Source organism: Bradyrhizobium sp. SZCCHNR1017 (assembly GCF_032381375.1).
In the GTDB taxonomy this organism is placed as follows: Bacteria; Pseudomonadota; Alphaproteobacteria; order Rhizobiales; family Xanthobacteraceae; genus Bradyrhizobium.
This window is the reverse complement of sequence record NZ_JAUHIR010000002.1, coordinates 343307-398006: the sequence shown is the minus strand read 5'-3', so window position 1 is coordinate 398006 and position 54700 is coordinate 343307. Positions and strand designations below refer to the sequence as shown.

General features: G+C 65.7%; 59 protein-coding genes and 2 tRNA genes (2 of these 61 cut by a window edge). 27 read left to right on the top strand and 34 right to left on the bottom strand.

Features of this window, described 5'->3' with window-relative positions; all coding sequences use genetic code 11:
* Positions 1 to 292, bottom strand: the beginning of a protein-coding gene (locus QW863_RS07465; protein WP_315729346.1) for a TolC family outer membrane protein. It extends 1238 nt beyond the left edge of the window; only the first 292 of its 1530 coding nucleotides appear in the window; its start codon is at positions 290 to 292; the stop codon falls past the left edge of the window.
* Between the two features lie 615 nt (positions 293 to 907).
* Positions 908 to 993: transfer RNA gene (locus tag QW863_RS07460), tRNA-Tyr, on the bottom strand.
* Positions 994 to 1209: 216 nt separating this feature from the next.
* On the opposite strand from QW863_RS07460, the gene rlmB reads away from it, so the two are divergent.
* Complete coding sequence (rlmB, locus tag QW863_RS07455; RefSeq protein WP_315714637.1) at positions 1210 to 2040, top strand: 23S rRNA (guanosine(2251)-2'-O)-methyltransferase RlmB; 831 nt, start codon at positions 1210 to 1212, stop codon at positions 2038 to 2040.
* A 57-nt stretch (positions 2041 to 2097) separates the two neighbouring features.
* On the opposite strand, the gene QW863_RS07450 is transcribed toward rlmB, so the two are convergent.
* Positions 2098 to 2562: a hypothetical protein gene (locus QW863_RS07450; protein ID WP_315714638.1), complete on the bottom strand. Its 465-nt coding sequence runs from the start codon at positions 2560 to 2562 to the stop codon at positions 2098 to 2100.
* Between the two features lie 57 nt (positions 2563 to 2619).
* Positions 2620 to 3081 carry a hypothetical protein gene (locus QW863_RS07445; protein WP_315714639.1) on the bottom strand — a complete coding sequence of 154 codons (462 nt, stop codon included), beginning with the start codon at positions 3079 to 3081 and terminating at the stop codon, positions 2620 to 2622.
* A 363-nt stretch (positions 3082 to 3444) separates the two neighbouring features.
* Between QW863_RS07445 and QW863_RS07440 the strand changes: the two genes are divergently transcribed.
* Both QW863_RS07440 and QW863_RS07435 read left to right on the top strand, forming a co-directional pair.
* Positions 3445 to 3930, top strand: coding sequence for a hypothetical protein (locus QW863_RS07440; protein ID WP_315714640.1), 486 nt, complete (start codon positions 3445 to 3447; stop codon positions 3928 to 3930).
* Between the two features lie 193 nt (positions 3931 to 4123).
* A tRNA-Thr gene (locus QW863_RS07435) sits at positions 4124 to 4198 on the top strand.
* A gap of 53 nt (positions 4199 to 4251) precedes the next feature.
* Here the strand turns inward: QW863_RS07435 and QW863_RS07430 are convergent.
* The 3 genes from QW863_RS07430 to QW863_RS07420 form a co-directional block, all read right to left on the bottom strand.
* Positions 4252 to 4848: a DUF2147 domain-containing protein gene (locus QW863_RS07430; RefSeq protein WP_315714641.1), complete on the bottom strand. Its 597-nt coding sequence runs from the start codon at positions 4846 to 4848 to the stop codon at positions 4252 to 4254.
* 172 nt (positions 4849 to 5020) lie between these two features.
* Entirely contained in the window at positions 5021 to 5662 is a 642-nt protein-coding gene (locus QW863_RS07425; RefSeq protein WP_315714642.1) for a DUF3313 domain-containing protein, read from the bottom strand.
* Positions 5663 to 5911: 249 nt separating this feature from the next.
* On the bottom strand, positions 5912 to 6709 hold the full coding sequence (locus tag QW863_RS07420) for a TetR/AcrR family transcriptional regulator (protein WP_315714643.1): 798 nt from the start codon (positions 6707 to 6709) through the stop codon (positions 5912 to 5914).
* A 109-nt stretch (positions 6710 to 6818) separates the two neighbouring features.
* On the opposite strand from QW863_RS07420, the gene QW863_RS07415 reads away from it, so the two are divergent.
* Positions 6819 to 7331 carry a hypothetical protein gene (locus QW863_RS07415; RefSeq protein WP_315714644.1) on the top strand — a complete coding sequence of 171 codons (513 nt, stop codon included), beginning with the start codon at positions 6819 to 6821 and terminating at the stop codon, positions 7329 to 7331.
* Positions 7332 to 7395: 64 nt separating this feature from the next.
* Here QW863_RS07415 and QW863_RS07410 read toward each other — a convergent pair whose 3' ends face one another.
* Positions 7396 to 7503, bottom strand: coding sequence for a hypothetical protein (locus QW863_RS07410; protein ID WP_041750859.1), 108 nt, complete (start codon positions 7501 to 7503; stop codon positions 7396 to 7398).
* A 180-nt stretch (positions 7504 to 7683) separates the two neighbouring features.
* On the opposite strand from QW863_RS07410, the gene QW863_RS07405 reads away from it, so the two are divergent.
* Positions 7684 to 7929, top strand: a complete 246-nt coding sequence (locus tag QW863_RS07405) for a hypothetical protein (RefSeq protein WP_315714645.1) — start codon at positions 7684 to 7686, stop codon at positions 7927 to 7929.
* Positions 7930 to 8169: 240 nt separating this feature from the next.
* Here the strand turns inward: QW863_RS07405 and QW863_RS07400 are convergent, their stop codons facing one another.
* The 4 genes from QW863_RS07400 to QW863_RS07385 all read right to left on the bottom strand — a co-directional run bounded on the left by QW863_RS07400 (position 8170) and on the right by QW863_RS07385 (position 10592).
* A complete protein-coding gene (locus QW863_RS07400) occupies positions 8170 to 8409 on the bottom strand; it encodes a DUF6719 family protein (protein ID WP_315714646.1) in 240 nt (79 codons plus the stop codon).
* A 220-nt stretch (positions 8410 to 8629) separates the two neighbouring features.
* Positions 8630 to 9343, bottom strand: coding sequence for a porin family protein (locus QW863_RS07395; protein WP_315714647.1), 714 nt, complete (start codon positions 9341 to 9343; stop codon positions 8630 to 8632).
* A 299-nt stretch (positions 9344 to 9642) separates the two neighbouring features.
* Complete coding sequence (locus QW863_RS07390) at positions 9643 to 10089, bottom strand: hypothetical protein (RefSeq protein ID WP_315714972.1); 447 nt, start codon at positions 10087 to 10089, stop codon at positions 9643 to 9645.
* Positions 10090 to 10250: 161 nt separating this feature from the next.
* The gene (locus tag QW863_RS07385) at positions 10251 to 10592 is read right to left on the bottom strand and encodes a hypothetical protein (protein WP_315714648.1); all 342 of its coding nucleotides are present in this window, start codon (positions 10590 to 10592) and stop codon (positions 10251 to 10253) included.
* 290 nt (positions 10593 to 10882) lie between these two features.
* Between QW863_RS07385 and QW863_RS07380 the strand changes: the two genes are divergently transcribed.
* Both QW863_RS07380 and QW863_RS07375 read left to right on the top strand, forming a co-directional pair.
* Entirely contained in the window at positions 10883 to 11428 is a 546-nt protein-coding gene (locus tag QW863_RS07380; RefSeq protein WP_315714649.1) for a tetratricopeptide repeat protein, read from the top strand.
* A 145-nt stretch (positions 11429 to 11573) separates the two neighbouring features.
* Positions 11574 to 12962 carry a serine hydrolase domain-containing protein gene (locus tag QW863_RS07375; protein WP_315714650.1) on the top strand — a complete coding sequence of 463 codons (1389 nt, stop codon included), beginning with the start codon at positions 11574 to 11576 and terminating at the stop codon, positions 12960 to 12962.
* 17 nt (positions 12963 to 12979) lie between these two features.
* Here the strand turns inward: QW863_RS07375 and QW863_RS07370 are convergent, their stop codons facing one another.
* Complete coding sequence (locus tag QW863_RS07370; protein WP_315714651.1) at positions 12980 to 14572, bottom strand: S10 family serine carboxypeptidase-like protein; 1593 nt, start codon at positions 14570 to 14572, stop codon at positions 12980 to 12982.
* Between the two features lie 233 nt (positions 14573 to 14805).
* On the opposite strand from QW863_RS07370, the gene QW863_RS07365 reads away from it, so the two are divergent.
* The 5 genes from QW863_RS07365 (at position 14806) to QW863_RS07345 (ending at position 19974) form a co-directional block, all read left to right on the top strand.
* Complete coding sequence (locus QW863_RS07365) at positions 14806 to 15489, top strand: hypothetical protein (protein ID WP_315714652.1); 684 nt, start codon at positions 14806 to 14808, stop codon at positions 15487 to 15489.
* An 11-nt stretch (positions 15490 to 15500) separates the two neighbouring features.
* Positions 15501 to 17654, top strand: coding sequence for an adenylate/guanylate cyclase domain-containing protein (locus tag QW863_RS07360; protein WP_315714653.1), 2154 nt, complete (start codon positions 15501 to 15503; stop codon positions 17652 to 17654).
* Between the two features lie 161 nt (positions 17655 to 17815).
* The gene (locus tag QW863_RS07355; RefSeq protein WP_315714654.1) at positions 17816 to 18595 is read left to right on the top strand and encodes an NAD kinase; all 780 of its coding nucleotides are present in this window, start codon (positions 17816 to 17818) and stop codon (positions 18593 to 18595) included.
* 124 nt (positions 18596 to 18719) lie between these two features.
* Complete coding sequence (locus QW863_RS07350; protein WP_172107934.1) at positions 18720 to 19265, top strand: response regulator; 546 nt, start codon at positions 18720 to 18722, stop codon at positions 19263 to 19265.
* Between the two features lie 124 nt (positions 19266 to 19389).
* Positions 19390 to 19974: an Hpt domain-containing protein gene (locus QW863_RS07345; protein WP_315714655.1), complete on the top strand. Its 585-nt coding sequence runs from the start codon at positions 19390 to 19392 to the stop codon at positions 19972 to 19974.
* 270 nt (positions 19975 to 20244) lie between these two features.
* Here QW863_RS07345 and QW863_RS07340 read toward each other — a convergent pair whose 3' ends face one another.
* The 4 genes from QW863_RS07340 to folE form a co-directional block, all read right to left on the bottom strand.
* Positions 20245 to 21420, bottom strand: coding sequence for a DUF2336 domain-containing protein (locus QW863_RS07340; protein ID WP_315714656.1), 1176 nt, complete (start codon positions 21418 to 21420; stop codon positions 20245 to 20247).
* A 288-nt stretch (positions 21421 to 21708) separates the two neighbouring features.
* Entirely contained in the window at positions 21709 to 22734 is a 1026-nt protein-coding gene (locus QW863_RS07335; protein WP_315714657.1) for a lytic transglycosylase domain-containing protein, read from the bottom strand.
* Between the two features lie 149 nt (positions 22735 to 22883).
* Positions 22884 to 23312 carry a phosphoribosyl-AMP cyclohydrolase gene (hisI, locus tag QW863_RS07330; RefSeq protein ID WP_315714658.1) on the bottom strand — a complete coding sequence of 143 codons (429 nt, stop codon included), beginning with the start codon at positions 23310 to 23312 and terminating at the stop codon, positions 22884 to 22886.
* A 29-nt stretch (positions 23313 to 23341) separates the two neighbouring features.
* Complete coding sequence (gene folE, locus QW863_RS07325; RefSeq protein WP_315714660.1) at positions 23342 to 24049, bottom strand: GTP cyclohydrolase I FolE; 708 nt, start codon at positions 24047 to 24049, stop codon at positions 23342 to 23344.
* A gap of 227 nt (positions 24050 to 24276) precedes the next feature.
* On the opposite strand from folE, the gene QW863_RS07320 reads away from it, so the two are divergent.
* Positions 24277 to 24738: an iron-sulfur cluster assembly scaffold protein gene (locus QW863_RS07320; RefSeq protein WP_315714661.1), complete on the top strand. Its 462-nt coding sequence runs from the start codon at positions 24277 to 24279 to the stop codon at positions 24736 to 24738.
* A gap of 110 nt (positions 24739 to 24848) precedes the next feature.
* Here the strand turns inward: QW863_RS07320 and QW863_RS07315 are convergent, their stop codons facing one another.
* The gene (locus QW863_RS07315; protein ID WP_315714662.1) at positions 24849 to 25739 is read right to left on the bottom strand and encodes a hypothetical protein; all 891 of its coding nucleotides are present in this window, start codon (positions 25737 to 25739) and stop codon (positions 24849 to 24851) included.
* A gap of 262 nt (positions 25740 to 26001) precedes the next feature.
* On the opposite strand from QW863_RS07315, the gene yidD reads away from it, so the two are divergent.
* Both yidD and QW863_RS07305 read left to right on the top strand, forming a co-directional pair.
* Positions 26002 to 26352 (top strand): membrane protein insertion efficiency factor YidD, encoded by a 351-nt coding sequence (gene yidD / locus QW863_RS07310; RefSeq protein ID WP_315714663.1) that lies wholly within the window; start codon positions 26002 to 26004, stop codon positions 26350 to 26352.
* Between the two features lie 161 nt (positions 26353 to 26513).
* On the top strand, positions 26514 to 26726 hold the full coding sequence (locus QW863_RS07305; protein ID WP_315714664.1) for a hypothetical protein: 213 nt from the start codon (positions 26514 to 26516) through the stop codon (positions 26724 to 26726).
* A gap of 9 nt (positions 26727 to 26735) precedes the next feature.
* Here the strand turns inward: QW863_RS07305 and QW863_RS07300 are convergent, their stop codons facing one another.
* Entirely contained in the window at positions 26736 to 27974 is a 1239-nt protein-coding gene (locus QW863_RS07300; RefSeq protein ID WP_409977895.1) for a hypothetical protein, read from the bottom strand.
* 1 nt (position 27975) lies between these two features.
* Complete coding sequence (locus QW863_RS07295; protein WP_315714666.1) at positions 27976 to 29349, bottom strand: APC family permease; 1374 nt, start codon at positions 29347 to 29349, stop codon at positions 27976 to 27978.
* A 339-nt stretch (positions 29350 to 29688) separates the two neighbouring features.
* Here QW863_RS07295 and QW863_RS07290 point away from each other — a divergent pair, with 339 nt between their 5' ends.
* Positions 29689 to 30900 carry an alpha/beta hydrolase gene (locus tag QW863_RS07290; protein ID WP_409977894.1) on the top strand — a complete coding sequence of 404 codons (1212 nt, stop codon included), beginning with the start codon at positions 29689 to 29691 and terminating at the stop codon, positions 30898 to 30900.
* A 21-nt stretch (positions 30901 to 30921) separates the two neighbouring features.
* On the opposite strand, the gene QW863_RS07285 is transcribed toward QW863_RS07290, so the two are convergent.
* The 3 genes from QW863_RS07285 to QW863_RS07275 all read right to left on the bottom strand — a co-directional run bounded on the left by QW863_RS07285 (position 30922) and on the right by QW863_RS07275 (position 33997).
* The gene (locus QW863_RS07285; RefSeq protein ID WP_315714667.1) at positions 30922 to 31272 is read right to left on the bottom strand and encodes a hypothetical protein; all 351 of its coding nucleotides are present in this window, start codon (positions 31270 to 31272) and stop codon (positions 30922 to 30924) included.
* 148 nt (positions 31273 to 31420) lie between these two features.
* Complete coding sequence (locus QW863_RS07280) at positions 31421 to 32596, bottom strand: MFS transporter (protein WP_315714668.1); 1176 nt, start codon at positions 32594 to 32596, stop codon at positions 31421 to 31423.
* A gap of 102 nt (positions 32597 to 32698) precedes the next feature.
* Complete coding sequence (locus tag QW863_RS07275) at positions 32699 to 33997, bottom strand: hypothetical protein (RefSeq protein ID WP_315714974.1); 1299 nt, start codon at positions 33995 to 33997, stop codon at positions 32699 to 32701.
* A gap of 315 nt (positions 33998 to 34312) precedes the next feature.
* Here QW863_RS07275 and thrS point away from each other — a divergent pair, with 315 nt between their 5' ends.
* On the top strand, positions 34313 to 36379 hold the full coding sequence (gene thrS / locus QW863_RS07270; RefSeq protein WP_315714669.1) for a threonine--tRNA ligase: 2067 nt from the start codon (positions 34313 to 34315) through the stop codon (positions 36377 to 36379).
* A 127-nt stretch (positions 36380 to 36506) separates the two neighbouring features.
* Here the strand turns inward: thrS and QW863_RS07265 are convergent, their stop codons facing one another.
* Positions 36507 to 37409: a hypothetical protein gene (locus QW863_RS07265; protein WP_409977893.1), complete on the bottom strand. Its 903-nt coding sequence runs from the start codon at positions 37407 to 37409 to the stop codon at positions 36507 to 36509.
* A gap of 286 nt (positions 37410 to 37695) precedes the next feature.
* Here QW863_RS07265 and QW863_RS07260 point away from each other — a divergent pair, with 286 nt between their 5' ends.
* Positions 37696 to 38259, top strand: coding sequence for a nitroreductase (locus QW863_RS07260; protein ID WP_315714671.1), 564 nt, complete (start codon positions 37696 to 37698; stop codon positions 38257 to 38259).
* A 239-nt stretch (positions 38260 to 38498) separates the two neighbouring features.
* Here the strand turns inward: QW863_RS07260 and QW863_RS07255 are convergent, their stop codons facing one another.
* The 3 genes from QW863_RS07255 to QW863_RS07245 all read right to left on the bottom strand — a co-directional run bounded on the left by QW863_RS07255 (position 38499) and on the right by QW863_RS07245 (position 43222).
* The gene (locus QW863_RS07255) at positions 38499 to 40973 is read right to left on the bottom strand and encodes a putative bifunctional diguanylate cyclase/phosphodiesterase (protein WP_315714975.1); all 2475 of its coding nucleotides are present in this window, start codon (positions 40971 to 40973) and stop codon (positions 38499 to 38501) included.
* 920 nt (positions 40974 to 41893) lie between these two features.
* Positions 41894 to 42064, bottom strand: a complete 171-nt coding sequence (locus QW863_RS07250) for an RNA polymerase sigma factor region1.1 domain-containing protein (RefSeq protein ID WP_315714672.1) — start codon at positions 42062 to 42064, stop codon at positions 41894 to 41896.
* A gap of 81 nt (positions 42065 to 42145) precedes the next feature.
* Complete coding sequence (locus tag QW863_RS07245) at positions 42146 to 43222, bottom strand: hypothetical protein (RefSeq protein ID WP_315714673.1); 1077 nt, start codon at positions 43220 to 43222, stop codon at positions 42146 to 42148.
* Positions 43223 to 43462: 240 nt separating this feature from the next.
* On the opposite strand from QW863_RS07245, the gene QW863_RS07240 reads away from it, so the two are divergent.
* Positions 43463 to 44482: a patatin-like phospholipase family protein gene (locus QW863_RS07240; RefSeq protein ID WP_315714674.1), complete on the top strand. Its 1020-nt coding sequence runs from the start codon at positions 43463 to 43465 to the stop codon at positions 44480 to 44482.
* Here QW863_RS07240 and QW863_RS07235 read toward each other — a convergent pair.
* Complete coding sequence (locus QW863_RS07235) at positions 44469 to 44897, bottom strand: CBS domain-containing protein (RefSeq protein WP_315714675.1); 429 nt, start codon at positions 44895 to 44897, stop codon at positions 44469 to 44471. The genes QW863_RS07240 and QW863_RS07235 overlap by 14 nt on opposite strands.
* A gap of 275 nt (positions 44898 to 45172) precedes the next feature.
* A complete protein-coding gene (locus QW863_RS07230) occupies positions 45173 to 45970 on the bottom strand; it encodes a rhomboid family intramembrane serine protease (RefSeq protein ID WP_315714976.1) in 798 nt (265 codons plus the stop codon).
* A gap of 522 nt (positions 45971 to 46492) precedes the next feature.
* Between QW863_RS07230 and QW863_RS07225 the strand changes: the two genes are divergently transcribed.
* Positions 46493 to 47050, top strand: a complete 558-nt coding sequence (locus QW863_RS07225) for a PAS domain-containing protein (RefSeq protein WP_315714676.1) — start codon at positions 46493 to 46495, stop codon at positions 47048 to 47050.
* A 205-nt stretch (positions 47051 to 47255) separates the two neighbouring features.
* Here the strand turns inward: QW863_RS07225 and QW863_RS07220 are convergent, their stop codons facing one another.
* On the bottom strand, positions 47256 to 48242 hold the full coding sequence (locus QW863_RS07220; protein ID WP_315714677.1) for an MBL fold metallo-hydrolase: 987 nt from the start codon (positions 48240 to 48242) through the stop codon (positions 47256 to 47258).
* Positions 48243 to 48425: 183 nt separating this feature from the next.
* Between QW863_RS07220 and QW863_RS07215 the strand changes: the two genes are divergently transcribed.
* The 5 genes from QW863_RS07215 (at position 48426) to QW863_RS07195 (ending at position 52619) form a co-directional block, all read left to right on the top strand.
* Complete coding sequence (locus tag QW863_RS07215) at positions 48426 to 49040, top strand: PilZ domain-containing protein (RefSeq protein ID WP_315714678.1); 615 nt, start codon at positions 48426 to 48428, stop codon at positions 49038 to 49040.
* Between the two features lie 332 nt (positions 49041 to 49372).
* A complete protein-coding gene (locus tag QW863_RS07210; RefSeq protein ID WP_315714679.1) occupies positions 49373 to 49999 on the top strand; it encodes a transglutaminase-like cysteine peptidase in 627 nt (208 codons plus the stop codon).
* A 225-nt stretch (positions 50000 to 50224) separates the two neighbouring features.
* Positions 50225 to 50641: a hypothetical protein gene (locus tag QW863_RS07205; protein ID WP_315714680.1), complete on the top strand. Its 417-nt coding sequence runs from the start codon at positions 50225 to 50227 to the stop codon at positions 50639 to 50641.
* Positions 50642 to 50895: 254 nt separating this feature from the next.
* Positions 50896 to 51411, top strand: coding sequence for a hypothetical protein (locus QW863_RS07200; RefSeq protein ID WP_315714681.1), 516 nt, complete (start codon positions 50896 to 50898; stop codon positions 51409 to 51411).
* Between the two features lie 395 nt (positions 51412 to 51806).
* Positions 51807 to 52619 carry a dienelactone hydrolase family protein gene (locus QW863_RS07195; protein WP_409977902.1) on the top strand — a complete coding sequence of 271 codons (813 nt, stop codon included), beginning with the start codon at positions 51807 to 51809 and terminating at the stop codon, positions 52617 to 52619.
* A gap of 107 nt (positions 52620 to 52726) precedes the next feature.
* Here the strand turns inward: QW863_RS07195 and QW863_RS07190 are convergent, their stop codons facing one another.
* From QW863_RS07190 to QW863_RS07180, 3 genes are all read right to left on the bottom strand, one after another.
* Positions 52727 to 52879: a hypothetical protein gene (locus tag QW863_RS07190; RefSeq protein WP_315715000.1), complete on the bottom strand. Its 153-nt coding sequence runs from the start codon at positions 52877 to 52879 to the stop codon at positions 52727 to 52729.
* A 130-nt stretch (positions 52880 to 53009) separates the two neighbouring features.
* Positions 53010 to 53309, bottom strand: a complete 300-nt coding sequence (locus QW863_RS07185) for a hypothetical protein (RefSeq protein ID WP_315714683.1) — start codon at positions 53307 to 53309, stop codon at positions 53010 to 53012.
* A 158-nt stretch (positions 53310 to 53467) separates the two neighbouring features.
* Positions 53468 to 53950, bottom strand: a complete 483-nt coding sequence (locus tag QW863_RS07180; RefSeq protein WP_315714684.1) for a hypothetical protein — start codon at positions 53948 to 53950, stop codon at positions 53468 to 53470.
* 75 nt (positions 53951 to 54025) lie between these two features.
* On the opposite strand from QW863_RS07180, the gene QW863_RS07175 reads away from it, so the two are divergent.
* Together QW863_RS07175 and QW863_RS07170 are read left to right on the top strand one after the other, a co-directional pair.
* Entirely contained in the window at positions 54026 to 54331 is a 306-nt protein-coding gene (locus QW863_RS07175) for a hypothetical protein (RefSeq protein WP_315714685.1), read from the top strand.
* Positions 54328 to 54489 (top strand): hypothetical protein, encoded by a 162-nt coding sequence (locus QW863_RS07170; protein ID WP_315714686.1) that lies wholly within the window; start codon positions 54328 to 54330, stop codon positions 54487 to 54489. Before QW863_RS07175 ends, QW863_RS07170 begins: the two co-directional genes overlap by 4 nt.
* A gap of 28 nt (positions 54490 to 54517) precedes the next feature.
* Here QW863_RS07170 and QW863_RS07165 read toward each other — a convergent pair whose 3' ends face one another.
* Positions 54518 to 54700 carry the end of a gamma carbonic anhydrase family protein gene (locus QW863_RS07165; RefSeq protein WP_315714687.1) on the bottom strand. 348 nt of this gene lie beyond the right edge of the window, so 183 of the gene's 531 nt are visible here — the last part of the coding sequence; the start codon falls outside the window, past its right edge; the stop codon is at positions 54518 to 54520.

Here is a 54700-nt window from a genome sequence, read left to right as displayed (position 1 = left end):
AGGAAAAGCCATCGAACAGCAATTGACGGACCACCACGCCGGCCTCGCGGCCGCGCAGGTAGCGGCCATTGTTGCTCGGCGCCGGCGAGACATACTGCTTGAGCATCTCCGGTCCGGCGCTCGCATCGAGCCGGACCTGCGGCAGCAGCGTCCCCTGGGACTGGCGAAGCTCGGCTTCGGTGGCCCGCCGATTGGCGGCGGCCTCTCCGACACCGGGATTGGTCTTCACCGCCTGGTTGATGGCGTCCTGGATGGTGAACGGCTCAGCGCCCAATGCCGGGCTAAAGCTCATTCCCACAACACATATGAAAATGGGTGTATATACGATCTTCAACATAGGGAACCGATAACAAACCCGAGATCGGCTCGCAATGTGACTCGCCACATTTGCGGCGAAAAGCCGCCCGGTTGTGGCAGAATAGCTACGCTCCGCCATATTCCTCAGGGCAAAATTTCAAAATCTGAAGCGAAATCAACGTCGTGGGGATGACGTGAGGCTGAGGCGGTGATTTAAAGTCAGCTATTTATTTCATAAAGAAAAATCTCGCGTCAGAGAATGTCGAGTTTTTCGTGTTTATCTTCAATATGGACCGCTTCCGCGGCATTAACTGAGATGTCGCAGCCGGGGCCCTCAACCCGAGACGGCGGAACGGCAACAGGCGATCAGTCGCCCGCCATTGCCACGTCGGCCCCGCAGATGTCGGAAGCCTGGGTTCTGGCGCGTCGTCACGACAGCCGTGAGCGATCGCCGCCCAGGGATCGCGAACAACGAAGGATCCAATGAAGATCACGACCGGCCGGCAGACCCAGATGCGACCCATATATTTCGACGCATAGTCTGCAGGGAAGCAATGGCCAATGGGGTCCATTGTCCTCGAAAAATCTCGTGGAGCTGAGAGGCAGTGAATGGTGGGGGAGGCAGGACTCGAACCTGCGAAGCCATGAGGCGGCTGATTTACAGTCAGCTCCCTTTGCCACTCGGGACACTCCCCCGTATCGATGGCAATTCGGGCCGGCCGCGGAACAGCAGCGTCGGGACCATCAGCGCCATGGAGACGGTAAGACCGCGGGGCCCGAAGGAGCGGGCGCGCGCGGCCGGGGCCCTTATGATCGAACCCGGCCCTCGAAGTCAACCAAGGGACGACGAATTTTCCCGTCTCAGCGGTGCCAAATTGCCAGAATCCGCAGGCCGTGACAGAAGCTCGGGCCATGAGCGAACGCGATCGAAAGCCCCCTTTTCGCCGTCCGGGCGGTAAATTCTCCGGCAAACCGCGCGGATTCGAGCGCCCCCAGCCGTGGCGGGAGCGCGACCAGGACTCGGATGCCCCCGTCATTCTCTATGGCTGGCACACCGTGACCCTGGCGCTCGCCAATCCGAAGCGGCGGATTCGCAAGCTTTACCTGACCGAGAACGCCGCCAGGCGGCTTGCCGACGAGCGGATCGAGACGCGGGTGACGCCCGAGATCGTGCGCCCCAGCCAGATCGACCAGCGGCTCGGTCCGGACGCCGTGCACCAGGGCCTGTTGGCGGAGGCCGAGCCCCTGCCCTCGCCGGACATCGACACGCTCGCGGCCGAGGGACTGATCCTGGTGCTCGACCAGATCACCGACCCGCACAATGTCGGCGCAATCTTGCGCTCGGCAGCGGCGTTCGGCGTAAAGGCAATCGTGACCACCGCCCGCCACAGTCCGGAGGCCACCGGTGTACTGGCCAAGTCCGCATCGGGCGCCCTGGAGCTGGTGCCGATCATCACGGTGCAGAACCTCGCACGCGCGCTGACGCGGCTGAACGAGCGCGGCTTTCAGACGGTGGGGCTGGACAGCGCGGGCGAGGAGGACATCGCGGCGGTCGCCTTGCGCGAGCCGCTCGCACTGGTGCTGGGCGCCGAGGGCAAGGGCCTGCGGCAATTGACGCGCGAGACCTGCAGCGTCGTGGCGCGGCTCGACATGCCCGGCGCGATCAAGAGCCTCAACGTCTCCAATGCCGCCGTGCTCGCGCTCTATATCGGCGCGAGCCGGCTCGGCTTGATGTCAAAATGACGAAACGCCCGCGCGCATGAGGCGCACGGGCGTTGGCGCGAACGAACGTCCGTCTGATCAGTAATAGCGGCGCAGCACGCGCTGCCCGTGATAATAAGGCGAAGCGCCCCAGCGATAGGCGTGGCGGCGGTGATGATAGCTGTAGACCGGAAGCGCCTGCTCCTCATAGGCAGGATACGGCGCGAAGGCGCCAGGACCGCTGTAGGTCGGGCCCTGGTTGACATAGTAATACTGCCGGGTCGGCTCGGGCAGCCGCTCATAGCTCGCGCCGCAGGCGCCGCAGCCATGGCCGTAGGTGTAGGTGTAGCCGGGCTGATAGAAATATTGCGGCCGATACGTCACCGTGGGCTGGTACGTCACGGTCGGCTGATAGGTGACGGTCGGCTGATAGGTGACCTGCGGCGCGCACGGCGCGGCGTAGCCGCACGGGCCGCAGGCGGTGGCGCCGCAGGCCGCGGCCGGCGCGCTGCCGGCGACGGCGAGGCCGGCAATGGCGACAAGTCCTGAAACTACTCCACGCATAACTCTCTCCTGTTGATCTGTTCTTGCTTGGTCTGGCTGTCGATGGTGAGTTGCTGGCTAGCGGCGGTAGGCCGGCGGCCGATTGGGATAGCCGCGAGGATCACCATCGGGCGGAGCCAGGATGACGGCAGGCGGATACATCGGCACCGCCGGCTCCGGCGGCTGCATCTGGGATTGGGCGCCCCACGAGCGGGAATAGCTCTCGGCCGGCTTCGGCAGCTTGCGATCGGCCGGCGGCTCGATCTCCATCCGGCCATAGCCGGGCCTTGCTCCGAGGGTTGGATAGTAATGGCCAACATATGGCTCGGGCTCGACCGGCCGGCCGCCATAGATCGTCGGCTGCATGTAGTTGCCCCTGCCAAGACCGTACTGGCCTTCGACGACGGCGTAGGACGCATCGATGCCGTTGATGACGACGGGCACGCCGGGCCGCTGCGGAATGACGATCTCGAAGCCTTCGCTGGCGAGCGCGGCGGAAGACGCTCCAATCAGAATCACAAGAGCCGTTGTAGTACGCATGAATTCACGCCCCGGTTGCCATCCTACCAATACCGCAACGCGCGCCCCGATGGGTTAAACGCGCACATCAATCTGCTGGTAAGACTAACGCGGGAGCCACCATTCCGGGTTAAAGCCCGGGTGGGGTTCGAGTGCGAGGGTTAATGGCTGATCATCAGCCGATGAGCGACAATATTGCCAGCATCAACCCCGCTGCCCTGTCCGCAAGACTAACAGCCTTCGGGTCGGAGCAAGCCGGACCGCAACCGCGGCTCCGGCCTCCGAAGGCACTGGGCCTCATGCCGTTCCAAAACATTCCCGTCGCGGCGGGAACGACGGGGCCGGCTTGCGCTTAGCAGGTGGGGCGCAACGATGGAGTATTCCATGACACGATTTGCTATTCTCGGGGCTGCGGTACTCGCAACGGCGCTCGCCGGCCCGGCCATGGCGCGCGACGTGCACCACCGGCATATGAACCACCAGCAGGAAGGAATGATGCAGCACCGGCACATGGCCCGCCAGGACGGGGCCATGATGCAGCAGCGCACCGATACCGGATGGAACAACAACGGCTGGGATCGCCGCAACAGCGGCTTCTGGCCGGCTGACGTCGCCGCTGGAGCGGTCGGCACCGCTGCCGGCATCGCAGGCGCAGCCATCGGAACCGCCGGCGCCATCGCGACCGCGCCGTTCCGCACCGCGGATGCCTATGCGTACAGTCCCGGCCCCTCTTACGGCCAACCGAGCTATGATCGCGGCCCGAACGGCTATTATGGCGACTGGAACAGTTACGCGACCCGCAACGGCCTGGTCTGCCGCCCCGGCACCATGTTCAAGGGCAGCGACGGGCTGATGCACATCTGCCAGTAAAGATCGAGCCGGAGCGGCTTCGACGATCGGCTCCGACAGGGGCGGCCCAACGGCCGCCCTTTTTGCTGGGCTGATGGCAGAAGCGGCGCTCACGCGGGGAGTAGCCGGACTGCATCAACTCTGGTAGGAACACCGCGCTTCGCGAGACCTCGTCGCAAACTGACGACGAGATCTCCGCCACCAATGTGCATTCGCCGGCTTAGCTCAGCGGTAGAGCAGCGGTTTTGTAAACCGAAGGTCGGGGGTTCAATCCCCTCAGCCGGCACCAGCTTCCGTGAAGTTGGGATTTGCTGCGGCAATGGCTGTCACCGGCTTTAGGCGTCAATTCGCCCTCGTCCTGACCGCGGGTTTGGCGATGCCGGTCGCCGACGGCGGCCTGGGCGCAGTCCACTCTGGATCCGGCAACGGCCCGCCGCCCTCGCCGGTCGCTCCGATGAGTTGGCCGGGCACCTGATCCGTGACCAGCACCCAGCCTTGCGTCGCGCAGAACAGCCCGAGCAGACAGCCCTTGACCGCCAGCATCTTCGGGCCCTCGCGCCAGATCGAGACGGCATAGGTCTTGCCGTCCTCGGCGTTGTAGACCTCGCCGCTGTGGCGGCCTTCGGCGTTCAGCTTCAGGCCGAGCAGCATCTGGTGGCCCAGCAGCAGACGGCCGCGCCTGGCCGGATCGGGATTCAGCCGGTCGCGGAACGGCTGCCCCTTGGCATCCGCCGTCGCCTTCATCCACACGATGTAGCCGCAGACGCGGTCGGCCATCGCGCCACAGCGCTCGACGCGGACGCGGGCGCGGCCGTCCTCGGTCAACCATGTGCCGAACGGATCGCCGACGGGAGCGGCGTGACCGCGGCCCTCCGCCATCGACAGCAGCAGGCCGACGACGATGCGTAAGCCGACGCGCAGAACGAATCTCAATGTCATGTCCAGGGACCTCACTGTCTCCATGGCCTCGAGCCACGCGCTCGTACGGCCGGGTTGACGTCACCGCTGACTGCCCGAGATCTGGCCGTGCCCTCGATGCCAAAGCGCGCACACGAAGGCGCCCCGATGCGGGGCCATCTGCCCGCGCGACGCGATCGTTCGCACGGCCCGCTCACTGGAGCTGCGCGACCAGGGCCTCGGCGCCCTTGTCGATTCCGGCCTCGGCGGCCGCGAGCGCACCAACGCTGGCCTTGATGTCGTAGGGCGAGGGATATTGCTTGCTGACGAAGGCGCTCAGCAGTCGCCCGCTCGCGGCATCGAAGATCTCGGCCGCGTAGAATACCGAGCCGGTCAGCAGTCCCTCACCGTCGCGTGCACTCTGCACGCCGTTGTAGAGGGCTCCCGCGAGATCAAAGCGCGAGGCGGTGCCGAGCACCGGCGTGTTGGCGACGGCGCCGGTCAGGGTGAGCCGCACGCGCAGCGTATTCGGCCCCCGCTGATGGACGATCTGGAAGCGCGCCGAGAGACTTTCCAGGAAACGCCGCTGCATGTAGGCGGCGAGCGCAGCCTTGTCCCGGTCGGACATGTCGCCGAACTGATGATCCGCGCCGCGATAGATCACGACCGGATCGAGCGTCACCTTGTCGTAGCTGCGCCAGTCGGTGGCAGTCCCGTAGCGGTAAGGCACCCGGCCCGATGGATCGGATGTGTTGGGCGCCAGATAGTGCGCCGACGCCACCCCGGAATAGGCCACCGGCGTCACCGTGTTGCATCCGGCACAGAGGCTCGCGGCGATCGCCGCGAAGCCAGACATCGGAAATCGACTCCTCATCCCCTCCTCCACGATTGCGGCGCCGTTGCCAGCGCGTCCACATGGCCACCTCAATAAACCGACCAGACGGTTTGTAAATACGAAATCGAATGAAATGAATTGTTCACACGTCGATGCGGTCGGCACGGGACCTCCAGGAGGCATCGGCGGACGGAAGTCGGACGGCAAGCCAGCCCGACTTCGCTCAGATCGAACCGTCCAATGATGGAGATGGCGCCGAGCTCGAGCGTGTCATCGCTCCCCGGTCGTCCCGACCTGCCGGAATGTGGTCCATTGTTGGTCGTCGAGCAGGCGGGCAAACAGACGGTCCAGATCCGGCTGCTCCAGCGGCGAGACGCGCAGCATCGTCATCAAGGCAAGCCCACGTGCCGCCGCCCATCGCAGGACCGCGAGATCAGCGTCATCGGCCTCGCCGCGGATCTCGGCTACTCTCTCGGCATCCTTGGCACGGGCATCGGCCAGCAATCCCGGCTCCTGGGCGAGCGCCCCGAGCATGGCCTGAGCCACCGAATATTGCTGGGCGATCAGCTCCCGCGAGATCGCAATCTGCGTCGCGAGTTCGGGCTGATCAGCCGCTTTGCCGGCTCCAGCCCTGTACCTGCTGGCGAATTCGTCGAAATGCAGGAATTGCTGTTCCAGCAGAGCCTTGAGCACCGCTTCCTTGTTGGGAAACTGGTGCATCAGGCCGCCCTTGCTCAGCCCGCTCTCGCGGGCGATGGCGTCGAGCGTCAGCCGCCCCGGACCATCGCGGGCGATGATGGTGAGGGCGGCGGTGAGCGCGGCCTTGCGCGACCGCTCGGAGCGTGAAGGGTTGTCCATCGAAGTCTGCGAAGTGCCCGGACGGTGCACGAAGGTTGCGAGCAGATGATGCCCCGAAGACCGGGGCGGCTCGGCCATAGGGGCGAGCCGCGCTCCTCTGTCAAGAAGAGCTCCGGAAAAACGCCGCTTAGGAACCATCTGTGCGGGATTGGATTTCCGGTATCGCCTTTCGCGGGTGGGGGACGAAACGAGTTCAGACTGTGGCAACATTGTTGTCACATCTCACCTAGAACTCCTGCTTATCCCCAGAAGTCACTGGTCTTCAACTTGATTTCGTCAGCCGCTTTTGTTGCAATTGAGGCATCGGGGGACAAGCGTCATGACGTGGAAGGAAGAGCGTGATGCGCTGATCGCGCAGACCATGGCCTTTGTGCAGTCTGTGACCGGCAAGCCGGCCGACTTCGCCCAGTTCGAGCTGCCTACCGTTCCGGTCGGCACCCCCATCACACCGCAGCAGGCCGGGGCCGGTCGCCCGACGCACGCCGCTGTCGAGCACGTGATCGCCAACACCGTTGAAACCGAGGCACGTCGCGGCGGCAACGTGCAAGTCGCAATCCCCAATGCCGTGGGGGAGCCTGCAAGGCCGAGAGCGCCCGACGCCATTGCATCCGAGGCTTCGTTCGCCGCCCCGAGCCCGGTCCCTGCGGAGCGTTTCACCAGCATCGCCTCGCAGCTCGATCTCCAGCGCGACATGCAGGCGGAGATTCGCGCCCGCGTCGCGCGCTTCCGGGCCCATCAGGAGCGCTTCAATCGGGAGCGTCAGGAATATTTCAGCGCGACACTCGCGCGCCTGAAAGCATCGGCCGGACGGAGCGCCCTCCCTGAGGACTAAAGGCGACCGCGCTGAGGATCTATGGCCGAGGGTACACAAACATATCCGCAATCGCCGCGCCGGCTCACAGCCAGGCGCACAGCAGCGCCACATTGGCGACGAAGGCGAGCAGCAGCCCAAAGGCGAGCGTCAGCTGGATCCGCCCGCAGAAGATGTGGAGATCGGTTCCCATGGGCTTAACCATCTGGCGATTCTAGCCCCGGAGTCCCACGGATTCTTTTTTCAAAAATTTAGGACTCGTTTACGACTCGGCCGCCCGAAAAGGCCCCTTTCCTGCCCCAGGCGCGCCAGTGTCTCGCTGCACGTGCCGTTCATTCTCGGTTCATCCTTCGCTTCTCTGGAGCTGTTTGGAATGCCCTACGCGCTGTTTTGCAACGACGCCAAGTTGAGCAAGGCCTATCCGACCGAGGGGGATGTCTGGCGGCTGGCGCGGCAGAGCGGGCTGGTGGTGGACGTGATGATCAATGCGCGATCGACCGCGCATCTGCAGCTCGACAATGATTACGAGATCCGGCCCTGCGCCGCCGAGCCCGAGGAAGATCCCTGGCAGAACCGTGCCGAAGCCGAGCAGGAGTTCAACATCCCGTTCGCATCCTGAGCGGCTGCGGCGGAAGCGCGCCGCGGGTGATACTTCTCGGGTGATACTTATAGTCTCTGTGCGCTGCTGTCCCCGAGCCTCGCCGTGCCTGGACGGAAGCCGCCGGCAGAAGACATTCACGTCTTCATGCCAGTCCGGTCCCGCGGACGACTTGCCTTCATCAAGGATTTTTCGACAGACAGACCCGCGATCAGCGGGCAGCCGGAGCTGCCCGCTGGAAGGTCGCCATGAAGCCCGTTCTCAGGGCGTCGCCGTCGCCAGCGATGCCGTTTCGGCCGGAAGGGCGACACAGGCACGCTTGCGGCTGACACCGCGGATCGCACCGGTCACCTTCAGCACCTTGCCCGACGGGCAGGACGCGGTTTGCACCAGCGCCACCTCGTAGGGGGCCAGCATCAACGGTTCGGTCTTCAGAACGGTCTGGGCGGAGCACGGCAAAACAGCCGCCGACAACAACAGCACGGACACCAAGATACGCATGTGGGATGATCCATCAAACCGGCGCACCGATAATATCAACTGATGGCGAAAGTTTCACGAAGGTTTGAAAATTTTTTCGCACTGCGTGAGCGATCGCGAAACCATCGCCAGCCAACCACCGGAGAGCAACACGCCCGCACCAGACGGCGCGGGCGTGTTGGAATTGAGGCGTGATCCGCTTCCAGCCGAACGCCGCCGGCCGCGGGCTCGGCGATCTCGCTTAGTACTTGCTGGCGGCTGGTCCGCCCCAGCCGAAGCGGTAATTCACGCCGACCTTGACCGTATGCTCGTCGCTGTTGAAGCGGCTGCCCACAACCGGAGCCGGCCCACCCGTGAAGGTCGTATTGCCGAAATTGTAGTACTGGTATTCAGCCTTGGCCGACCAGTTCGGCGCGAACATGTATTCGAGGCCGGCGCCGACGGTGTAGCCGTCCTTGGTATTGCCGGACGTGCTGAAGCCCGTCGGCACGCCGGCGACGCTCACCCCGAGATTGTTGCCGTCCCGCCAGGCATAACCGCCCTTGGCATAGAGCAACGCCGGTCCCCAGGTGTAGCCGAGACGGCCGGTGACCGAGCCGAGCTGGTTGGCGCCGGTCGAGGTCACGACCGCAGCCCCCGGGAAGCCGAAATTGGTCGTATTGCGATCCATCCAGCTGTACTGGGCTTCGATGCCGAGCACCCAGTTCGGGGCGAACTGGTAGTCGAAGCCGCCCTGCACGCCGCCCAGGAAGCGGCCGTTGTTGCCTTCCAGGCTGTTATTGCCCGCGAAGGCGCCGCCGAGGTGACCACCGAGATAGAAGCCGGTCCAGTTGTAGATCGCCTGAGGCGGCGTGTAGACCGGCGCCTTGGTGTAGGTGCGCGGAGGCATATCGGCGGCGAAAGCCGGGGCAGCCAATGTGGTCAAAGCCACTGCACTGAACAAAAACCGCTTCATGGGACGTCCCCGTTATTCGTTTGCGACATCTATCGAACATCATGGCCGCATTTGGGTTGCCCGGTGGCGGTGACGCAGCTGTGATTGCCGCTGCGGTGTCACCAGAGGGCAACAAAGGCCTTTTGTTCCATAGGCTTCCCGAATATTTCGTGAAGCTGACGCCTCGCCCGATATTTGGTCGCCGCGAGGCGACAAAGCGTTCGGTCCATCCCCGATTTGTGATCGGGCAAGCGGCTTGGCAAGGCGCTGCGACGACGTGGCAATCCTTCGAAAACGCCGGGACCTGAAAACGCCGCGGTCTAGCGCGTGAGGCCCGCCAGCTCCGGGAATGGCGCGTAAGTCGACCCGGCACAGAGCTCGCCGGCATCCTCGACCAGACGGTCGAACCGGCCGTCGACGAACACCGCCGCGCGCTCCTGCGCCGGACGGTAGCTGCCGTCGGACTCGCGCGCCGCATAACGGAGGCAGCTCACATAGCGCAGCCGGCCACCGACCGTCCATTGCACCGGCTCCGCCATGACGCCGTCGCGCACCCCGACCGGATTGTTCAGGTAGGTCCTGAGATAGGACAGGATCTCGCTGCGGTGGTTGGCCGGAAACGGCTGGCTGCCGACGCCGCGATCGCCGGTGTAGGAGATGCCGCGATTGTCCTCGCTCATGAACGCGGCGGGACCTCCGCTGGCGCACCCCGCCAACAGCAGCGCCAGCGCGGTTGCCGGCCACCAGCTCGTTCTCCCCATCCCCAGGCGCCCAACTCTTGAAAGCCAATCCCGCGGCCGTTCTAGCTCAAAGCCAGAGGCCGGGAAATCCGTCCCGGCTCACGCCTTCGTCAAGCCGCTGCCGCCGGAGCGCTCTGGCGCGCTCCGGCGGTCAACGACCAGATCGGCTCTGCGCGGCCTTGGCTAGATCAGCCGCGGCGGGTCGCCGGCGTCACGCGCTTGAAGCTCACCTTGTTGTGATGGCCGAGATGCGCCACGTGGCGATGCTTGTGGCGGACAAGCGAGGCATGCGGCTTGGTCTTCGTCTTGCCGACGGTGGGCTTCATCTCGTTCGCCTTGTCGCCGGCCTGCGTCGCGCCCGGCTTGGTGGCGTTGGTCTTGGCCGCATCGGTCTTGCTCACATCGGTCTTCGCGGTGCCAGTGGTCTGGCTGGACTTCGCGGACGTATCGGTTTTTGCAGCACCAGCAGCGAATGCGGGCGCAGTCAGGATCGACGCGGCGAGCAGCGCAACAGACATTGACTTCAGCATGGTCGTCTCCGTGATGTGAAGATCTGGAGGCACCATCCAGTCTGGATGGGCTCGTGATCATGGAGACGACGATAGGGAACCGGCACTGAACCCACCCTGAAGTAAAGCGCTGTTTTCGGTTCATGGACATGAAGGGATAGTCATCGAGGTGACTGGTCTGTCATCATGTCGTCCGTATAATGCACCGATCGCGGCGCAAAATCCGCGCAAATGGCCGGGAATATTTCGCAGCTGCGGGAGTTCTTCCCCGTACGCAGTCACCTGTTGGATCGACAACTCGGGAGATACGAATGAAAAAGTCTGCGCTCAGGATTGCCACGCTGGCTCTGTTCTCGATGGCCGTGGCCTCCGGGCCGCTGCTTCTGTCGAAGGCCTATGCCGCGGGCAGCGATACCCCGTCGTCGCCGCCGGCGTCGGATTCGGGCAAGAAGAAGAAGGACAAGAGCTCGAGCATCGAAGATCCGAAGTTCCTGGCGGCCTATCGCACGGCCTATACCTCGATCTATGATCGCGGCGACTACGCCACCGCGATCCAGCAGCTCAAGGCGCTGAACCGCGAGGACGTCGCCGACGTTGCCAATCTGATCGGCTACTCCTATCGCAAGCTCGGCAACTACCAGGCCTCCAAGCAGTACTACGAGCAGGCCCTGGCGGATGATCCGAACCACGTGCGCACCTGGCAGTACTACGGCCTGTGGCAGCTCGAACAGGGCAACCGCGAGCAGGCCAAGTACCACCTCGACAAGGTCGCGCAGCTCGCCGGCACCAACAGCCCCGAATATCGCTCGCTGGCCGACGCGCTCGAGAAGCAGCCGGGCACCGGCCTCGTCTACTGACGACGCGATCGGACCAGCTCCGATCTCGAAAGTGGCGCAACCCGAAAGGGTTGCGCCATTTTCGTTTGTCCGCTGTCGTTGATCCGTTATGGATGAAACCTCGTGCAGACCATTTTCATCAGATTTTTGAATGGGAGATTGCCTCGTGGAGTCCTGGCTTGGCGCAGCACTCGATTACATCAGGGATTGGCTGGCCTTTCAGGTCGCGGTCTCCGAGCAACCCGGTTGCATTATTGCGATCGCCCATCGCGGTGAGATCGTCCTGGAGGCGGCCTTCGGGCACGCCAATCTCGACAGCGGCGAGAAGCTGACGCCGCGGCACCGCTTCCGCATCGCTTCGCACACCAAGGCGTTCACCGCCGCCGCCATCATGCGCCTGCGCGAGCACAAGCGGTTGAAGCTCGACGACACCGTCGGACAATACGTCAAGGATCTGCATCCGGATGTCGCCGCGGCCACACTGAACCAGCTGCTGTCGCACACGGCAGGCCTGATCCGTGACGGCAAGGATTCCGGCCAGTTCACGGATGGCCGGTCCTATCTCGACAAGGACGAACTGCTGGCCGAGCTGAAGCAGCCGCCGGCGATCGATCCCAACAGCCGGTTCAAATATTCCAACCATGGCTACGGCCTGCTCGGCATGGTCATCGAGGCGATCACCGGCGAGCCCTACCCGGCCTGGCTGCAGCGCGAGATCATGACGCCGCTGGCTTTGCGAGAAAGCGCGCCCGACATGACGCTGCTCGGCAAGAGTGTCCCATTCGCGCGCGGCCATTCACGCGTCGTCCCCGTGGGCCGCCGGGTCGTGATTCCCGGCGACAATCCGACCAACGCGATCATGCCGGCAGCGGGCATCGTCGCGACCGCGGCCGACACCGCCCGCTTCTTCGCCCAGCTTGCCCCGAACGCGAAGAAGAGCCTGCTGTCGGTCGCTAGCCGGCGCGAGATGGTGCGCCGGCAATGGCGCGTGCCCCAGGACGTCGAAGAGGCCTATTACGGCCTGGCGCTCATGAGCGGGACAACGGCCGGCTTCGACTGGTTCGGCCATGGCGGCGGCTTCCAGGGCTACATCTCGCGGACGTCGGTCATTCCCGCCCGCGACATCACGATCACCGTGCTGACCAATGCCGTCGACGGCTGGGCACCCGGCTGGGCCAATGGCGTCAAGTTCATCCTGCAGGCCTTCGCCACCCACGGCGCGCCGTCGCGCAAGACGCGCGACTGGACCGGCCGCTGGTGGACGCTGTGGGGCGCCGTCGATCTCGTCCCGTTTGGTGACAAGGTCATGGTCGCCAATCCGGTATTCATCAACCCGTTCCTCGATGCCGCCCGCATCGAGGTGACCGGACGCGACACCGGGCGCATCGTGCACGCGGCCGGCTATGCCAGCCATGGTGAGGCGGTGCGGCGCGTGCGCACCAAGTCCGGCGTCAGCGAGATCTGGCTCGCCGGCGCACGGGTGCGGCCGGAGCGCGTGGTGAAGGCCGAGATGGAGCGGAAATATCCCAAGGGCCGGCGCAAGAAAGACTCATAGCCCGGGTGTCGCTGCACTCATCGGGCCTCCTCCCTGCCCTCCTTCATCAACGCCTCGGCCTCGCCGCGGAAGGCTTTGCGCGCATCGTCGCGGGAATAGAACATGTGGCCGCCCGGATAGACCACGAGCTTGACCCGCGGCGGCCGCGCGAAGGCCGGCAATTGGTCGAGCAGGATCTTCGAGCCGTAATATGGCGTGGCGAGATCGAACAGGCCGTGGCCGACCAGGAGTTTGAGCTTGGGATCGAGCGCGAGAATCTGCCGGAGTTCGCCGGTGGACTCCGGCGGGTTGGTGCCCTTTCCGAAATCCCATGACCGGTTCACCGCCCCGCTCAACAGCTCATAGGAGCCGTCGGGGTGCCAGTTCAGCTTGCGTGTCGTCAGCTCGACCGCGGCGCTGGTCAACGGCGCGGTGAGCACGTCCCCGGATGGATCGGAGCTGCGCGAGCGGCTCGAATCCGGATAGGGATCGATGCCCAGCACCGAGCCGTCATAGCGCCCGGTGATGCGGCCGTTCTTGCGGTCGAACTCACGGCGAAACTCCGAGACGTCGAAGCGGCCGGCCAGCCTGCGGCTGACCACCTGGTCGATGCCGGTCAGGGTCGCGACCCTGTCGGCGAGCCGATTGGTGGCTTCCGTATCGGCCTCGCCTTTGACGAGATCGAGCAGGAAGTCGCCGCTGGCGTAACGCTCGACATCGGCAAGATCGGCGCGGGTCACCGGCCCCTTCATCTGCTTCGCGACGGCCGCATAGCTCGGCAGGCTCGCGACATATTGCATCAGGCTCGAGCCGGAATAGTCGCGAAAGTCCATCAGCGGCGACAGCAGGATCAGGCCGCTGATGCCGATGCCCTGGTCATGCTGCAGGTTGTTGACGATCTTCGGACCGCGAATGCCGCCATAGCTCTCGGCCGTGATGAATTTGGGCGATGCGAGACGGTCGTGCTTCTCCAGCCAGCGACGCACCACGAGCGACAGCGAACGCACGTCGCCGTCGACCGAGAAGAACCGTTTGCGCACCTCGTCGCCGGTTGCGACGAAACGGCTGTAGCCGGTCCCGACGGGATCAATGAACACCAGATCGGTAAAGTCGAGCCAGGTGTCTGCATTCGGCATCAGCTCCAGCTTCGACGACGGCGTCACGCTGGCCGCGTCGATTCCGATCCGCCACGGACCGGCATTGCCGAGCTGCAGATAGGCGGACGAGGCACCCGGCCCGCCGTTGAAGAAGAAGGTCACCGGGCGGCTGGCGCGGTCGGCGCCATCGAGCTGATACGAAGTGTAGGCGATGTCGGCCTGCGGCTCGCTCTTGTCGTCGAACAGGCGGATCGAACCGGCAGTCGCCGTGAACGACAGCGTGCGGCCGGGCAGTTCGAGCTTCTGTGTCGTGGTGGAGTCCGGCGGCAACTTGTGCTGCTCGGCGGTCGATGCTGAGCCGGGCGGGCTGGCGGCGCGATTTCCGGCCGAGCCGGTGCGATGCGAGCCCGGCGCTGCGGCGTCGTGCGCCGCCGGTGGCGCATCCTCGGCGTGCAGGGCCGGGCTGGCGAGCAGTGCCGTCACGGTCAAAGCCATCAGTCTCGGCCACGCGACGGACGATCTCATCCCTGCCATCAGCTCACTCCCCTAGGCGCTTGGCGCAACACGCCACCTCTGCAAGGGCATGAACCGCGGCTTGGGAGCAAGCTCAAGCAACTCTTCCGTGATCCAAGTCACATCCGCACCAGTGCCTGTTCCCCTCAGGTGTGTTATGGGCTCGAACCTCTCCATCGCCTCCGACGTCCCATCACTGGGACACCCAGGTTTGGGGCAAGAGGCCGCCGCCGATTGCGATCACGGAGTTCATCATGAAGTTGCCGACGCTCATCATCGCAGCCCTCTCCGGGCTCGCCGGACCGGCCGTGATCGGATCGCCGGCAGCCTGGGCCGGTCCGCCAGCGGCGCTGGTCGAGGACGTCCAGGGTGATGTGGCCGGCGCCGAGCTGATGGACTATGTCGCGCCCGGCCAGGTGATCAAGCTCGGCCCGGATGGCGCCGTGGTGATGAGCTACCTCAAATCGTGCCGGCGCGAGACGGTCAACGGCGCCGGCAGTGTCACCGTCGGCCCCGGCGAAAGCACGGTCGACGGCGCGACGCTCAAGAGCGACATCGTCAATTGCGACGCCAGCCATGCACAGGCCACCTCGCGCGAGACCAGCGAGGTCGCGGCGACGATCGTGCGCAGCGTCGGACCGGACAGCGCGCCGGTGGCGCAGGCGATCATCTACAGCGCGTCGCCCATCTTCGAGGCCAAAGGGCGCGGCACGCTGACCGTCGAACGCCTCGACCAGCCCGGCGAGCGCCAGCAGGTCGAGCTCTCGGGCCGGCAATACAAGGGACGATTCTACGATTTCGCCGGCACCAGTCACCCGCTCACGCCCGGCGGCACCTATGTCGCGAGCTTCAGCAACTTGCGCATCGTGTTCAAGGTCGATGCACAGGCCAAGGCAGGCCCCGGCCCTGCGGTCGGGCGATTGATCCGGTTCAACTGAGCCGAAAGCTCTTGTCGGTGGCGATCGGACGCCGGACGCGCGACGCGCTTGCCGTCATCGCCATCGCGCTGGCGTGCGCGGGCCTGTTCGTGTCGCCCCTCTTCGAGCGCGGCCGCGGCCTGTCGCTGGATGCGCTGACATGGCTGCGCTTCGAGACCTTCGGCAACCGTCACGATGCAGCAGCGAGTCCGGCGGTGGTGATCGCGGTCGACGAGGAGAGCTACCAGGCGCCCCCCTTCAAGGGCGCGCCGCTGTTGACCTGGACCGGCGAGATCGGGCGCGTGCTGACGGCCGTCCTCGACGGCGGCGCCAAGGTGGTCGGCTTCGACATCGTGTTCCAGACTTCGATCGAGCAGTCGGAGATTCCGCTCGGCGACAGCACTCTCGGCGAGAAGACGCGCGGCTTCGATCGCGACTTCCTGCGTGCGCTCGCGGCCGCGGCCGCAGGCGGCAAGGTGGTGCTGGGCGAGATCTTTGCCGAGCCGCCGATCCTGCCCGCGCCCGGACAGCGCATCGCGGTGCGTCAGCAGCAGAACCTTCGTCCGCTCAACACCTATACCGACAGCGACGATGTCGTCCGCCGCCATCCGCTGACGCTGTCGGTCGACGGCAAGGCCGTTCCGAGCATGGCGCTGGAATTGGCGGGGCGCGCAACCAGCACCGCGCCGGTCATTGCCGCCGATGGCGTCACACTCGGTGCGTACAAGGTGCCCGGCAGCGTGCCGAGCACCATGACCCTGAATTTCGCCGGCGGCGCGCAGGACATTCCAACCTATTCGTTTGCCGACTTGCGCGCCTGCGCGCTCAAGGGCGACAAGGACTATTTTCGCCGCGAGTTCGCCGGCAAGGTCGTCCTGCTCGGCACCGTCGGGATCGAGGATCGGCGGCTCACCTCGAAGCGCTTCGCAACCCGCGCCGAGGGCGCGCGGCGGCCGCGCTGCGTTCTGGACGAGCGCAGGATCTCCGAGACGTTCGCCCGCAGCACCATTGCCGGCGTCTACATCCACGCCACGGCGGTGAACAATCTGGTTCGGCACGACGCGATCACCGAGCTCGGACGCCCAGCGATCTTCGCCATCGCCGCAACCATCGCCCTGCTGGCTGCGCTGCTCGCCCGATTGCTGCGCCCCGCCTCTGCAGCGGCAATCCTGGCAGGGCTCGCGCTGCTCTATACCGCGCTCGCCACCATCCTCTTCGACCATTCTTACGGGCTGCCCTTGACGGAGCCGCTCGCAGCCGGCGTGCTCGCGCTGGCTGCGACCACCGGCTATCGTTTCATGGTCACCGACAAGGACCGCAGGCTGCTGCAGAAGAGCTTTGCCTATTACCTCGCACCGCACGAGATCGACCGCATGCTCGCCTCGCGCCGGCTGCCGCAGCTCGGCGGCGAGACCCGCGAGGTCACCGTGTTCTTCTCCGACATCGAGGGCTTCTCGCGCCTCGCCGAGCAGATGACGCCGGAGCAGCTCATGGCGCTCACCAACGAATATCTCTCGGCCATGACCGACGTCATCGAAAGCCACGACGGCTATGTCGACAAATACATCGGCGACTCCGTGGTCGCCGTGTTCGGCGCTCCGCTCGACGATCCCGACCATGCGCGCAGCGCGGCGCGTGCGGCGCTCGACTGCAAGGCGAAGCTCGCCGAGCTCAACCATTCGTCGACGGCGTTCCAGGGCATCAAGGTGGCACAGCGCATCGGCATCAACAGCGGCGCCGCGCTGGTCGGCAATTTCGGTTCGCAACGCCGCTTCAACTACTCCGTCATGAGCGACGCCGTGAACGTGGCCTCGCGGCTGGAGGGCGCCAACAAATTCTACGGCACCACGATCATCGCCTCCGAGAGCACGGTGGCGCTCGCCGGCACCGAGTTTGCCTGGCGCGAGCTCGACACCATCCGGGTCAAGGGCCGCGAGCAGTCACTGAATATCTACGAGCTGCATGGCCGCGCAGCCGAGCTCACGCCGGAGGAACAGGCCCTCCTCACCAGCTATGCCACAGGCCTTGCGCACTGGCGCGCCGGCGAGCTGCCGCAAGCGGTCGACCGCTTCGCGCAAAGCGCACTGAGCGATCGGCCAAGCCACTTCTTCGCCGAACGCGTGAAAGCAAGCTTGGCGACCGGATCCCTGGCCTGGGACCCAGTGCGCAGCCTGCAGGAAAAATGACGCCACGATGACTTCCGTGCGTGCGCGCACGTCCGGGCCATATCAGCCTCATCCCGGCCCCATTGCCCCAGGATACCGGCCGCGATGGACAAGCACGGGCAAGGTCGGCTAGACGACACGGCGCCTGTCACCGGCCAACCGACCAGCGAGCCCTGCGACGCATGACCACGTCCAAGCGATATGAGCGGATCGCCTTCGTCGCGAGTCCGAGTGCCGAAGCCCAGGCCGCACTGACGCAGCTCTCCGCGCTGTACGGCAACTCCGATCCGGACCTAGCGGACGTCGTGGTCGCGCTCGGCGGCGATGGCCTAATGCTGCAGACGCTGCACGACCACATGCGCTCGGGCAAGCCGATCTACGGCATGCATCGCGGCACGGTCGGCTTCCTGATGAACGAGTTCAGCACGATCGATCTGCACGGACGGCTCGAAGCGGCCCAGGAATCGGTGATCCATCCGCTGCTGATGCGGGCGACCGATGCCGCGGGCGTCGTTCACATCCACCACGCCATCAACGAAGTCTACCTGTTCCGCCAGACGGCACAGACGGCGCGGCTGCGCATCCTGATCGATGAGCGCGAGCGCATGCCGGAGCTGATCGCCGACGGCGTGCTCGTCGCCACGCCCGCAGGCTCCACCGCCTATAACCTCTCGGTGCAGGGCCCGATCCTGCCGATCAACGCCGCGCTGCTGGCGCTGACGCCGATCAGCGCGTTCCGGCCGCGTCGCTGGCGCGGCGCCCTGCTGCCAAACACGGCCTATGTGATCATCGAGGTGCTCGAAGGCGACAAGCGGCCGGTCGCGGCGGTGGCCGACCATGACGAGGTCCGCAACGTCCAGCGGGTCGAGGTGCTCTCCGACAAGACGATCTCGATGCGGATGCTGTTCGACGCCGGCCACAGCCTGGAAGAGCGGATCCTGAGCGAGCAGTTCGGCTACTGACATCGGGCGGTTTTCCGCGCCTTTTTGCTCCGTGGCCGCCCTGGGCAACGCTTTGTTAACCCGCGGCTCCGTATGGTTAATGCGGGTATACCGCCATCACCGGTGATCCCTTCGGGCCGGCCAAATGTACCGCATCGACTTCAACAAGCTGCGCTTTCTCGTCTGCGACGACAATCCGCACATGCGCCGCATCCTGCGCACGCTGCTGCATTCGTTCGGCGCCCGCGAGGTCAACGAGGCCGAGGACGGCGCGACCGCGCTCGAGATGTACACTCATTTTTCCCCCGACATCGTCATCACCGACTGGGCAATGCCGATCTTCGACGGCCTCGAGCTCGCGCAGATGATCCGGCAGCCGGAAGCCAAGGGCAATCCCTACGCGCCGATCATCATGCTGACGGGACATTCGGAGAAGCGCCGCGTCACCGTCGCGCGCGACGCCGGCGTCACGGAATTCCTCGCCAAGCCGATCTCGGCCAAGGGCCTGTATCAGCGCATCCTCAACGTGGTCGCCAATCCGCGGCCCTTCATCAAGACCAAGACCTATTTCGGCCCGGACCGACGCCGCAACACCAACACGGCCTATATCGGGCCGGAGCGCCGGATCGGCGGCGAGGCGGAGATCTTCCAGCAGCCGTCACTTCTGGATAAGGCGCGCTCCGCAGTTTAGGGGCGCGGCAGTGAGCCCGCGTTAACGCAATCGGGGGATCGGCGCCCAGCGCGCCAAGGTCCTCGGCTATGAATCGGGGCAATGAGTCGATTTGCGTTGATCGGCATCATCAGGGGATATCGAGATGGCGAAAGACAAGGCCCCGGCGGTCCAGGTCAAGACCTACGCCTCGCATCACGTCATCACCCAGCCCAATCCGCTGAAGAAGGTGCTGCGCCGCGCCGAGGAGAAGGATCTCGACGATCCGATCGCACGCGCGGAAGCCGCGCTGGCCGGGCTGTCCGGCGAGTTCAAATCGTGGATGGACACCGAGGCCGATCGTCTGACCGAGGCCTATGCAGCAGTGCTCAAGACCGGCTTCGACGACGACGCCTGCGAGGAGATGTTTCGCGCCGCCCACGACATCAAGGGCGACGCAGCGACCTTCGGCTATCCCGCCGCTGCCGAGGTTGCCGATAGCCTGTGCCGGATCATCGAGCACGCGCCCGACCTCGAAAAGGTCCCCGCCGAGCTGTTCGAGCATCACGTCAACGCCATCCAGGCGATCGTGCATGATCATACGAAGTATGACAGCGCGACGGTCGCAGGCGAATTGAGCCGCCGGCTGCGCCGCGTGGCGGACGACTATCTGATCCAGGTCAACCGCAACCGGCCTGAGCATCTCGAAGCGATCCTGGCGCCGAGCCTCGTGCCGAGCGATCAGCCATAGGCCGGCAGGCCGCTCACTATCCATGCATTCCATCGCAAGATCGTTGGCCACCATCCATCCTGGCGTCATTTCGGGGCATCGCGCAGCGATGAGCCCGGAATCCATCGCCATAAAATGGAATGTGAGGCGCGCGAGCGGTGACAGCTTGCCTCGGCACGTTGCCCTGTGGTTATGGATTCCGGGCTCGCGCTTCGCGCGCCCCGGAATGACGGGCGGAGAGATGTCGGCCTTGATCTGCTGAGGAATCCGCGGACGAACAGGCGAGCTGCGCTAGGCCGCGATCAGTCCGAACTCCAGCCCGGCGACGAAATCCTCCGCCATCACCTCGTCGCAGAACTCGCGGGCCTCGTCGCGCGCGGATTCGGTGGCGAAGCGGCGCAGCAGGATCAAGAGCGGCGCGGCCGCGTCGCGGTCGGTGGCGCAATGGGTGAGCACGCGCTCCACCATCTTGCGACGCAGAATCGCTGCTCCGCTCAGGGTGTCGGCAAAGCCGTTCTCGCGGCAGACTTCGAGCGCGATGCTGAACGCGTCGAAGGTGGTGTCGGGAATGCCGGCCTTGCGCAGCAGCCCCTGCAGGCTGGCGCGACCGCGATCGTTGAGCAGCGCCGACACCCGCGCCCGCGGCATGTCGGCGAGCTCCGATAGCGCGATCTCGAACAGTTCGACGTTGCCGGAGAGAAGCGCGCGCAGGATCAGGCCCGCGGTGAGTTGCGAGGTTGCGCGCAGATGCTGGACCAGCCCGCGCAGCTCCTCGCCGCGCGAGCGCGCCGCGATGGTGATGGTCGAGCGGTCGCGCGCCTCATTGGTGATGCGCCCTGCCCTGTCGGCGCTGAGCCAGTTCCTGGCGACTACGAACTGCGCCAGTGTCTCGGACAGCTTGTCGACCAGCGCCGCGCGCGTCGCGGCCGGCAGGTCGTCCAGCACCAGCATCGCTTCGCGGATGGCGGCGAGGTGGCCGTGACGCTCGACGATGCGGTCCCAGGAGAACGGCGCGAGCTCGGCATAGGCATTCTCGATCAGCTCGAGCGCGGCGGCGGCGCTGCCGACCTCGGCGATCGCGGCGCACACCGGCGCGGGCAGGCCGACGCGGCGCGCGATCGCGCATTGCGTGTCGGAGTTGCCGGTCGCGACGATGTCGACGAGGTCGGCATCGATCAAGAGCGGCGAATGTTCGAGGATGATGGCGGCCACGGAAGCCTGGTCGGTGGCCAGCGCCTGGACGATGGCGGCCGGCGCCTCCTCCGAGCGGGCGAACACCTCCGCCATCGCCTGCCGCACCAGCGGCGACGGATCGTCCAGCAGCATGAGGAGCGCGCCCTCCGCGGCGCCGCGATCCTCATCGCAAAGATCCGACAACAGCCACGCCCGCGCGAGCGCCCTGGTGGCCTCTGCCCGCTCACCGGCGGGTGCGGTTCTGACCCAACTGAGAAACTGCCGAACGATCATGGTCTTTCCGGCTTACGCAACTTGCAGACAAAGGCCACGAGGGCCTCAACAGCACCGAAAATAAACCACGACGCTTAACAAAGCGTTCACCATAAGTGGCTGGTTTTGTTGATGTTTTGTTAAGGCGGCAGGTTGTTTACATACTATGGCACCACTCAACGCCGCATTTGGCCGTAATCCGACGGGGGAAATGCGGCCGCCGCCAGCGGCGCGAGCCGCGGCGGGACTTCAAAATAGTTCTTTTTGATCAATGGTTCAGCGACGAGCGCGACCGCCTTCGCCGGCGCATCAGCCCGAGAAGGTGCCGTGCGGATCGCTGAACAGGTCGAGCCTGCGCTGACTATTGCCGCTGGCATCGATACTGCCGCTCTCCGACGGGGTCGCGCTGGCAACCGATGAATGGCCCCACAACTCGCGCACGGTCGGCGAGACCGCCTGGCTCGACTGGCCGTCAACCTGGAATAGCGAACGAAACATCGGATCTGCCGGCCGGTTGACCGCCGACGCATCGGCCGTCGTCGAGGAGCCGGACCGGGATGAACCGCGCGCATCCGGAAACATCGACAGGAAGGTTGCGGTGTCGGTCGTCGGCAGCGCGCCGCCGCCGGCCGCATTGGCCGCGACATTCGTCCCACCATAGAGTGCAAGCGCGCCCCGGGTGGCCGAGGAATTGGCGGCGCCGGCATAGCGCGTGTTCAGGACCGCATAGACCTGGGACACGCTGCGGGCTTGTCCGTCGCGATCGTAGAAGATCGGCCGGTTGGCCGCGGCGGCGCCGGGAAACATCCGCGCAGCCGACGCATTCGGAGTCTCCTGGGTGCTGGTGATCAGCTTCGCGGCGCCGCCGACACCCATGAAGTGCGCCATGTAGAGCTCGGCATCGGTGGGCCGACGGCCGATCTTGCCGGCGAGCTGGAAGCTGTTCGATTGCGTGAGCGCAGCGGCCATCGCGGACGACGCCTGCGGGTCGTCGCGCAGCTTCATGATCGCCTGCCGCATGGCGGGATCGCTGACCGTGTAGTCGCCCGCCGGTGTCCGGGTGATTGCGTCGGCATATTGGCCATAGCCGAGATCAGCGCCGGCTTCCTTCACCGTGCCGAGCCAGGTCTGGTCGATGAACTGGTAGAGCCCGCGCGCTGATGACGTCGAGGCGCCGGCGGTCGGATTGAAGTCGGACTCCATCTTGGCGGTCGACAGCAGATATTCGAAGCTGGTGCCGACGCTGTCAGCGGCCTGCTTGATCGCGCCGGCGACCTTCGCCCGGACGCCATCGAGGAAACCGGTGGACGAGGAGTTGGATGCGTCGACCGACATGGGAAGACCCGCTGTTTGCAGATTTGCTGGCAGACGAACGCGCCGGAAACGTCCGGCAAAATGCGGCGGGCATGGTTAATGGCGAGTTAATTCGCTGGGCCCGGCCGGGCCAATGAACGACCGGATAGACCCGGAGGCAGGTCGCTGGCCTACTTGCGATAGACCTCGGCCGGATCGAACAGCCGGTCGGCATCGACGAAGACGAGCTGCGCACCGCTGCCGTCATCCGATCGCTCGACCTTGCGATAGAAGCAGGAATGGCGGCCGGTGTGGCACGCCGCGCCGGCCTGCTCGACGCGCAGCCAGACCGCGTCCTGGTCGCAATCGGTGCGCATCTCGACCACGCGCTGGGTCTGGCCCGAGCTCTCACCCTTGCGCCACAACGCATTGCGCGAGCGACTGAAATACCAAGCTTCGCCGGTCGCCACCGTCTTGCGCAGGGCCTCCTCGTTCATGTGGGCGACCATCAGCACGTCGCCGCTCACGGCATCGGTCGTCACACAGGTGACGAGGCCGGCCGCGTCGAACTTGGGCAGGAAGGCCAAGCCCTCCTCGCGCTCAACTGAGGATGAAGACACGAAACTCTCTGCTCAACGGGTTGGCAGGCTTACCGTTGCGGCGACCGCACCATGGACAGGAAGCGCGACTGCTCGGCCGGATTGTCCCTGAACATGCCGGTGAAGCGGCTGGTGAAGGTGATGGCGCCGTGCTTGGCGACGCCCCGCACCGACATGCAGGTGTGCTCGGCCTCGATCATGACGGCGACGCCGCGCGGCTTCAGCACCTCGTCGATCGCAGCCGCGATCTGGGCGGTGAGATGCTCCTGGGTCTGCAGGCGGCGGGCGAAGATGTCGGTCAGGCGCGCCAGCTTGGACAGGCCGACCACCCGCTCGACCGGCGTATAGGCGATATGCGCGCGGCCGTAGAAGGGCATCATGTGATGCTCGCATTGCGACGTGAACTCGATGTCGCGAATCAGCACGAAGTCGTCATAGCCGGCGGTCTCGCCGAAGGTGCGGTCAAGCACCTCGGCCGGGCACTGGTGATAGCCCTGGTACAATTCATCATAGGCCTCGACGACCCGGCGCGGCGTGTCGACCAGCCCCTCGCGGGTCGGATCCTCGCCGATGTAATTCAGGAGCGTGTAAACCGCGGCCTCGGCTTCCGCGCGCGACGGCCGTGGCCGATCCGGCCGCACGGCGGCGGCGAGAAAATCGGCAGGATCGAGCTCTGCAGCGCGGGGGTCAGTCAGCTTGGCGTCTAACGGCTTGCCCTCGGGCTTGTTCGCGCGCAACGTCTTGATCAAAGTGTCCATCTCAACTCCGTTCGACCGGTCGGCGGTCCGACCGGAGTGTCACCGGCACAGCATCACCTTGAGGGCGTCACCTGCAGAGGTGCCACACGCAGGCTGAGCGCCTCTCGCGCCGGACGCCTGTGGATGTGGCTGGAATTCCTGCCAATCGTTTCCATATACTCGCAATATAGGGCGATGAAACCCGGCCGCCAAGGCCGCCACGCCGGTAATTCCGGGACGTCAGGCACATGCTGAACGACATCTACAACAAGCGCATCATCGAGCTGGCCGGCAACATTCCGCGGCTCGGACGGCTGGACCGCCCGGACGCCACCGCCACCGCCCATTCCAAGCTGTGCGGCTCGACCGTCAAGGTCGACCTCAAGATGGACGGGCCCGTGGTGACCGACTTCGCCCACGACGTGAAGGCCTGCGCCCTCGGCCAGGCCTCCTCCTCGATCATGGCCCGCCACGTCATCGGTTCCAGCGCCGCGGAGCTGCGCGAGCTGCGGGAGACGGTGAGAAGGATGCTGAAGGAGAACGGTGCGCCGCCGGAAGGCAAATGGGCCGACATCGCCCTGCTCGAGCCGGTGCGCGACTACAAGGCCCGCCACGCCTCCACGATGCTGACGTTCGATGCCGTGGTGGACGCGATCGGCCAGATCGAGGCCAAAGCCAACGGCGAGCAGCCGGCCGCGGCCCAGGGCTGAGGCGGCATCATTCCCCCGCACGTCGAAATCACATAGCCAGCTCGCACGAGGGTGACGGCACCGGTCGCCCCTTTCGGACGCTGGCGCCGGTTCGCCAGCGACGTCGCTGCCTATTGCGGCGGCGTCGCCGCCACCGTCGCCGCCGGAAGCGCTTCGGCGGTGCGGGAGAGTTGCTTGTCGAGCGCGGCCGGGAAGCGGTCCTGCTGCTTGTCCCTGGCCTGCGGCTTCGGCGCGAGCTCGGCGACGGGCACCGCCCCCTTTGGCGGCAGCACCTCGGCGACCAGATCCGTGGTCACGATATTGGTGAGGCGCAGCTCGGCGCGCGACAGCTCATGCAGGTCCTCCCAGGGCGGCACGTTCAGCGCCAGCGACAGCAGATCGCCCGCTCCGCCCATGTCGAAGGTGTATTTGGCGAGACGCCCGATGTCGCGCTCGACGATCATCAGGTCCTGCGCCGTATAGCTCGCCGCCTTGGCGTCGTCCGCTCGGTCTCCCATCCAGATCTGGTGAACGCGGACATGGGCGGTGTCCGGAACATAACGCGTGGTTCCAGCCAGCAGCAGGAACACGCACATCGACTCGCAATAGGCCTCGGGCACCACGCGCGGCCGGTCACCCGCGCGGCTCGGACGCTGGGTCATGCCGACCGTGGTGCGCATCTTCAGCCCACGGAACCGGCGACCCAGGGTTATGGCGTCGTTGACCGAACCACCGCTGGAGTCGAGCACCAGGGTGGCGCCCGTCAGGTCCCGATCCCTCGCGAAATCCTCGAAATCCTTCGGCGTGTCGCCGGTAACGATCCCGACCGCGCTGACCCAGCCGCAATTCGGCTCGCAGGCGACCCAACCGAACCGCATCGGGAGTTTGCGCTCTTCGAGCGCGCCGCCGGCGCGCGCCGTGTTGGACATAACGGTGATCGCCCCACCGACCACCAAACCAAGCGCTGCCACACCGAGTAGCATCCAGCGCAATTCATGCGACCGCAGCAATCTCACGCGCAATCCGTCCCCCTCGTATAGCTCGGTACGCAGTTCCTCGGTTTTCTTGCGGAAAGACCTGACAAGCTGGCCTCAAATCCGTTATTAGTCTGTCACATCCTTGTCGGGAAACGTATCCGGGCAATCACCGACCGTCCAGCTGCGGCGTGCTGCGGCGCCGCTGAAAACTGGCCATTGTTGCATCACATCACCACAAATGAACGAGAGCAGGGTTCCCTGCCGAGGAACCGGTCAGAAGCTCGCACATCCATCTGGCATTTCGCTCATGAAGCACTCATGCTCCGACATCGGCTGCCATTCTGCGCACATCGGGTCGCTGCTGGCGCGACTCCCGCGCCGCGCGGCTCACGCGCTGATCTGGCTTTATCGCCACACTTTGTCGCCGCTGGTCGGCTACAATTGCCGGCACCTGCCGACGTGCTCGGTCTATGCTGATGAAGCCATCGAGCGCTTCGGGCTCTGGGCAGGCGGCTGGATGACGCTCGCCCGGCTGCTGCGCTGCCAGCCCTTTGGCACCTCCGGCATCGACAACGTCCCAACGACGGCTCCTGCGCGCGCCCGCTGGTACCTGCCTTGGCGCTATGCGCGATGGCGCGGCGTCAACGGGCCGAACTGAGGTGCAGCGCAACAAGCACCGAATCGATCGATCGACCTCGCAGATGGCGCTGGCGAAATCCCACGCCAGGACTATGCTTCTATAATGCGACGGCGCTGTCAGCAGGAACCGCGCCGCTTGGACTGGCATTGATGTGACGCTTCCTTCGGGAGGAAACAACGATGCGCTGGACAATCAGCCCCAGAAGCCACCGAGCGCGCAAGAGTGTCGGTCCCGATCATGCCGGCCATCATGACGCACGCCAGGTGGACCTGCTCTGCATCATCGCTTTGTTGATCGTCATTGTCGGTGCCTGGCGCTATCTCACGGACAGCACCGCCCTGCCCCCGCCGACGACGTCCTACATCGTGCCCAGCCAGAGCGTGCACTGGTGAGATTCGCCCCTACCATCTCGGCCAGAAGATGAAATCGTCGCGCCGCGGCGGCGGATAGAGAGGAACCGGCTCCGGCGCCCGCGGCACGCGCCGGGCGCGCGGCGGCGGCTGGTAATCCGTCTCTGGAAGGACGCTCGCTTCGGCCGAGACTGTCGCGTCGGCCGGAGGCGATCTCACCGCGAGCAGGACATTCGATTCACGCGTGCGCCAGCGATAGCCGATCCCGAACTCCAGCGGCTGCGCGCGCTCGAACAGCTTCGCATAGCTCCTCTGATACATGCCCGGAAACTTGTCGATCGGCCCGGCGTAGCGTCCGAACGGCAGGAAACGCCAAGCCCGCGCTTCGTAGCTTGCGAGCGGGATGCCGGAATCGTCCTGGATGATGGTGGCGCTGTTCTTCAGCAGCCAGCTACGGACCCGCCCGAAGCCGTTCTCATGCAACAGATAGGACGCGCTCTTCAGGAGACTGTCGCCCGGCCCCAGCGGCTCGCAGAACTTGAGCAACCCGCTCGCCTTCACGCCGGAATCGGAGAGATCGCTGGAGAAGTAGTAGAGCGTCTTGGCGACCCCGTCGGCGCCGGCAAACAGGATGCGCGCGCCCTTGGTCGCATTGCGCGTCGGCGCCTCGTCGTTGCCGTGCAATCCGCCATTCTCGTCCAGCCAGATCAGACTGGCCTCGCGGATCGTCTTGCCGGTGCGCGCCAGGAAGACATAGAGGATCGGCAGGGTCCCTTCGAGCTCGCCTTCGCGCAGGTCGACCTTCATGTCCTTGGTGATGAAGAAGGAGAAGCTCAGGACCGATTGCAGCGAGCGTTCGACATAGGACAGCGCCGGGCCGATGCTGCCTCGGGGCAATCTGGTCAGGTCCGGGATCGGGCCGGTCGGCTCGAGTGCCGCCAGGACATAGATCGTTGCCTTCGGATGAAAGGCATCGGCATAGAGAAAATCCGGCCCCGAGAAGAAATAGAACATCGACGGCCGCGGCGCGGCCAGATTGGCATCCGCCCAGGCCCTGATCTTCGACAATTGTCGCTGCTCGAGCTGATTGAAGGCGTTGTCGAAGAACGCCGCGTGGCGCCGCCACGCCGGATCCTGCACGAAGGGCAGGAGCGGCGAGCCCGCTGCTGGCGGCATGCCCGCCAGCACCCGCGCCGTATCGTCCGGCGTGGTGGTCTGAGCCCGAGCCTCGAAGCTCATGGCAAGGATCAGACATGCGACGGCGAACCAGACTCTCAAGACCAACAGCATTTCAATCCGAACCCGATGCGAGCGTTGCGGCGATACGGCGCGATCGCGCGTGAGCGAACCAATAGATCACCAATCCCGACGCCATTGCGCCTGCGCCGAGCCCTGCCTGCAAGGGCCGCGTTGTGATGAGATAGTACATCATGAAGAAGGTCACGCTGAGGAAAATCAACGGCGTGACCGGATAGCCCCAAGCGCGGTAGGGTCGCGTGAGTTCGGGCTGCGCGATGCGCAGCTTGATCAGTCCGAGCACAGCGAGAAGCGAGCAGGACAACAGCGAGAACTGGACGACGTCCAGCACCGCCTCGAAGCTTTCCGTGAACAGCATCAGGGTGGCGACCGTGAGCTGGAACAGCACGGCATAGGCCGGCGCCCCATTACGCGAGCGCCGCGCAAACACCGACAGCGCCGGAATGTCCTCGCCCATCGTCATCAGCACGCGCGGGCCGATCCACATCATCGCGGCAATGGAAGGAACCAGTCCGACGCAGATCATCGCGGCCACGAAGCGCCCGCCGGTCTCGCCGAAGATATGACTGCCCGCGATGCTCGCGACCTGGAGCTGGCCTGCGAGCGCGTCCATCGGTGCAGCCCGCAGGAAAACAGCGTTGAGCGCGATGTAGAGTACCAGAACGATCACCGTGCCCAGCAGCAGCGCGCGCGGCAAGGTCCGCTCCGGCGCATGCAGTTCGCCGATGATATAGGTCGCCGCGTTCCAGCCGGAAAACGCGTACATCACGAACACCAGTCCGGTTGCGAACGCCGCACTCGTCACGTGGCCGATATCGGCCGCGGTCGGCAGGAAAGTGACCGACTGCGGGGCGGCAATGGTGTAGCCTGCGATGAGAAAGGCGGTGATGAGCGCGAGCTTCAGCATGGTCGACAACAGCTGGAAGCGGCTCGACTGCCTGATGCCGCCGAGCTGCACCGCTGTCACGAGCCAGACTGCACCCGTGGCGAGCAGCATCGGCGGAGCACTGGTGATGACGGCACGACCATATTCGCCGAACGCCATGGCCGCGAGCGCCACCGGCGCCGCGAAGCCCACCGTCGCCGAGACCCACCCGGCCATGAAGCCGATCGCCGGATGGAACGCCCGTGTGAGGAGATTGTATTCACCGCTCGAGCGCGGAAACATCGTGCCGAGTTCGGCATAGGACAGCGCCCCGCAGATCGACACCAGTCCCCCGACCGCCCACAGCGCCAGAATGGAGAAGCCGGACGGGATGTCCCGGACCTGGAAGCCGAGGCTGGTGAAGACGCCGACTCCGATCATGTCGGCGATGACGATCGCGGTCGCGACCGGCAAGGACACGGATGGAACCCGGTCGCCGTCTGTCCGGCCCCGGCCAGGATCGTCCGCCTCGGATGCAGCCATCTCGTCGAGGGACGCCGGCGCCCCTTCCTCTGCCTCAGCCCAGGTTCCCGCCGAAGCATTCAAACATCGTTAACGGGCGTTAAATATGACCTTCCTCAAGGGTATTTTTGAACCGATTTCGGCCGGGCTTGGCTGCGGCATTGCATCGGGCCGCCGGCCGTCCCACAATCGCGACACGTTCGCGTGGTGTGTCCCGGTACGCCCGGGGTCGACCGGACACGATCCTTAACGCGACCTCAATTTCGGCGGCGCAGGTTGAACGAAATCCGCTGGTTGAAGAGCCGTGTTGCGGCTCGAACGCGTCTTTGGGGACGGATGATCGGGGAAGACGAGAAAGTGGTGACGTCTGTGCGCAGGGGCTCGTGCCTCTGGTGGCGCGCGGCATCGGCGCTGGCAATCTGCCTTTCCTTCACGCATTGCGGCAAGGCGCCCAATCCCGAGGCGTTGGCCGCCAACGCATCGACGGCCCAGGGGCTGACCTTCGACGATCGTTTTCCGGTACCTGAATTCAGCGACCGCTTCCCGTCCGCGCAGGAGAGCTTCCGGCTTCACACGCCCTCCGACTTCGCTCCGAAGCCGGCGCCCTCACAGATCGCATCGCTGGAGCCGCAACGGTCGGAACGGCGGCAGCGTGAGGATCTGACGACCCTCGTCAGCATGCAGTCGTCGGCCTTTCCCTATTTCGGTAACAATCCGGCATCCGACGCGCCATTCCTGAACGTCAGCAACGGTGAGCGCCGCGGCCACCGCAGCTTGTCCGGCCGCGTCTACTGGCAGGACCAGACCTACAACGACAGCCGTGTGCTGGTGCACGTCCCCGAACAATTCGATGTGCGCAAGCCGGGCGTGATCGTCGTGTTCTTCCACGGCAACGGCGCCACGCTGGAGCGCGACGTGCGCGACCGCCAGTTGGTGCCGCAGCAGATCACCGCGGCCGGCGTCAACGCGGTGCTGCTCGCGCCGCAGATGGCCGTCGACGCCGCCGATTCGAGCGCCGGCAAGTTCTGGCAGCCCGGCGGCTTCAAGCGCTTCATGGACGAGGCTGCGGCCAGCCTCGCCCGCCTGACCGGCAATCCGGCCGCCGCGAAGACGTTCGCCGGCATGCCCATCGTGATCGTCGGCTACAGCGGTGGCTTCCTTCCCACGGCCTGGAGCCTCGAGGTCGGCGGCATCGGCGACCGCGTGCGCGGCGTCGTGTTGCTCGATGCGGTCTACGGCCAGCTCGACAAGTTCGCCAACTGGGTCGAGCGCAACCGCTCCGGCTTTTTCATCAGCTCCTACACGCGCTACACTGCGCGGCATGATCAGGAACTGATGGCGATGCTGCGCAATCGCGGCATCGAAGTCTCCGAGGACATGGACCGGCCGCTGCGCCCGGGCAGCGTCGTCTTCGTCGAGACCGACGAGGGCATCACCCATCGCGACTACGTCACGCAGGCATGGACCCGCAACCCGATCAAGGATGTGCTGGTCAAGATGGCGGCCGCCCAGCCGCCGATCCGGATCGCGGCCGGAGCCCAGGACATGTCGAACCGCGTGTCGAGCCGCTGAGACAGAGGCCGCCGCAATGCCTCAGGACTTCGGAAGCTTCTCGACGAAGCCGTTGAAGCAGGCGAGCCGCTCATCCTCTTCCTTGGTGAACTTGCAGTCGCCGACCACCTTGGCCTTCATCGCCTTCGGCTTGGCTGCCGGCGGAATGACGGCGTCGTAGCAGTTCAGGCGCTCCTTGGTTCCGTCGTCGATCTCCAGGCAGGCCTGGAGCTTGGCGGCCGCCGATTGCGGCTTGGCCGGCGCGGCGGCGGCGGTCTTCGTCCCCTTCGGCTTGACCTGCACCAGCGGACGGTCACCGACCATCGGCGCGCTCTGGGCCAGCGCAGGGGTGCACAGCAGCACTGCGGCCAGGCTCAACATCATCTTCTTCATGCCATATCTCTCTCATCCGACCCGTGGGCACGCGAGGACGTCCGTCGATGCTACTCGCCGGCCGTGGCAGAATCCACGCCCCAGCAGCCCCCCACGACATCGGCCTTTAATCCGGTCGGGCCGGCTTTGCCAAGCGCCAACCCGCTGCTCAGGCCGGAACCGCGGTCCGCGCGCGCTGGCGGCTGACCAGAATTGCCAGCAACGCCAGGGTCAGCAACATCAGTGCGACGTAGCCGGAGGCTCCGAGCAGGTCGCGTGCAAACAGGCTGCCGCCGATCGCGGAGCCGATGGCCTGGCCGATATAGAGCACGGAGGTGTTGAGCGACACCGAGGCCGAGGCAAGCGGCGGCGCGGCTGCCACCAGCCGAACCTGCTGCATCGAATTGGTGGACGCAAACCCCAACCCCCAGATGGCGACCGCCACCGCCATGAGGCCGTAGGTGCCCGCCGCCAGCGTCCAGGCCGACACACCGGCGAACATCAGGCAGGTGAACAAGAGCGATGTCCGGTAGGCCCCCCAGCCATCGACGATCCGGGTTGCGATGACGACGCCGAGAAAGCCGCAGGCGCCGTAGATCGCGAACACCAGCCCGATCTGGTTGGAGTCCGCGCCAGTCAGGCGCTTCAACAGCGGTCCCATGAAGGTGAAGATCACGAACTGCCCCGACATCTGCAGGGTCGTGACCAGGAGCAGCAGAACCACCAGACGGTTACGGCCGAGCTCGGTCCAGGTCTTCAACGCAACCGGCGCGCCCTTCAGGCCGGATGGCAGGCGCCATGTCAGCAGAACAAAGCTGACCGCGCCGGCCGCACCGACGGCGAGATAGGCAGCCCGCCAACCAGAATGACTGCCGATGAAGGTGATCATGGGCAGCCCCACGGCGGCCGCCAGCGACCAGCCCAGGAAGACATAGGCGATGGTGCTGCCGCGTCTCTCGACCGGGCTGATCAGCGCCGCCGTCCCGGCGGCCTGCGGTGTATAGAGCGCGCCGACCGCGAGCATCACCAAGCGCAGCACCAGCAGGCTCGCATAATCGGGCGCAAACGCCGAGGCGAGATTGCCGAGCGTGAGGACCATGAGCGTCGCTGCGAGCAGACGGCGGCGATCGAAGCGGCTCGTCAGCCAAGCGGTCAAGGGCGAGCAGATGCAGAGCACCACCGCGCCAAAGGTGATCAGGAGCCCCGCCGTCTGAACGCCGACAGCGAGATCCGAGGCGAGCTCGGACAGCAGGCCGGCGGGCGCGAGCACCGAGCAGCCGGTGACGAGATTGCCGAGCATGAGCGCGGTCGGCGCAAAGCGCCCGGAAGCGGAAGTGGATGTCATCGCGCCTCAATAGCAGAGAATTTCATGCATTTGCATGAAAATGTCTCATGCCGCCCATGACTTTCTTTCGTCCTCCCTCCTTCGTCCTGGCCGCCATTCTCGTCAGGGCGCGGGGGCGGACTGCGCCGCCGAGGCCTGCGGCGAGGGAATCTGCGTCCACGGAACCGGCGTACTCGTCGGACGGGCGACGGCCTTGGACGGCGGGCAGCTCTCGATCAGCATCTTCAGAGCAGATTGCAGGCCTTCGCTGCTCACCGGAAATGTCGAGACATTGCGACGCGCGACATTCAACAGGGAATCGCTCAGCTCGGCCGACGGCATCAACGACAGCGTTTTCACCTGGCTTGCATTCAGGAACACGCCCCAGGTCTCGCGGTCGCCCGACCGCCGCGGCGGCGAGAGGAAATTGAGCCGCATATCTCCGCTCGCCATTGCCAGCGGACCCGGCGGCGAGCCGGCCGGCGCGATGCGCTCGACGTCGAGCTCGAAGCGGTCCTGATCGAAGCAGACCATCTGCAAGCGCGTGGTCTGGAACGTGCTCTCACCGTCCTTGCGTGCGAGAATGGTCTTGTAGGCAATCCCACGGCTGGCGGTCTCGAACATCCAGGGGCTTTCGACCCGCTGCCGCCTGTCGAGCGCAAACCGCGCGATCTCCTCCCGCGTCAGGATGCGCATGCTCTCGAACGGAACGGACCGCGCCACCGTGAGCAGAGCGGGATCCGCGCCGAGCTTGGTGATGTAGTCGAGCACCATCTTGTCGGCCCGCGCCATCGCCTGCTGCATCGCCTGCGCCCGCATCTCGCGGGTCGGCACGCCGCCGGTGAAGTTCAGGATGACGCGCGGCGAATGCACCGCGAGCGTCGCATCCGCTGCGATGTCACGCGTGGGCGCGCCGAGCAGCATGTAGGGACAGGCCGAATTGCACATCGCCCCCCGCGTCCAGACCTCGCCATGCAGCTCGCGCCCGGACAGCTTCAGCTTGGTACAAGCTTCGCCCTCCTGAGGCTCGAAGCCACACTCGCGCAAGGTGGTGCGTCCCACCCGCACGGCGGCCTTGCGCTCGCGCAGCATGTCGCCGATGGCGAGCGCCTGCTGCAGATTGCCGCCTGGAGAATTGAAGTAGATCGGCAGTCTGCGCTCCCCGATCTGCTTCATGAACTTGCGAAAGCGCGCCGCGGCGCCGCCGTCGATCTTGCCTTCGGCGGCGATCCAGCTGTCACAGCCATGTCCACAGGCGTCCGAGGAGCCCTTGACGAGAGCGAACGCAATCGGCGTCGAGCCGTCGGCGACCCGCGGCGGCGCGGCGCGGCGCGCGGCCGGCCTGGACTCCGTTGCAGGCCTGGCCGGGGCACCCGGCCTCGCATGTGCCGCGGGCTTTGGCTGGGTCGCCGGCTTTGGCATCGCCGGAACGGCCGCGAGCGACGACAGGCTCGACAACACGAACACGATCAGCGCGGCCCCAACATGAATGCCGCCGCGCCGACACACAGACAGCGGCGCCTCTCCTGCAGACTCCATCGCCAAACGCGTCCCCACGCCCCGAACACTTGAAGTTGTATCATACCGGCCCGCGGCGGCAATCTCCGCATCGCCGCACCAGCCGCAATTGGGCGGTTTTCCCGTCCCTCTCCCGGTTGCAGCCTGAAAATCCCCTGCTATACCCCTTGCTCCCGCTTACCTGCGCTCGTTCGCAGGAGTGAGCTCAAGGAGTGACCCATGTCCGATCCGAAATCGCCTGATTCCAAGTCCGACCAGCAAAAGTCCAATTTCCAATACAGCCTCAGCAACCTGAAGCCCGCCGCTCCGGTCGAGAAGATCACCATCAGCTTCCCCGACGGCGCCCGGCGTGAATATCCCCGGGGCACCACCGGCTTCGACATCGCCAAGGGCATCTCGCCCTCGCTCGCCAAGCGCACCGTCGCCATGGCGCTGAACGGCGATCTCGTCGACCTCAACGATCCGATCAATGAGGACGCCAGGCTCGAGCTCGTCGACCGCGACGATCCGCGCGCGCTGGAATTGATCCGGCACGATTGCGCGCATGTGCTGGCCGAGGCCGTGCAGGCGCTGTGGCCGGGCACCCAGGTCACCATCGGCCCTGTCATCGAGAACGGCTTCTACTACGACTTCTTCCGCAACGAGCCGTTCACGCCCGAAGACTTCGCCGCGATCGAGAAGAAGATGCGCGAGATCATCGGCCGCGACAAACCCTTCACCAAGGAGGTGTGGGACCGCGCGAAGACCAAGCAGGTGTTCCGCGACAAGGGCGAGGCCTTCAAGGTCGAGCTGGTCGACGCCATTCCCGGCGAGGAGCCGATCAAGATCTACTACCAGGGCGACTGGTTCGATCTCTGCCGCGGTCCGCACATGACCTCGACCGGCAAGATCGGCAACGCCTTCAAGCTGATGAAGGTGGCGGGCGCGTATTGGCGCGGTGACTCCAACAATCCGATGCTGACCCGCATCTACGGCACGGCGTTCGCCAAGCAGGAGCAGCTCGACGCCTACCTCAAGCAGATCGAGGAGGCCGAAAAGCGCGACCACCGCAAGCTCGGCCGCGAGCTGGACCTGTTCCACTTCCAGGAGGAAGGCCCGGGCGTCGTGTTCTGGCATCCGAAAGGCTGGAGCATCTTCCAGGCGCTGATCGCCTATATGCGCCGGCGCCTCGCCGGCGACTATGACGAGGTGAACGCGCCGCAGATCCTCGACAAGTCGCTGTGGGAGACCTCCGGCCACTGGAACTGGTATCGCGAGAACATGTTCGCGGCGCAGTCCGCCGGCGACGAGGCCGAGGACAAGCGCTGGTTCGCGCTGAAGCCGATGAACTGTCCGGGTCACGTGCAGATCTTCAAGCATGGCCTGAAGAGTTACCGCGACCTGCCGCTGCGGCTCGCCGAATTCGGCGTCGTGCACCGCTACGAGGCCTCCGGCGCCATGCACGGCCTGATGCGCGTGCGCGGCTTCACCCAGGACGACGCGCATGTGTTCTGCACCGAGGACCAGCTCGCCGACGAGTGCCTGAAGATCAACGACCTGATTCTGTCGACCTACTCGGATTTCGGCTTCGAGGGTGAACTGACGGTGAAGCTCTCGACCCGCCCGGAGAAGCGCGTCGGCACCGACGAGATGTGGGATCACGCCGAGCGCGTGATGGCGACCGTGCTGAACGAGATCAAGGCGCAGAGCAACCACATCCGCACCGAGATCAATCCGGGCGAAGGCGCGTTCTACGGGCCGAAGTTCGAATATGTGTTGCGCGATGCCATCGGCCGCGACTGGCAGTGCGGCACCACGCAGGTCGACTTCAACCTGCCGGAGCGGTTCGGTGCGTTCTACATCGACGCCGACGGCGCCAAGAAGGCGCCGGTGATGGTCCATCGCGCGATCTGCGGCTCGATGGAGCGCTTCATCGGCATCCTGATCGAGCACTATGCCGGCAGCTTCCCGCTGTGGCTGGCGCCGACCCAGGTCGTCGTCACCACCATCACCTCGGAAGGCGACGAATACGCCAAGCAGGTGCTGGCTGCGCTGCGCCGCGCCGGGCTCAGATGCGAGATCGACCTGCGCAACGAGAAGATCAACTACAAGGTCCGCGAGCACTCGCTGCAGAAGATCCCGGCCCTGCTCGTCGTCGGCAAGAAGGAGGCCGAGACGCATTCAGTCTCCGTCCGCCGGCTCGGCCGCGACGGCCAGACCGTGATGCCGACCGCGGAGGCCATCGCCGCCCTGGTCGACGAGGCGACGCCGCCGGACGTGCGGCGCCGTCAGCGCGAGGCGGCGTGACGTCGTAGCGCGTAGCCCGCACGAGCGCAGCGACATGCGGTGTCGCCGCGACAGCGCGTGAGATCCCGGATGTCGCTCCCGCCGTCGCCCTGACGGGCTCCGGCGCGCGCTCATCCGGGCTACGCGGCTACGCCGACAGACTGGCGACAGCATCCGCCGAACCTCTGTCTCGACCCGCGGCCTGCAGCGCCACGTCGGCGCATTCGGCCATGTAGAGAAACATCGTCGCGAGCATCCGCTCGATCGCCTCGCGCCCCAGCGGCAGAATGGTGATGGCGTCGGTGCTGCGGATGAGCAGGCGCTTCTCCTCTGCGTCTCGCAGCAGCGTCAGCACGTGCTTGCGCGACACCGAAAAGCGGGTCGCCAGACCGTTGATTGAGAACGGCACGGGGCCGTCGGGCGGGAATGGCTGGTCCGGCCCGGCGCCTTGGGCCAGGCTGAACAGGATCACCATGCCCGCGGTCCGTTCGGCAAACGGCTCGAGCTCCGGCGCTCCGTCGAGGATCCGGACGCCGGCGATGAAGCGACGGCCGAGCTCGAGCACGAAGCTCTTCACGAAGGCCGGATCGTTCAACGCAGCCCGGTAACCCACGGCGGCCGGCAGCACCGCGCGCATGGCGTCGAACTGTACGCCCCAGCGCTCGCGATGCAGCGCGATCAGCTTGTCGGTCGGGACCAGCGGCCGCCGCCGGCGGTCCAGATTCGAGGCCGACGCCACCAGCCCGGTCGCCCGCATCAGCGCCAGCATGGCCTCGCAGCGGCCGCCGCTGCACAGGTCGAGCCTGGCACACATCTCCTTCATGGCGCCGACGGTGAGACCGAGCTCGCCGTCGCGCTGCTCGGCAAAATGCAGATACAGCGCGACGTGCGGAAACAGCGCCCGCGCCCGGTCGCTCAGCAGCGCATTGAGGATGCGATCGCCCCGATACAGCCTGATCGCCGATGCCGTCGACGCCCGCATCGCCCGTGCGAAACCAGCCGTCCCGCGCAGCCGCGCGACGGCGTCAGGTGACGGAATCAGTGCGGTCATCGGCACGTCAGATCTTGCACTCGAGGCAACTCCCGGCGGATCTCTTAGCACTATGTTTTTACCGGCCCGCCCAAGGTTCGACAATTCGCTGGGAATATCGTGCTTAGGACAGATGGCCGCATCGGATATGCCCCGATCCGCGTCATCCCGCGCGAAGTCTTCGCCGAAACCCGCAAAGGCTGCAGCACCGGGTGCAGTAGAACCGATCAAAACGCCGTGCCGTGGTCTCGTTGCAGGCGGAGGCCCATGCTATCTGTCGCGCGTGCAACGAACGAGACCCACCGACGTGACCGACGCGATTGAACTGCTGAAGACCCGCCGCTCCGTGAAGCCGCGCGAGATGAGCGGCCCCGGCCCCTCGCCCGCCGAGCTCGACACCATCCTGACCATCGGCGCCCGCGTGCCGGACCACGGCAAGCTCGCGCCATGGCGCTTCATCGTGTTCGAGGGCGAGGGCCGCCGCCGCGCCGGCGAGGTCATCGCGACCGTGTTCGCCAGGAAGAACCCGCAGGCGAGCGCCGCCGAGCTGGAGGTCGAGAAGAATCGCCTCATGGAGGCGCCGCTGGTGATCGGCCTCGTCAGCTTCACCCGGCCGCATCCCAAGGTGCCGGCCTATGAGCAGGAGCTCTCCGCCGGCGCGAGCGCGATGAACATCCTGACCGCGGCCACCGCACTCGGCTATGGCGGCTGCTGGCTGTCCGGCTGGTTCATGTTCGACCGCGACGTGATGGACGGTCTCGGCCTCAAGACGGAGGAGAAGCTCGCCGGGCTCATTCACATCGGCAAGCCGGCCAAGCCGAGCGAGGACCGGCCGCGTCCGGCGCTCGCGGACATCGTGACGCGGTTCTGACGAAGGCACGCGCGGGACCGGCGCGACCTTGAGGACCAGACGCCCGGCGATCGCTCGGCTCATTGCCGCGCCACGCTCCATCCGCCCAACCTTGCGAGCGCAAACAATCCAGGATTCCTCCGCGGAGGCCGTCTGGATTGCTTCGCCGCGCCGCGCAATGACGTGCGGAGACGCCTCAGCCCCCAACTAATTGGCACTCCGAAGCCGCGTGCAACATTCCGTACGCTTCCCTCTAATCCTCACGCCGCCTTCGATGGTCTCGTGCCGAACTGCGCCAGCAGGCCCGCGATCTCAGAGGCCGGCTTGGCCGCGCTGAACAGAAAGCCCTGGACCTGGTTGCAGCCCTCGGCGCGCAGCCACTCGAGCTGATCCGATGTCTCGACACCCTCGGCGGTGGTGATGATGTTGAGGCTCTTGCCGAGGCCGGAGATGGCGCGGACGATGGCGAGGCAGTCGGAGCGCTGCGCGAGGTCCTTCACGAAGGAGCGGTCGATCTTGATCTTGTCGAACGGGAAGCTGCGCAGATAGCTGAGGCTGGAATAGCCGGTGCCGAAATCGTCCATCGAGATGCGGATGCCGAGCTGGCGAAGCTGATGCAGCGTCGCCAGATTGGCCTCGGTCTCGGCCAGCAGGATAGACTCGGTGATCTCCAGCTCGAGCCGCTCCGGCGCCAGCGCCGACTGCGCCAGCGCCTGGACCACGACCTGCACGAGGTTGCGGCTGCGGAACTGCACCGCAGAGAGATTCACCGCGACCTTGATGCCGTCGGGCCATCGCGCCGCCTCGTGACAGGCCTCGCGCAGCACCCACTCGCCGAGCGGCACGATCAGGCCGATGTCCTCGGCCACGGGAATGAAATCGGCGGGCGAGATCATGCCCTTGTCGGGATGACGCCAGCGCAGCAGGCATTCGAATGCGGAGATCGCGCCGGTCGCGACGTCGACCAACGGCTGGTAGTGCAGTTCGAACTCGCCCTGGGCGAAGGCACGGCGCAGATCGTGCTCCATGTCGCGGCGCTTCTGCGCCTGGCGGTCCATCTCCTTTTCGAAGAACCGATGCACGCGGCCGCCGTCCTGCTTGGCGCGGTACAGCGCCATGTCGGCGTTCTTCATCAGCTCCTCGCAGCTCGCGCCGTCGCCCGGCGACAGCGCGATGCCGATGGAGGCACCGATCACGAGCTCGTTGCCGTCGATGTCATAGGGCGCGCTGAGCGCCGCGATCAGGCGGGCGGCACACTCACTGGCGTCGCTGGCGCCGCAGCTCTGACTGATGATCACCGCGAACTCGTCGCCGCCCAGCCGCGCCGCCAGCTTGCCGCCATGCATCTGCTGTGTCAGGCGGCCCGCGACCGCCTGCAGCAGCCGGTCGCCCATCGGATGACCGAAGGAGTCGTTGACGGTCTTGAACAGATCGAGGTCGATGCACATCACCGCGATGCGGCGGTCGGCCGCCCCGGCGCCGTCGAGCTCCTGCGCGAGGCGCTGCTGGAAGAATTCGCGGTTCGGCAGGCCGGTCAGCCCGTCGTGGTGCGCCATGTAGGCGATGCGCGCCTCGGCGCGACGACGCTCGGTGATGTCGACGATCGCGACCAGCACGCCGTCGCGGCCATCGAAGGTGATCTCGCGGCCGTAGGTCAGCACCTCGATCTCGCTGCCATCGGCCTTGCGATGGCGCCAGTCGCGGTGAAACAGATCACCGTCGGCCAGCCGCAGCAGCGCGTCATCGAGGCTTTCCCATTCGCCCGGCGGCCAGAGATCCCAGACATTCATGCACAGCAGATCCGCCCGGCCGTAGCCATAGTGCCCGACCATCGCATCGTTGACATTGAGGATCTGCGCGGTCTTCGCATCGAGGATGCACATCGGCACCGGGTTGGCGTCGAACAGCAGCCGGAACGAGGCCTCGCGCCGCTTCAGCGCGGTCACGTCGGCAATGGTCAATGAAATGATGTCGCCAAAGGCGTGGGCGCCGAGCCTGAGACTGCGCGCCTCGCTGTCGAGCTCGAACTGGTCGCTCCGCCCGTGCGTGACGACGTCGAACAGCCGCGCCATCACCTCGGGCGTGCACAGCATGTTGCCGCCCTGTTTCAGCCGATGCCATTGCAGCGTCGCCGACGGCAGCCTGAGCAGGTCGGCCGCCGCGCGATTGTGATGAACCACCTGGAAATCGCAGGGCATGCCGACGCTGTCGCGGATGGTCGCGAGCGAGACCACGCCGTCGTCCGTCGTCGAGAAGATCGCATCGAGCAGATTATATTGCGCGTCGCGCTCGTTGACGTAGGTCCCGACCAGCGTACTGCCCCACCGCGAGTTGGTCGGCAGCGCCAGCACGTCATAACTGCGGACCATGCCGTCGCGGACGCAATGCGCATGAGCGAGATAGGGCTGGCCGCTAACGAGCGCGCAATTGGCCGCCTCCACCAGCACGGTGGCGCAATCCGGCGACACGGCTTCGACCGCGACGTCCCAGCGCTCGTCCTGCAGCCATTGCTGGACGTAGCGGCCGCTGCGCGAAATCTGGAGGCCACCGTCCTCGTTGTTGAGCACCGCGATATGATCGGCGAGACGGCCGAGGCTGCCCAGCATGACGTCCTCGTAGCGCGGCAGGCGCTGGCCCGGCTTCAATGCCGCCTGCCATTTGCGCCTGAGCACCGGAATGTCGTCAAACAGATCGCTGCTGATCGTCGTCAACGCCTTGGTCGTCGCGGCACGCATCATTCCCACTCAATCGCCACCCTGTCGGTCCCGACGGTATCTGAAGCAGACACGGCTTTAACGAGCTGTAAATGCATTGGCTTCGCGCCTCGCGCGCAGCGATTGTGACAGTTTTAAGTGGTTCCATGGTTATCGCGCATTAGCGACTATGACAGCATCGCTTCACGTTCGTCGCCGATGTCGCAACGGCGAGGTCGATACGGATACGGCATAGATGCGGACGTGAACCTGCGATCTCGCGACAATATCTGCCCGAGTTTTGCTAATCGAACCGCCCCCTTCGAACAGAGGGCGCAGGGAGAGCCGGACCTCGACTGAGGCCCGTGGCCCGCCTGCGAAAAAAAGCAGGCGGCAGGTACCACAGGTCAGCCGGAAACCCGGCCCTCCCTGCGCGATGGCTGAACGGCTGCTTCGCGTTCTCCCTGGTGCGCCGGGCTTTCTGGCCACCATCCCCACGCGAAGCGAAGCCTCAACGTGAGTTGACATCAGCATCGGGATATCAGGACCGCGCGACTTGACCGTGCGTGGCGAATTGTTCGTCGGCGCGGGCAACCCGCGCTGCAATCCACCACGCCCACCGCTCCCCGCCTCGCGTCTCGTGACGACCGCGATACGCCCCTCATCTCGAGGCGGGATGCGCGGAAAGATCCGCCTGATTTGCCCGACGGCGCAAGAACTAATAAGTGCGACAAATTAACCCGACGGGCAGATGTGCACGACTTGGCGAGTCGTGTCGCGCACCACTGCTTCGACAATCGCCGCTGTCGTCCCGGCCTTGAGCCTGGACCCATAGCCACCGGCCGCGGTGATGCGGGCCACTGACAGCTAGGTCCCCCGATAGCATCCGCGGTATGGGTCCCGCGTTCGCCGGGACGACACCCGTGGTCAGGCGCGCTCCTGCCAAAAACGCTGTTCTTGCATCAGTCCTCCTCCAGACGGATGCCTGCGTCGCTGAGCGCCCGCATGATCCGCTCGATGTCCTCGGGGTCGATTGTGTTAGCCGGGCAAAGTGCGTTCAGCTCGTCGAACGTGATCCAGCCCTTGCGCTCGCCGATCTCGATGGCCTGGCGGATGATGTGGGATATCTGCATGCGGCTCTCCCGGAGGCTGGCTCTCATAGATAGCGGGGAGAGTCGGTGTCCTTCTGCGGTGCCATTTCGCGTGCGAGCCGCTTACCGCGCGAGCACCTCGACCTCGCCGTCAACGCCGTTGACGACGCTGAAGGAGCGTTCGAACACCTTGCCTTCGTTCTTGGCGATCGCGCGGTAGTCGCCTTCGGACAGCACGACCTTGGGGAAGGCGCCGATCGATTCCTTGATCACGTCGCCGCCGGGGTTGATGACCGACCAGGCGGTGTTGGCGAGCGCCTCGCCGCCCTTGTCGGAGACGAGCTTCAAGGTGATGACCGCGGCGCGGTGCGTCACCGTGACGTCGGTGAGCTTGCCAGCCTGGACGCGGATGTCGGAGCGCACCACCGAGTTGGCGTCGCCATAGTTGGAGACGATGTAATAGGTGCCCTCCGGCAGCATCAGCATGTCGCCGGCGGCGACGTTCGGCACCAGCGGCGCCCGCTCGCGGCCGTCGAACTGGCTGCCCTTGTAGATGGCAAACGAGATCTGGTTCTGCGGGATCTTGCTGGTGCCGACCCTGCCCTCGAGGCGCAGGCCCCCGGCCGGCAGCACGAAAGATTCGCGATCGGTCTCCGTCTTCAGGTTCACCGACCTGACCGCGCTGACGAGGCCGAGCGCGACATGCACGACATAGGTGCCGGGCGGCAGCACGATGTTCGGCGTCGGGCCGCGATCCTCGCGCAGCATCTTGAAGGCGCCGGATTCGTCCGGCCGGTCGGCGAACACGCGCCAGACCAGACCGCCATTGATGTTCGGCAGGTCCTTTCCGAACCGCGCCGACAGCGACAGCACGCCCTGATTGGGAGCCGCGGCGGGTGGAGCAGCAACCGGCGGGATCGCAGCCGGCGCGCCGGGTGGGATCGCGGCGACGGGCGGTCCCGGCAGCACCTGCGGGGCCGGTGGCGGAATGGGACCGGCGGCGGGGCCGGAGGGTGGCGCCAGGCTCACCGCCGCCCCGGGATCGGGCACCGAAGCCGGCGGAATCGGCGGTGGCCGGTCGCTGAACAGTTGCGCCGCGGCCGGCGGCGTCACGAGCCCGGTCAGCGGCCACGACAAGGCGAGCACAAGCCATAGCCGCCCGCTGCGCCGGAATCTGGTGAACCCGCGACCTGTCGTCATCGTCTTGCTTTTGAACAAAAACGCGGCAAATTCAAGCCTCTACTCAACTGTCCCGGAGGAACCCCGTAAGCAGCGCGCGACTTGGTCGCATTCTCCGGCGGAGAGTTCAAATCAGCGGCATCCGGCGCTCCCGTCGACCCGGCATAAAGGATGCTTCTGGTAGGCTGGTGCTAGGCTGTCATGCTTCATGAGTCCGTTGCCGACTCGTTGCACACAGTTTGCGTAGGCGTGGAGATCTCGGTGCTGGACATTCTGAAAGGACGCCGTGCGAACGGAACCGAAGGTTCCGATGTCGGTCTCGGCACGATCCGCAAGCCGGTCATCGGCCTTGCGCTTGGCGGCGGCGCGGCGCGCGGTTTTGCCCATATCGGCGTGATCCGGACCCTGATGGCGCACGGCATCGTGCCCGATGTCGTGGTCGGCACCTCGATCGGCGCCGTGGTCGGCGGCGCCTATGCGGCCGGCCAGCTCGATACGCTGGAGGAATGGGCGCGCAGCCTGCAGATGCGCAACATCCTCGGCTATCTCGACATCCGCCTCAACGGCTCCGGCCTGATCGGCGGCGAGAAGCTCGCCGCCCAACTCGAAGCCTCGCTCGGCCGCGTCACCATCGAGGAGCTGCCGATGAAGGTGGCGACGGTGGCGACCGAGATCCGCACCGGGCACGAGATCTGGCTGACCCATGGCAGCCTCGTCGACGCGATGCGCGCCTCCTACGCCCTGCCCGGCATCTTCGCGCCGGTCCTGATCGGCGACCGCTGGCTGGTCGACGGCGCCATGGTCAATCCGGTGCCGGTGTCGGCGGCGCGCGCGCTCGGCGCCGAGATCGTGATCGCCGCCAACCTGTCGAGCGACGTGTTCACGCATTCGACGACGATCTACTCGCACGGCCAGCCGGTCGAGGTGCCGGAGACGGTGATGGAGAGCGCGCCGCCGAAGCGGCGCTTCCGCAGGCTGTTCTCGCCGGAGCGCGCGGTGAAGCGGCAGTTCTTCGGCGAGGGCGGCCGGCCGGGCATCTCGTCGGTGATGGTCGACGCCTTCAACATCATGCAGGACCGCATCACCCGCGCGCGCCTCGCGGGCGATCCGCCGGACCTTCTGATCTCGCCGCGCGTCGGCCAGATCGGCTGGTTCGACTTTCATCGCGCGGCCGACCTCATCGCGTTCGGCACCAGGGCGGCCGAACGTGCGCTGGATTCCATCCAGGAAGCGATCGGCGCGGTGACGCCGACCGGCGGCGGAGCGACTACGCCGTCTTGATGTACTGGCGCAGTGCTTCCTGCTCGGCCTCGTATTCCTGGACGCGCCACTTCACGACGTCGCCGATCGAGATCAGGCCGGCCACGACGCCGCCCTCGATCACCGGCAGATGGCGGAACTTGCCGTTTGTCATCATTTCCATGATCGAGGCGACGGTATCCGCAGGCTTGCAGCTCACCACCCGCCGCGTCATCACGTTCGACACCGGCTCGGTCAGCGCGGCGGCGCCGCGCTCGCCGAGCGCGCGGACGATGTCGCGCTCCGAGAGGATGCCCTCCATCCGGGAGCCCGACATCACCAGCACCGCGCCGATCTTGCGGTCGGCGAGCCGCTTGGCGGCTTCGGCGAGTGTGGTCTGGGACTCGACGCTCTCGACCTGATGGCCCTTGGTGTCGAGGATCGCACGTACTGTCATTGCTCGTCTCCTTGAGGGGCCGGTGTGCCTTCTTGAGCGAGGCGTCGTTGCGGCCGATGCTTCCAGCGATCGTCAGTCAAGCGAGTCTTCAATCAACAGTCTGGCAATGCAACGGATCCAATCCTTCTGATCGCGCTTTGGTTGCATTGCACTCCGCAAGCTGGCCTGCGCGGCACAAATCGCCTGCTTTCGTTCATCCGGAATCGTGCCCCGGTTGCAGTGGACGCAAATGATGAATGAAATCACCTGCGCTCGCAAGCGCAGGATCGCGGCACCTAACGGTCGACCACGTCGGACGGCAACGCAGGCGCAGCATCGTCACGCACATGCGGGGTGGGATCGAACAGCGCAAACAGGATCAGTCCGGCGATGAATCCGCCGATATGAGCCTGCCAGGCGACGTCGGCGCCCTCGGCGCCGGGCGTGATGCCGCCGATGCCGAACACGATGTTGACGCCGAACCACACTGCCAGAAAGCCGAGCACCCGCGGATTGCGCAGCGCACGCGTCAGCGACAGCGCCGGAACCCTGGCCGCCGCCTCGGCATCGCCGCGGGTGAACGACAGGAAGCTGCCGCTCACGAAGGCAAAGCGCATCGCCGCCGCCATGGTGCCGGACACCGAGGCCGAGGCGCCGATCATCGGCGCCAGCGCGTGCTCGTGGGTGAGCAGATGCGCCAGCGCACCGGCCGCCGCCGTCACCGCCATGAACAGATAGAACCTGACCGCCCCGAAGCGGCGCGCGAGCGCGCTGCCGAACGGCAGCAGCCAAAGCACGTTGAAACCGATATGCGCCAGATTGGCGTGCAGCAGCGAGTAGCTGAAAAAGGTCCAGATCTTGGCCGGCGTGCCGCCGGGAAACGCCCCGTCCATCAGGGTCTGGTCGTATCGTTTCGGGACGAAGGCGAACAGGTCGATGATCCAGCCGTTCCACTCGTCCGGCAGCAGCACACGCAGATGGATCACCGCGATCAGCAGGATGTAGGCGGTCAGTGCGCCCGGCAGATTGAGGATCGGCTCCCGCGCCTGCTGGAGCGGCGGATCCTGCGTGAGGTCTGACGAGGGGGAATCCAACGGAACGCACGCCTTCGACGAGAGGAACAGATCCGTCAGATAGGCGGCTTTGGCCGGCCTGTGCAAGCGCATGGCGGCAGAGTTGATGTGCAGCCCCGGGCTGCGGAGGCGAAAGGACAGCCGATCCGCCAAAAGAAAGAGGGAGGGTTCTGAGAAAACCCTCCCTCCGAGACCTGCCGGCCTTTGCCGCGTCCGGAGCGCCCGGGGTCGTTTTCCTCACCCCGCCCCGTCGCGACGACCAGACTTGTTTGACGCCGCCTGCGTGTAACTCACCGTATCGCGGCGGACCTTCCACCTTCCGGCCGCGATCTGATGAACGCATTGTTAACGATCGCTCGGCGGCCGCCAAGCTCATCGTTAATTTAACCTTAACGCGCGGAAGGCCGGGGGAAAGCCGGCACGATCGCACCATCGGCATGGACGCTGCACCACCCCTCCTGCGAAAACAAACCAGGGAGGCGCCTGGACGAAAGCGGGACAGCAATGTCCTCCGTGACGTCGAGGGCGCGAGGGATCACCGAGATGAAACATCCGTCCAATCGCGAGCTCTTCGCCTATTGGAACGACAGGCGCGGCCATGCCAAGGCGCCGGAGCGCTGCGACTTCGAGCCGTCGGCCGTGCGCGAGCTGCTCGGCGACATCTTCGTCTTGTCCTGCGATGCCGACAGCGGCTTTCCGTTCCGCATGGCCGGCACGCGGCTGTGCGCCCTGCTCGGCGGCGACGTCAAGGACAGGAGCTTTCCGGCGCAGTTCGCGCCCGCCAGCCGCCGCGAGATCGAGGAGATCACCGCGGTGGTCTGCGAAGAGACGCTGCCGGCGATCGCCGGCGTGACGGCGCAGGCGCCGGATCGCACGACCGCGCATTTCGAACTGCTGCTGCTGCCGTTCGCCACCCGCGCGCATGAGCCGATCAGCCTGACCGGCCTGCTCGCCCCGTTCGAGACGCCGCAAGGCGCGCTCGGTCCGCTGGAGATGGTGTCATGGCGCTACATCCATCCGCCCGCCGAGCCGATCGTGCCGCGCGCGTTGCGCAAGCTCGCGCTCGCCCGCGGCCTGATGGTGTATGAGGGACTGCGCTGAGTGCAGCGCCGATTTCGTGGCCCGGATGAGCGCCAGCCGGAGCCCGAAGGGCGCAGGCGAAAGCGACATCCGGGACAGACCATCCTTACATCGCGTGCCCGCGTCGAAGCTGTCGCACGCCGACGGTGAATCTCCGGCGGACAGACGTCCCCGCATGTCGCTGCGCTCATGCGGGCTACGGGATCTGGGCTGCCGTCCCGCCTCCTCAATGTGAGCCGGTCAGCGGCGTGATCGGACTGCCGTCGGGCGCAAACGCGGCGACCTGATCCGAGATGACGAACGACGTGAGATCGCGCCCGACCACGAGCGGGCCCTGATAGCTCGTCCGCGTGCGCGCGATCAGCGCCTCTTCGGGCACGTCCTGGACCGGCTTCACGGTGGCGAACACGATGTGCGAGTAGACCGCCAGCTTCGGCTTCGCCTCGGTGAAGATCCTGCCGGCCTCCTCCGGCGAGGTGTGATGGTCCTCGATCGCACGATAGTTCGGATAGGTCTTGATCAGTTCGGGATCGATCACCGCCACCTCGTGGATCAGAAGATCGGCGCCCTCCGCCGCCTTCTCCACCCGCGGATCGGGCTTGGTGTCGCCGGACAGCACGACCTTCTTGCCGTCGAATTCGACGACATAGCCGAGCGCCGGCTTGATCTTCTCGCCGTGATTGACCTCGATGGCGCTCACCTTGACGCCGTTGCGCTCGTAGACGACGCCGGGCCCAATGTCGGCCGCGGCGAAGGCGACGCCTTCCGGCGGATAGTGCTCGTCATCGATGCGGATGCGGATGTCCTCGGAGAAGGCCTTGGTGAGATTCTCCGTCATCGCCACTGTCCCCTTCGGTCCGAACACGACCATCGGCCCCTTGCGCGAGGCCCAGGGCGTGCCGATCCAGCCGCTCAGCCACATGTCCGGCAGTCCCACCACGTGATCGGAATGCAGATGGGTGAGGAAATGCGCGGTGATGCTGCCGAGCGGGATGCTCTTCTGGAACAGGCGGATCGTGGAGCCGCGTCCGAGGTCGAACAGCAGCCGCTCAGGCCCGGCCTCGATCAGGGTCGAGGCGCTGAAGCTCGACAGCCGCGGCGTCGGCGTGCCTGTCCCGAGCAGGGTCACCTTCATCTCGGCTGCCGCGGCCGGCGGCGATCCAGCCACCACGCAGACCACGACCGCCACGACGGCTCCCAACAAGCTCCGCATGAACGTCTCTCCCATCTCCGTTGGCGTCATTGGCGCGATGTCGCGCCTGCCCATTCTATCAGCTCGTCATGGCCCGCGGCAGAGTGCTGCAGGAGCACAACGTAACGCTGAATTAACCGTGAAGGACTTAGTTTCAACACTGGATCATCCGGCACGCTAAGAGCCGGCTTTGAGTGGCGAAACATGGCGTTGCCGAACAAAAAACTCTCTCTTCCGGCCGCCGAGGAGCGCCGCCGTTTCCAGCGGGTCAAGGTCCACCTGCTCGGCCGCTACATGCTGCCCGACCGGCGCGAGTTTCCCTGCCAGGTGATCAACATGTCGCCGGGCGGGCTGGCGCTGCTCGCGCCCGGCATCGGCAATGTCGGCGACCGCGTGATCGCCTATCTCGACCATATCGGCCGCGTCGAGGGCAAGATCACCCGCATCATCGACAACGGCTTCGCGATGACGATCGGCGCCACCGCGCGCAAGCGCGACAAGCTCGCCGCGCAGCTGACCTGGCTCGCCAATCGCGACATCCTCAATCTGCCGGAGGATCGCCGCCACGACCGTATCATTCCGCGCAACCCGATCGCGGTGCTGACGCTCGAGGACGGCACCAAGATGACCTGCCGCATCATCGACATGTCGCTGTCGGGCGCGGCGATTGCGGCCGAGACCAGGCCGCCGCTGAAATCGCAGGTCATGCTCGGCCGCGTCCAGGCGCGCGTGGTGCGAAATCTCGAAGGCGGCTTCGCGATCGAGTTCACGCACGCCCAGCTCGCCGAAACGCTCGAAGACAGCGTTACCGCGCGGTAAAGCCGCAAGCCTCTGAAATCCCGCAACTTCACGGAGCACACGGCGTCCGCCACCACGGGCGCCGTGTGGCGTTCGGCCAGCGCACAGGTGATCCGGCGCAGTTAATAGTTGACGGGAAAAGCGCAGGGGACCCTGCAACGGCAGTGGTTCCCGGCTTAATGCAGCGCATTCGATTCAACCGCGAATGATTCAAATTTTAGCTAGATTCGATTCAAGTGAAAGTCGAATAAGCCCTTTGTTTTACTTGGATTTGCGTCAAATCCATCGTGGCGATTTAGCGGCAGCGAAAAATCTTTGTGAGACACATGGTCCCAACGAAAACGGGGGCCAAAATGGTCAAGCGGACGGGACAGGCAACGGGGTGGGCGGTCGCAGCCTTCCTGATGGCGATGGGCGGGATGGCGCATGCCGGTGATGACCGGGTGCTCTATGCGAGCCTGGGCGACACCGCACGGGCGCCGATCGGCTGGGTCGAGTTCTGCACCGAGGCGCCCGAGGAATGCCGCGGCGGCGCGTCGCAGCCCCGCGACATCGTGCTGTCCCAGACCGCCTGGCGCGATCTGCTAAAGGTCAATCGCTGGGTCAACGAGAACGTCAAACCCATCACCGACATGGACCATTGGGGCGTGGTCGAGAAATGGTCGCTGCCGACGGACGGCTACGGCGACTGCGAGGATTACGTGCTGCTGAAGCGCAAGCTGCTGATCGATGCCGGCTGGCCCCGCGAGGCGCTGCTGATCACGGTGGTGCGCGACAAGAAGGGTGAAGGACACGCCGTCCTCACCGTGAAGACCGACAAGGGCGAGTACGTGCTCGACAATCAGAACGAGAGCGTCGTCGCCTGGACCGAGACCGGCTACCGCTTCGTCAAGCGGCAGTCGCAGAGCGACCCCAACGTCTGGGTCTCGCTCGGCGACGGTCGCCCGGCAGTGGCCACCGCCAGCGCCAGAGAACGCTAAGGCGTCCGCAAGCGCTGATCAGAGAGGCGAGACACGAATTCGAGTTACGCGACCCGGTCACATCCCCACCCCTCCCCGTCCCAGACCGGTTCGCGCGCGGCCAGGCCTCCCCCAAGGCCTGGCCGCAACTTTTTTTGGCCTTGCTTTGACGATATGTCGCAGGCGGGGCGCGGCAACGGCCGGCCAACCTTGTTTTCCCTCGACCGTCGGGTTTAGGTTGTCGGCATGATGATGATCCTGCGAAGCGCGACCTTGCTGGCCGCGGCCCTGACCCTGGCGAACTGCTGCATGTCCGGCGCCGGCTGCTCGGGACCGCTGGCCGCGGCGGGCCCAGCCGCGCCGGCGATGGCCGCTACGCCCGCGGTGATTACCGCGCAGCCGACGAGCGCTGCGGCCGACTGGGACGGCCGTGTCGCCACCTCCGACGCCGACACCGAGATGGTGACGGAGCCGGACATCGGCACGTCGCGCAAAGGCGCGAAGCGCCGTGGCGACTCGCGGGTCGACGTGATGTCCGCGCAGTCGAGCTCCGGCTATCGCGGCCGGATGAGCTGGGAGGAGGAACAGGCGGCCGACCTCGCCGACGAGGCCCGCCTCAAGCAGAAGCTCACGATCTGCCGGAACTGCAGCGCAACGCAGTAAGCATTTGTCCGGCCGCAGTTTTCGGCTGGTCGCGACCGCGCCCCGGAACCGGCGTGGTGCATGCGGCGGGCGCGCCATTTCGGGCTTGCAGGCCTCGCTTTTGTCGGATTTCCTAATCAAAACCTGACGACTTGGTTCGTTCGCCAGATGCACGATTTGCGGGCTGGGCGGACAGCGTTCTCTGCTCGAGTTTTTCGCCTCTCCCAGTTTTCGGGAGGAGCATCCGAAGCTTTTTCAATTTGGGTGGTTTCGTGATGAATCCGGTGACGCGCGACACCAGACGCTACCCCGAGAAGCTCAGCCCGGCCCCCGTCAAGGGCGCCCAGCCGATCGCGCTCGCAGCCGCGACGCTCGTGGTGCTGATCGCGGGCATCGGCGGCATCATGTTGTGGCGTGCCTATGGCGGCGCGCCGGAAGCCGAGCGCGGCGCGGTGACGCGGCAGTTGCAGGCGCGCACGGTGCAGGCGTCCGAGCAGTTGGTGGAGAAGACCAAGGGCCTGGAGGCCACCCAGCAGGAATCGATCGACCAGTTGCAGATGATGCAGGAGCAGTTGCAGAGCATGCGCCGCCTGCTCGCGGCCCAGCAGGCCGACACCAAGCGCCTGTCGGACCAGGTCTCGACCCTGAAGGACTCCATCGATGGCCTGCGCCAGTCGTTCGCCAGCACGCAGAGCTCGGAGCAGGCCGCGCCTGCTCCACGCAACCGCAGCATCCGCGCCCGCGCCCATGCCAGCCGCGGCGGCCATCGGCATCGTCGTAACCGATCCTGAGACGGCCGGTCCCGACGCCTGCTCGTAGAAAGCCCGCCGAATATTCCCAGGATCCTGTGAAGTGCTTCACAGATTGAAACCGGGAGTCACGCCATCCTGCCTTCACCGGATGGCGAGCCAATTTCAGGATGGCACAGGGCCAATTTCAATATCCGGGGCTGGCAAGGTCGTTGGCGCCATACTGCGCCGACGGCCTTGTTTTTTGTGGCGGCGCGTTCGACCGCCCGGAACGGATCCGACGCCGCGGCTCTCCGGCTGGTGACTTGCTTTTCCCCGTCAATTCTCGGCTCAATGCGCCCGTAAGACGCAGAGGAGCCCCCATGTCCGCCGATCCAGCACTGACGTCCGATGTCATCGGGCTGACAAAAGTCGCCCCCTTCTCACGCCGCGGCTTCATGACCGCGTCCGCTGCCGTGACGGCCGGCTACACGCTGGCTGCCGGCCCGGTGCGGGCCGAGGTCATTACCACCGACACCAGCGGCCTGAATGCCGGAGATGCGAAGATCAAGGTCGGCGACCGCGACATGCCGGCCTATTTCGCGCGCCCCGCCAGCGCCAGCAATCCGCCCGTCGTGCTGGTCGCGATGGAGATCTTCGGCCTGCATCAGTACATCAAGGACGTGACGCGCCGTCTCGCCAAGCTCGGCGCGCTCGCCGTGGCGCCGGACTACTACTTCCGCAGCGGGACCGACCTCACCAAGATCACCGAGATCAAGGACCTGCTGCCGATCGTGAATGCCAAGCCCGACGCGGAGCTGCTGTCGGACCTCGACGCGACGGTGGCCTGGGCCAAGTCGCAGGGCGGCGACACCTCGCGTCTCGGCATCGTCGGCTTCTGCCGCGGCGGCCGCACCGTGTGGGAATATGCGGCGCATAGTTCGGCGCTGAAGGCGGGCGTTGCGTTCTACGGCCCGCTGATCGATCCGCCCAATCCCGCCTGGCCGAAGAGCCCGACGCAGCTCGCACCCGAGATGAAGGCGCCCGTGCTCGGCCTCTACGGCGAAGCCGACACCGGCATTCCCGTCGCCAGCGTCGAAGCCATGAAGACCGCGCTCGCCGACAACAAGAAGACCGCTGAGTTCAAGATCTATCCCGGCGCGCCGCATGGCTTCCACGCCGATTATCGCCCCAGCTATCGCAAGGACGCCGCCGAGGACGGCTGGGCGCAGATGCAGGCGTGGTTCAAGAAATATGGCGTGCTGAGCTGACAGCCGCGGCCCGGGCGAGCGAACCCGTCAGACTGCGCCCGCGAGGCTTCCCGCATGTCGCTTGCCGCATGTCGCTTGCGTTCATGCGGGCGCCGGACCGTCGGCTGCTAGCGCAGGCGACGATCGTCGCGACGGATCTTCGCCAGCTGCCTGCCGCCCTGCTCGAGCTCCCAGGCCATCCAGACCAGCGCGGCGCCCAGGCTGACGACGACGCCCATGAAGACAAACGTGAGTTCAGGGGATGTGAGTGTGTTGATCATGCCTGGATCCCATGCAAGCGTTGCGCCAGCTACTTCTCCGCCGCCGCTCCGCCGATCGGAGCGGCAACAAATCGTCACGAGATGTCGTTAAGGCGAAGTGACCGGATCGGCCGGTCGCCTCGCCCAAGCTTCATTCACACACCTCGACGTTGCGGAAGCGCCAGCCGCGCGCTGTCCGCACACGCTTGCGGGCGACGTAACAGCCGCCGAGGTCCTCGTAGGTGTACGGGTAGTAATAGGGATAGCCTCCGTATCCGTAGTAGCCGGGATAACCAAAACCCAAGCCAAACCCGAGTCCAAAACCCGGGCCAAAGCCACGATGGCCGAAGCCATGATGGAAACCGCCCGGCCCGTGCGCCGACGCCATGCCCGGAATCATTGCGGCCGCGATCACGGCGCCCGCCAGCAATCCCATCAATCTCTTGCGCATCGATCCGTCTCCAAATTCAACCGGCATGAGAGCGTCATTGTACTCTGTGCTCCCAGCGGGATGTCTCTAAGCCGGATTTGGAACGGCGCGCGGGCAACCCCGCTCACATCTGCGCGATCTCGATGTCGTTACGTGACGTCCGGAGCCGCGGGCAATATTCAGCAACCGCGGCAGATGCTCTTCACCTTCCGGTCGACCGTCTTGTTCTCCTGCTGAACCTGCTCATCGGTATCACTGGCGCGGTTCGGTCCCGTCGCCGCGGTGCCTCCCGCCGCTCCACGACCCACGCCGGTCGTGACGCCGGAATTGCTCGACCCCACCCGGCTTGCGCCCGAGCCGGACGACTGCGCTGTGCCGAGGCTGTTAGTCCCGTTTGCAGCTGCCGCCCCCGGTTGCGACAGCCGCGAGGGATTGCTGCCGCTTCCGGCTCCGTTCTGCGCGTTGCCGAGACCGGCGACGTTCCCTGATCCTGCAGCGGTACCGGTCGTGCCGATGCCGGCGGCTCCCGCGCTCGCCGCGCCACCGGCGCTCGCTCCACCGCCAGCGCCTCCCGCACCGCCGCCACCGCCTTGCGCAAACACCGCAGTGGCCGTGCCGAGGCCTGCAATCACGATCAAAGTGCCCAATGAAAACCTGGCCATGGGACCGTCTCCCTTTACACTTCAACCCAACCGGACGGACCGCGTTCCGGAACGAATGTTGATCGGAGAGGATTGATGGGGCGAGGAGAGCAAGGAGCCGTGCGCAAGCTGATCGCCTTCGACGAGGACACGTTCGACAAGCTCAAGCAGCTCGGCGGCGATCAGATGCTGAGTCTGCAGGACCTCGCCGACGAGGCGTTCATGGACCTGTTGGAAAAGCACGGCGTACCGGCGGATCTGAAGGACGCGCTGCGCAAGAGCGCTGCGGAGGATGGCGATGGCGCAGGCAAGCCTGCGCGCAAACGCAAGAACGAGCCCGACGACAAGTCCAGAAACCAGTCGAAGCACAAGCCGAAGCAGAGGAGCAGGACGTCAGCATGAGCACCGACCCGTTCGAACAGGGCGAGCGCGCCGCGCGCGAGAACATTCCGGCCGAGGCCAATCCCTATCAGGACGGCAGCGAACAGCATGCGCTGTGGGCGAGCGGCCACGAACGTGTCGCCAGCGCAGCGGAGGCAGGCGAGTCCGAAGGGACGTGAAGAATCTCCGACTCCATCGGCCGTGATGTCAGCCGATCTTCTTCAGACCCTTGGTGTAGCGCGGTCCCTTGGCGACATAGGCCTTGGCCGCGATGCCCATGCGCTCGACCTGCGCCGGCTCCAGCGTGCGCACGACACGCGCGGGCGCGCCGACGATCAGCGAGTATTCCGGAAAATCCTTGCCCTCGGTGATGATGGCGCCGGCGCCAAC

Bases quoted from the DNA above. Each gene is read 5' to 3' on its own strand.
- rlmB (WP_315714637.1), top strand. From the start codon at position 1,210: ATGAGCGAACGCGATCGAAAGCCCCCTTTTCGCCGTCCGGGCGGTAAA.
- QW863_RS07450 (WP_315714638.1), bottom strand. From the start codon at position 2,562: ATGCGTGGAGTAGTTTCAGGACTTGTCGCCATTGCCGGCCTCGCCGTC.
- QW863_RS07445 (WP_315714639.1), bottom strand. From the start codon at position 3,081: ATGCGTACTACAACGGCTCTTGTGATTCTGATTGGAGCGTCTTCCGCC.
- QW863_RS07440 (WP_315714640.1), top strand. From the start codon at position 3,445: ATGACACGATTTGCTATTCTCGGGGCTGCGGTACTCGCAACGGCGCTC.
- QW863_RS07430 (WP_315714641.1), bottom strand. From the start codon at position 4,848: ATGACATTGAGATTCGTTCTGCGCGTCGGCTTACGCATCGTCGTCGGC.
- QW863_RS07425 (WP_315714642.1), bottom strand. From the start codon at position 5,662: ATGTCTGGCTTCGCGGCGATCGCCGCGAGCCTCTGTGCCGGATGCAAC.
- QW863_RS07420 (WP_315714643.1), bottom strand. From the start codon at position 6,709: ATGTTGCCACAGTCTGAACTCGTTTCGTCCCCCACCCGCGAAAGGCGA.
- QW863_RS07415 (WP_315714644.1), top strand. From the start codon at position 6,819: ATGACGTGGAAGGAAGAGCGTGATGCGCTGATCGCGCAGACCATGGCC.
- QW863_RS07410 (WP_041750859.1), bottom strand. From the start codon at position 7,503: ATGGGAACCGATCTCCACATCTTCTGCGGGCGGATCCAGCTGACGCTC.
- QW863_RS07405 (WP_315714645.1), top strand. From the start codon at position 7,684: ATGCCCTACGCGCTGTTTTGCAACGACGCCAAGTTGAGCAAGGCCTAT.
- QW863_RS07400 (WP_315714646.1), bottom strand. From the start codon at position 8,409: ATGCGTATCTTGGTGTCCGTGCTGTTGTTGTCGGCGGCTGTTTTGCCG.
- QW863_RS07395 (WP_315714647.1), bottom strand. From the start codon at position 9,343: ATGAAGCGGTTTTTGTTCAGTGCAGTGGCTTTGACCACATTGGCTGCC.
- QW863_RS07385 (WP_315714648.1), bottom strand. From the start codon at position 10,592: ATGCTGAAGTCAATGTCTGTTGCGCTGCTCGCCGCGTCGATCCTGACT.
- QW863_RS07380 (WP_315714649.1), top strand. From the start codon at position 10,883: ATGAAAAAGTCTGCGCTCAGGATTGCCACGCTGGCTCTGTTCTCGATG.
- QW863_RS07370 (WP_315714651.1), bottom strand. From the start codon at position 14,572: ATGGCAGGGATGAGATCGTCCGTCGCGTGGCCGAGACTGATGGCTTTG.
- QW863_RS07365 (WP_315714652.1), top strand. From the start codon at position 14,806: ATGAAGTTGCCGACGCTCATCATCGCAGCCCTCTCCGGGCTCGCCGGA.
- QW863_RS07355 (WP_315714654.1), top strand. From the start codon at position 17,816: ATGACCACGTCCAAGCGATATGAGCGGATCGCCTTCGTCGCGAGTCCG.
- QW863_RS07350 (WP_172107934.1), top strand. From the start codon at position 18,720: ATGTACCGCATCGACTTCAACAAGCTGCGCTTTCTCGTCTGCGACGAC.
- QW863_RS07345 (WP_315714655.1), top strand. From the start codon at position 19,390: ATGGCGAAAGACAAGGCCCCGGCGGTCCAGGTCAAGACCTACGCCTCG.
- QW863_RS07340 (WP_315714656.1), bottom strand. From the start codon at position 21,420: ATGATCGTTCGGCAGTTTCTCAGTTGGGTCAGAACCGCACCCGCCGGT.
- QW863_RS07335 (WP_315714657.1), bottom strand. From the start codon at position 22,734: ATGTCGGTCGACGCATCCAACTCCTCGTCCACCGGTTTCCTCGATGGC.
- folE (WP_315714660.1), bottom strand. From the start codon at position 24,049: ATGGACACTTTGATCAAGACGTTGCGCGCGAACAAGCCCGAGGGCAAG.
- QW863_RS07320 (WP_315714661.1), top strand. From the start codon at position 24,277: ATGCTGAACGACATCTACAACAAGCGCATCATCGAGCTGGCCGGCAAC.
- yidD (WP_315714663.1), top strand. From the start codon at position 26,002: ATGAAGCACTCATGCTCCGACATCGGCTGCCATTCTGCGCACATCGGG.
- QW863_RS07305 (WP_315714664.1), top strand. From the start codon at position 26,514: ATGCGCTGGACAATCAGCCCCAGAAGCCACCGAGCGCGCAAGAGTGTC.
- QW863_RS07300 (WP_409977895.1), bottom strand. From the start codon at position 27,974: ATGCTGTTGGTCTTGAGAGTCTGGTTCGCCGTCGCATGTCTGATCCTT.
- QW863_RS07295 (WP_315714666.1), bottom strand. From the start codon at position 29,349: ATGGCTGCATCCGAGGCGGACGATCCTGGCCGGGGCCGGACAGACGGC.
- QW863_RS07285 (WP_315714667.1), bottom strand. From the start codon at position 31,272: ATGAAGAAGATGATGTTGAGCCTGGCCGCAGTGCTGCTGTGCACCCCT.
- QW863_RS07280 (WP_315714668.1), bottom strand. From the start codon at position 32,596: ATGACATCCACTTCCGCTTCCGGGCGCTTTGCGCCGACCGCGCTCATG.
- QW863_RS07275 (WP_315714974.1), bottom strand. From the start codon at position 33,997: ATGCCAAAGCCGGCGACCCAGCCAAAGCCCGCGGCACATGCGAGGCCG.
- thrS (WP_315714669.1), top strand. From the start codon at position 34,313: ATGTCCGATCCGAAATCGCCTGATTCCAAGTCCGACCAGCAAAAGTCC.
- QW863_RS07265 (WP_409977893.1), bottom strand. From the start codon at position 37,409: ATGACCGCACTGATTCCGTCACCTGACGCCGTCGCGCGGCTGCGCGGG.
- QW863_RS07255 (WP_315714975.1), bottom strand. From the start codon at position 40,973: ATGCGTGCCGCGACGACCAAGGCGTTGACGACGATCAGCAGCGATCTG.
- QW863_RS07250 (WP_315714672.1), bottom strand. From the start codon at position 42,064: ATGCAGATATCCCACATCATCCGCCAGGCCATCGAGATCGGCGAGCGC.
- QW863_RS07245 (WP_315714673.1), bottom strand. From the start codon at position 43,222: ATGACGACAGGTCGCGGGTTCACCAGATTCCGGCGCAGCGGGCGGCTA.
- QW863_RS07235 (WP_315714675.1), bottom strand. From the start codon at position 44,897: ATGACAGTACGTGCGATCCTCGACACCAAGGGCCATCAGGTCGAGAGC.
- QW863_RS07225 (WP_315714676.1), top strand. From the start codon at position 46,493: ATGAAACATCCGTCCAATCGCGAGCTCTTCGCCTATTGGAACGACAGG.
- QW863_RS07220 (WP_315714677.1), bottom strand. From the start codon at position 48,242: ATGCGGAGCTTGTTGGGAGCCGTCGTGGCGGTCGTGGTCTGCGTGGTG.
- QW863_RS07215 (WP_315714678.1), top strand. From the start codon at position 48,426: ATGGCGTTGCCGAACAAAAAACTCTCTCTTCCGGCCGCCGAGGAGCGC.
- QW863_RS07210 (WP_315714679.1), top strand. From the start codon at position 49,373: ATGGTCAAGCGGACGGGACAGGCAACGGGGTGGGCGGTCGCAGCCTTC.
- QW863_RS07205 (WP_315714680.1), top strand. From the start codon at position 50,225: ATGATGATGATCCTGCGAAGCGCGACCTTGCTGGCCGCGGCCCTGACC.
- QW863_RS07200 (WP_315714681.1), top strand. From the start codon at position 50,896: ATGAATCCGGTGACGCGCGACACCAGACGCTACCCCGAGAAGCTCAGC.
- QW863_RS07195 (WP_409977902.1), top strand. From the start codon at position 51,807: ATGACCGCGTCCGCTGCCGTGACGGCCGGCTACACGCTGGCTGCCGGC.
- QW863_RS07190 (WP_315715000.1), bottom strand. From the start codon at position 52,879: ATGATCAACACACTCACATCCCCTGAACTCACGTTTGTCTTCATGGGC.
- QW863_RS07185 (WP_315714683.1), bottom strand. From the start codon at position 53,309: ATGCGCAAGAGATTGATGGGATTGCTGGCGGGCGCCGTGATCGCGGCC.
- QW863_RS07180 (WP_315714684.1), bottom strand. From the start codon at position 53,950: ATGGCCAGGTTTTCATTGGGCACTTTGATCGTGATTGCAGGCCTCGGC.
- QW863_RS07175 (WP_315714685.1), top strand. From the start codon at position 54,026: ATGGGGCGAGGAGAGCAAGGAGCCGTGCGCAAGCTGATCGCCTTCGAC.
- QW863_RS07170 (WP_315714686.1), top strand. From the start codon at position 54,328: ATGAGCACCGACCCGTTCGAACAGGGCGAGCGCGCCGCGCGCGAGAAC.